A 57,671-nucleotide genomic window follows, 5' to 3' on the forward strand; every position below is an offset into this window, starting at 1 on the left:
CTTCCAACGCAACGATTATTTAGATCAAGAACTGGATAACTACGATATCTTGTTTCACTCATGACCTCTTTTACATGATCTAATGTATCATCTGTTGAGAATAATTTTAAATCTCCCTTTTGCATGATATATTCTACCGGAATTGCCTGAATAATTTGTTGTGAAGTTAAATATGTATTAAAAGAAGTTGAAATAACACTGATTCCCTTTTCTTTTAATTTATTTAGTACTTCAGCTTCAACACCCAAAGACCCAGTTAAAATAATCAATGAAACCTCAGCATCAATCATTGAATTAACAGCATCATCACGATCACCACCAATAATTACAATATCTCCTGGTCTAACACGTTTACTAGCTTCTTCACCACGCATTGCTGCAATATGAAGATCACCTTCGATTGTTTTTAAATTATGGTTTAAATAAATTACTGATGCCTCTAATGTATCAATTACATTTTCAATTGGTGTATGCGCATCTTTTAATAAACTACTATCCCATTTTTCCATATATCCTTCAACAATATTAGAAGTTGATAATAATCCTAATAATTGTCCATGATCATCTAAGATTGGTGCTGATTTTAAGTTCTGTTGTTTCATTAAAGACCATGCAGTCTTTAATGTTAATTCTTTTGAAAATACAGTTACTTTATCATAGTTTAAATCTTCTACTTTTTGCTTAACAGTTTTTAATAAAGTTGGTATTTCTAAATTAAATCTTTTTAAAACATACTCAGTCTCCCGACTTACCTCACCCAATCTTACTGGTACGGCATTATAACGGTCAATTGCTTTTAATAAATAAGCATATCCAATTGCCGAACAGATTGAATCGGTATCAGGGTTTTTATGACCACTTACATATACTAATTCTTTCATTTTACTCTCCTATTTTTCCATCTTTTTTAAATAGCGATATACTGTAGGTTCAGAAACTGCCAATTTTTCAGCTACTAAAACAATAGCTCCTTTTACTTTAAAAGTACCTTTTTCTTGTAAGTATTTAACAACCTTGATCTTTTCATCAACATTCAAACGTTCTGCTAAGAAATAACTCGGGAAACCCATTTTCTCTAAACATTCTTTAATATAAAGATCAATCATTTCATCTAACGGTGAAGATAAAATTTCAACTGGATTATCCATCTTAAACTCAATATCTTTTTCATCTTTAATACCTAAGATTTTTTTAATCGTCGATGTTAAATATTCTAAATCAGAAATATTTACATTGATACAAAGCATACCTACTGGCATTTCCTTACCAGGCTCTTTAATAAAATAAGTTGCTGAACGCATTAATTTTCCATCTGGTCCAGTTGTCTTGTAATTCATTACATAATCATTATCTAAATACTGTTTTTCTTCTAAATAATGTAATGATAAATTTGATAATTTAGCCCCAACTTCTCTTCCTGAGTTATGGTTATTAGCAATTGCAACGATTTCTTGCTCTTTTGAAGTTAAATCATGTAACGCAATTTCAACGTTATCGCCTAAAGCCTTCCCTAAAAATTCTATCATTGCTGCATATGGTTCCAAATATTTATACATAGTTATCACTCCTTCATGGCAATTATACACGAATTCTAAACAAAATAACAGTATTTTTTATCATGATAATAATTGTTTTAGAAATTTCTAACTTTATTATCACTATAATATCTAAATGTTATTTAGTTTTATCATGATAAAAAGCACTAATATAATACTAGTGCTTTATTCTTCATACAGACTAACTGAATCATCTATAATTGCTACAATAAAATTCTTTTCAATTTGAGAAGTGATCCCCGTTTTATCGACCAAATTAATTACTATTTTTAGTTTATCACCATTCTTAAAGTCATTAGCAGGAATTGAAAAAAGAATATTTCTTTGCTTATCTGTTGTAACTTTAACAGTATGCTTCTGATCATTTAAATAATAAAACCCATCGAATTTTACTAATTTATTATCTTTTTTATATTTTGACAATATACCACTCTCATTCAAATTTACAGTATCATCTGGGTTTAACGTAATGTTTAACGAATCCTGCTGATAGATTATTTCATAAACTTCACCATAATTAAGTTTCAATTCAGGCAATATATAATCTGCAACATTTTTTAATAACTGTGCTTGTTTACTATCTGTTCCAATTGTCACGGCAGCATTTAAAATATTATCAATAGGTAAATCTTCACTTGTCTTAAAATGTCCATCACTTAATGTTAATAGATATGACCGATCATCATAATGCTCATAATCTAAAACAACTACCACACTACTAGTATCCTCATAATTCTTAACAACTAGATCAATTTTGACTTTCATTGTCTGTGTTTTAAAATCAATATCCTCAATTTGAAGCTCAAAAGAGCTTAGTAAAGAACCTTGGGCTTGTAATTGTTCTTGAAGCTGATCAAAAAGAGAATTTTCTAATGATGATAATTGGTTATTGATTATATTGATCTGATTACTTAAACCTGCATTATTATTTCCAATCGTGCTTTTAATTCCTTTAATATCATTTAAAACACTCCACATAACAAGAGCAAGAATTATAAATATTCCCGTCCCAATTACCAAACCCATTTTTAAATATTTCTTGTTTCTTATAATCTCATTATTTTGAGTTAACACCACTTGATTTAAAATACTTTCCAACTTAGCATACTCATCATTTGAATCTTCTTCTAAACCAAGTAATTCATTAAGCGTGATTTCTAGAGCTTTTGCTACATCCATAATCTTATCAATATTGGGGACATTTATATCAGATTCCCATTTTGATAGGGCTTGTCTGGAAATATTTAATCTTGATGCCAGCTGCTCTTGTGATAATCCTTTTTGTTTTCGATACGACTGAATCCGTTTTCCTAAGCTCATAATTATCCCCTCCTACCCTTTAATCTTAACATGACCCTCTTAATATAACTACATACAATAATTTACATTTTGCTATTTATCCGCGCAAAACAAAAAAGATTAGCATTTTTCTAATCTTCTTCATGTGCTTCAAAAAGGAGCCAAACAATGCCACAAATAATTCCCCCGATAGGATAAACAATCCATGAAATATGCCAGGCGTTTGTAGTAAATGAGCAGCCAAGATAAATTGCTGTAACAATCATCATAATGATACCACAATATATTGAGACTTTTTTATTCCTTTTTTCTTGCTTAATAACTTTTAAATCAACTTGGTCATACTTACTTTTTAGTGTTCCAAAATATACAAAAATTCCAACTGCAATAGTAACAAACACCATAAATAAACCATTAGCTAGATTTTCATTATATAAATTCTCTATTAAAATCTGTAAAACAACTGCAAATAAAATCACTCCTACCCCAGTTGCGATACTCAATGAATATGTTTGATTAAATTCACTTCTTTGACTATCCGTATAATAATCTGTTATTTCAGAATGACTATTTTTAAAATGACTATCTTTCATTCCAAAATAAACAAATGTAATTACCCCAATTAAAACAAAAAACAAGAAAATAATTTCGCCAATAAACTCAGATTTTGTATTTTCCGAAAAATAAATTTCAGCAAATAGATATGCGCATACCCCCAGCAAGATTGAAACAACTCCAAATGTATAGGCCTTTGCTATTAGACTATAATGTTTATCATACGCTTGTTTGGCTGTTGGATTATGTTGAGTCAAATCATTTTTCAATAAATCATCAATAGTACATTCAAACAGGTCACTTAAAATAATTAACGATTCCATCTCTGGATAACCATTATCACTTTCCCATTTCGAAACAGCTTGCCTAGAAACATTTAAACGCTCTGCCAATTGTTCTTGTGAATACCCCTTTTGTTTTCTTAAAGCTCTTAAGTTATCACTTAAACTCATCTTTATCACCTCACCCAAATCATAATTATGCAGTTACTTTTTTACTACCAACTTGCCATTGCACTTTAATTATTTTTGTCAACTTTGCGTTGCAATAACGTGATATCAACGTCTTTGCCACATTTCTTGAGTTATCGCGTAATGCACCACATCATGATAAAGGCCTTTTATTTTTAGCTCTTGAATTCCTATTCCTTCTTGCTTCATTCCACATTTTGCCATCACTTTCCCAGAGGCCGGATTTAATCTATAATGAATTGCTTCAACCCGGTTTACTCTTATGTCTTCAAAACAGTGTTTTAAAATTCGTGATAATACCTCACTCATATATCCTTGATTCCAGTAATCGGGATCCAATAAGTACCCAAAACTAGCTTTATCATTAGCTTCATCTAAACGAATATCAATCGCTCCAATACATAAATCATTTTCTTTCAAAGCAATTGCATAAATTCCTGCACGACTTAAATAATATTCTTCAATGCTTATTCTAGCTTCCTCACGAGTAGTCACCCCAATCCATTCAAGATATTTTAGAGTTCGCGGATCTCTTCCATATTTATAAACTGCTTCTTTATCACTTAATTTAAACTTTCTTAATCGTAATCTTGTGGTTTCTAAATTTTCTTTGACCCGTTCTTTATACATTCTTCTAAAATTCCTTTCCTAATAAGTAGGCACGTTTTAAGTTTTTCGAATAATTTACTTCACGTACCGGATAATCTCGGGACATACGGTCAAACACGATCATTTCCTTCGTTTTGGCACGTTCACCAATTCGATCTCCTAACATCACAACTTTCATTGCTGCAACCTGCTGCTGACGAATTTCTTCACTTAGGTCGCCACCCATCGTGACAAGCATCAGTACTTTATCTAACTGTTTCATTTTAGTCTCAGTCCCATAAGCAAAACCATAAGTCCAAACGCGTTGAAACCACCCGACCAGTTTTCCCGGTGCCTCGGTCCAAAAAACAGGATAAATAAACACAACCGCATCATTTGCATTAATTAGTCTTTGATGTGCTTGAACATCCTCAGGCACTTTTAAGGCTTGATCATAAAAGGCTTCTCTTAAGTATTCTTCTTCACTAAATGTTTCATCAAAATTAATTTGATACAAATCAATAAGTTGACAAGTATGCCCTCCGTCTTCCAATCCTCTAATAAACTCATCTTTCATCCTAGCTGTAAAACTTTTATTGCTGGGATGACAATAAATCACCAATACTTTCATCATCTACCTCACATCAATTTATTTAGAAAGTTTCAAAACTTCCATTAATCTGGCTTCACTAATTAATTCAATCTTATGACCTTCACTTTTCATTGTCAAAGCCTTATTTGTTTTAGCACCATACTTCCCATATTTATATCCAGCTGACCCTTTGCTTCCTAAAACCAGGTAATCAACTTTTTTTGTCACACTTTTACTTATAATTCCTTGTTTTAGAACAATAAGTTTTTCTAATTGACTTCGTTCCCCAAAACAAAAATTACCGGTTAAACAAATAACTTTATTCTTGACATCAAATAAATCACCTTGATCAAGCTCTGGTTTAAAGAAATTTTTGATATAATATAACAACTCATCTGTAACTATTGTACTTATTTGTTTATCAATGATAATCTTCTCTAATTTATTTAAAATTCGGTTGAAGGGATAAGTACCTTTAAATTGTTCATTTTCTTTCATCCACTTATTTAACTCCATAATTTCATCATCATTAATAACTTCATCACAACTGATCCCTTCCAAAATAGCCATAAACTCATATAATGAACGTATATTTTTAGCTTTAATACTTTTCATATATTGGAGTTCATTAAGAATATGTAAATATTGATAATGTGTTATATATTCATTTTTCAAAACAGCTTTTAATTCCTTGACAATATTAGCATACTCATAAGGAAGCTGATTCTTAGTTAACCAGTTATTTAAAAAACTAATTTCTTTTTTATTTAAATAGTTATCAAATCCAATTCCGGTTAAAAGACCAATCAGTACCTCTAAATATTTTTTATTATCTTTATTTCCTTTGGTTGGTTCAAAGCATTTAACATACTGATCTAAAGTTTCCAAATTTGGTTCTTTTAATAAATAATAAAATATTTCCATACATGCTTTACTATCCGCTAAAGCATTATGATGATTATCCAAGGTTACATGATAATAACTACTTAAATCATTTAATTTATAACTATTGGATGGAATCTTTAAAGCGCGACTGATTCGATAAGTACATGTATAAAAAATAGGGAAGATAGGCAGATCATAACGTTGCAGACAAGCACTGATAACACTTAAATCAAAAACAGCATTATGGGCAACCACTAAACTATTTGTAAAATATGGTTCTATTTCAGACCACACTTCTTTGAAATTTGGTTGGTCAGCAACCATTTCTGGGGTTATTCCCGTTAATTCTATATTGAAACGGTCAAAATGTGCCTCGGGATCAACAAGAAAATATTTAGTTGTTACAACACCATCACCATCAACATTGATAACACCAATTGAACTAATACTATTATTTTGATAATTAGGTGTTTCTACATCCACAAATGTTATACTTTGTTCCATATTTTGCTCCTCCTATTTACCATTATAACAAGAAAACCATTTTATTTTAAAAAAATTCCTAGGGATTACCTAGGAATTCAATTATTTATTGGCAAGATATTCATCCATTGCTTTAGCAGCTGTTTTACCAGCTCCCATTGCTAGAATTACTGTAGCTGCTCCAGTAACAACGTCACCACCAGCATATACGCCCTCTTTACTTGTTTTCATAGAATCTTCATCAACGATGATTCCACCCCATTTTTGAGTTTCTAATCCTGGTGTGGTTTGACGAATCAACGGATTAGGACTCTGTCCGATTGAAACAATTACAGTTCCGGTTTCAATCACAAAATTCGATCCTTCTTTAACAACTGGTCTTCTTCTTCCTGATTCATCAGGTTCTCCAAGTTCCATTTCAACACATTCCATTGATTTGACCCATCCATCTTCACCATGAATTTCAACTGGGTTAGTTAATAATTTAAAAATAATGCCTTCTTCTTTAGCATGATGTACTTCTTCAGCACGAGCTGGAATTTCTTTATCACTACGGCGATAAACAATATAAACATTTTTTGCACCTAAACGTTTTGCTGTACGAGCACAGTCCATTGAAACGTTACCAGCCCCAATTACACATACAGTATCAGTAATTTTAACTGGTGTTGGATGATTAGGGAATTCATAACCTTTCATTAAGTTGACCCGTGTTAAAAATTCATTTGCTGCATATACACCATTTAAGTTTTCACCAGGAATATTTTGAAAACGTGGTAAGCCTGCCCCACTACCAATGAAAATACCTTGATATCCTTGTTCCTGAAGTTCATCAATTGTAATTGAACGCCCAACTACAACATTAGTTTCAAATTTAACACCTAAAGCAGCAACACTATCTACTTCTTTTTGGACTAAAGCTTTTGGTAAACGGAATTCAGGGATACCATAAGATAATACTCCACCTGTTTTATGAAGTGCTTCAAAAACAGTTACTTCATAACCTTTTTTGGCAAGTTCTCCAGCACAAGTAATTCCGGCTGGTCCAGAACCAATGATTGCAACTTTAATCCCGTTACTCTTAATATCTAATTCAGGGGCTTTTCCATTAGCCATATGATAATCTGCAACAAATCTTTCAAGTCGCCCAATACCAACTGCTTCACCTTTAATCCCACGGACACATTTACCTTCACATTGATTTTCTTGCGGACAAACACGACCACAAATAGCTGGTAAAGCATTTTCGCTAGTGATGATCTTGTATGCTTCTTCCATATTTCCAGCAGCTACTTCTTGAATAAATTCAGGAATTGGTACGCCAACTGGACACCCTTGTTTACATGGCTGATGTTTACAATTTAAACACCGTGTAGCTTCTTCCATTGCCATTTCTTTAGTGTATCCTAAAGCTACTTCTTCAAAATTCTTATTTCTTACATCTGGTTCTTGTTCTGGCATTACTACCTTTGTTAATGACATGTTTGGCATTATTTGACACCTCCCATTAAATTACACATACGATTAGCATTTTCACTAACAGTATGTTCTTCTTCCTTAAACATTCTTTGTCGCAGCATTAATTCATCAAAATCAACTTGAAGTCCATCAAAATCAGGACCATCAACACAAGCAAATTTAATTTTTCCATCAACACTGACACGACAGCATCCACACATCCCTGTTCCATCGATCATAATTGGATTTAAAGATACTGAAGTTTTTATATTTTTAGGTTTAGTAACATTTACAACTGCTTTCATCATTGGCACTGGTCCAATCGCAATTACTTCATCAAAGCTTTCACCTTTTTCAATTAAATCACTTAATACATTAGTAACAAAACCTTTAGTTCCTAATGAACCATCATCAGTTGCAATGTAAACATTTTTACAGAACTTTTTAAATTCATCAGCTAATAGTACATATTGAGCTTCACGTCCCCCAATGATTACATCAACATCAACACCACGGTTTGCTAATTCACGAAGTTGCGGGAATAATGGTGCACTACCAACCCCACCAGCTACACCGATTACATGTTTAGCCTCATGTAATACTGTTGGAACTCCTAATGGCCCAACAAAATCTGTCAATTCATCACCTTCATTTAATTTAGCTAATTCTTTAGTTGAATAACCAACAATCTGATAAATGATTGTAATTGTTTCTTTTTCACGGTCAAAATCAGCGATTGTTAATGGGATTCTTTCACCATCTTCACCAACGCGTAAAATAATAAATTGGCCTGGTTCGCACTTTTTAGCAACATATGGTGCATGAACTTCCATCAGTTCAACGACATCATTTAGTACTTCTTTTTTGACAATCTTGTACATACTATTTCCCCCTACATTATTTTATACTTTCATATTGTATCTTGCTTGAATAAAAAAAACAATGATAATTCGTAGTTTTTTGTAAGATTGTATACATATTTTGATCATCTCTCTTTTCACTACTAATAAACTATACGATTATCTTTAACTTTAATACCAACAACAAAAAAAGCGTTAGTAATAACTAACCCTTATAAATATTTAAATAAATTAATTTGGAGAGGCAATCAACTGCGACGATTGACTACCTTTCCTCCTAGCATTAGGATAGCAAGTAAAGAAAACGAATATGTTAGAATTGAATAAACTGGAATATTTAAAAATCTTAAAACAATACAGGAAATACCTACAATTATGGATAGCAAGGTACTATAGAGGTGATACTTTCTTTGTTCCAATTCAGTTAATTGTTGATCGTTCGATTGTACTGGTGAAAGACTAATAATAATTATTAATGATATTGCGATGGCTATGCAAACCATAACAATCGATACTTTTAAATATTCCCTTAATACCATATAAAGAGTAAAAATTGCAATATACAGACTCATGCATTCAAAATGTGTTGTGCAATAATAGCCTCCCGTAAATCTTCTTAAAATAAAGAATACCGCCTCATATATTATTACCTCTAGTATACAATTAAAGATGATCCCCACAACCAACAATAATAAGATACTAGCTAATGCAGAAATCCACGTCTCTATCCCATATTTATATATTGCCCGATCTCTTACAATGATATTTTTTGTTTCTAACACTTGCGTTATCTTCTCTGCTAAGAATTCAAACAAAATCTTCACCCCTCGCTATTAAAATTATCATAATTTAAATGCCCTGTCCGCACTTTTACAAATTCGGGCTATATTTTGACAAATTCGGTCAAAATATAATTTTTTAGGCCAATTTAAAGTATCCTCAGCAACTATTTTATTGATTGTGTATAATAAGTAAGAGCATTTAAAAGGAGATAATTATGTATAATATTGCACTAGTTGATGATGATCAAAGAATTTTACAAATTGTTCAATATAAAGTAAAAAGTATTTTTAACAGTGTCGGTATTGACCCTACTATTACTTGTTTTAATAATCCTCAAAAACTTCATATGGATACATATTATGATGTGCTGTTCTTAGATATTGATATGCCATCATTAAATGGGATTGAATTAGCTCAAAACTATCTCCAGAACCATGATGATACTACTATTATTTTCATTACTAATAAATATGATCTTGTTTTTAATGCTTTTAGTGTTCATCCCTTTGATTTCGTTAAAAAAGAAAATCTTGAAACAGGATTGATCCAGCCAATCAAACATTTAATTTCTAAATTAAATCGTGATAATCGTGTTATATCATTACAAGATAAAAATGGTTTAACAACTATTAAATGTAAGAAAATTCTTTATTGTGAAAGTTATGGTCATATTTGTTATATTCACACAACTGATAGAGTTATTAAGACAAATAAATATAAACTATCTAATATCGAAAGCATTATTAACTGTGAAGATTTTTATATGATCAACCAGTCTTACTTAGTTCACTGGAAATATGTTATCAATATTGAGAATAAAAGTACAACTCTTGAAGATGGTACCGTGTTGCCTATTAGTAAACGTAGATTCAAAGATTCTCTTGCTTCATATAAGAAATATACTTTTAGAAATATTTAATTAGCGGCTTAATTAAATATTTTTTCTATTTTAGATAATCAATTGTTGATAAAAGTAAGTTATTGTATAATGCAATTATCATGGAGGTAATTATGGCAACAAATAAAATTATGTTTTTTGATATAGATGGCACAATCTTATCAGAAACAACACACACTATCCCTAAAAGTACAGTTGAAGGACTACAAAAAGCAAAAGAACAAGGACATTTGATTTTTATTAATACAGGCAGACCTTTTTCATCAATTGATGAGTGTATCAAGGAATTAGATCCTGATGGTTATGTTTGTGGTTGTGGAACATATATTCGTTATCATGATGAAGTGTTATTTTCAAAAACATTGAGTCAAGAAAGATGTTTTGAAGTTCGAGATTTGATTAGAAAAACTAATGTCGAAGGTGTTCTTGAAGGAAAAAATACCGTTTATTTTGATCAAAATATTCGTCACCCCTTTTTAAAAGGAGTCAAAGAGCGCTATGAAGCTACACCAACTTTTAACTTATCAACTTTTGATGACCCTAACCTGTCATTCGATAAACTAGCTGTCTGGTTTGATGAACATGGAGATATTGAAACTTTTAAGTCTGAGATTACAAAAGATTTTGAATATATTACTAGAGCAGAAGACTTTGGAGAAATTGTTCCTTTAGGATGCTCTAAAGCTACAGGAATTCAATTTTTACTAGATTACTTTGGTCTTGATAAAGATGATGCTTATGTTTTTGGTGATAGTTTTAACGATGAAGCAATGCTTAGATATGTTAAACATGCGATTGTGATGGGAAATGGTGAACCAGAATTATTTAAACTTGCTTATTATGTAACTAAAGATATTGAAGAAGATGGTATTTACCATGCTTTACAACATTTAAATCTTATTTAGCCCTATAATTTTATAGGGTTTTATTATTGCAAACTAAAATTGTAAATAGAGCAAGATTGCGGTATAATAATGCTTGCTTTAAGGAGGATGATTATGGCAGCAATAACTTATGAATTAAAACACGTTTGTAAACAATCGGGTGCTCGCTATGGAATTTTACATACCCCTCACGGTGATGTCGAAACTCCAATGTTTATGCCCGTTGGTACGCTAGCTACCGTAAAAGGAATTTCCCCAGAAATGTTAAAAGAAATGCACTCACAAGTGGTGTTGGCTAATACTTATCACCTATGGTTACGTCCCGGTGAAGATGTTGTCGAAAAAGCTGGGGGACTACATAAATTTATGAATTATAACGGACCAATGCTAACTGATAGTGGTGGTTTCCAAGTTTTTTCTCTAGGTAAAACACGAAAAATCGAAGAAGAAGGCGTAAAATTTAAAAGTATTATTGATGGAAGTTCATTGTTTTTATCACCAGAAAAAGCAATTGAAATTCAAAATAAACTAGGTGCTGATATGATTATGTCATTTGATGAATGTGCCCCATATCCATGTACCTACGAATATATGAAAAATAGCATGGAACGAACTTTACGATGGGCAAAACGTGGAAAAGAAGCACACAAAAACACGGAAAAACAGGCTTTATTTGGAATTGTTCAAGGTGGTGAATTCCCTGATTTGAGAGAACAGTGTGCTAAAGAATTAGTCGCGATGGATTTCCCCGGTTATTCGATCGGAGGGACTAGTGTTGGAGAACCTAAAGATGTAATGTATAAAATGGTTGATGATACTATCAAATGGTTGCCTGAAGATAAACCCCGTTATTTAATGGGAGTTGGCAATCCAATTGATCTAATCGAATGTGCCATTCGTGGAATCGATATGTATGATTGTGTGTTACCTACTCGCGTAGCTCGCCACGGTGCAATAATGACAAGCAGGGGACGTTTAAATATTAATAATGAGAAATTTAAATATGATTTTACACCTCTAGACCCTGAATGCGACTGTTATGCTTGTAAAAACTATACTAGAGCATACATTCGTCATTTACATAAATGTGATGAAATCTTTGGTAAAACATTACTATCGATTCATAATGTTAACTTTTTACTGAAGTTAGCAAGTGATATTCGTGAAGCAATTAAAGAAGATCGCTTACTTGACTTTAAAGAAGAATTTTTAGATAAGTACGGTCATGACGTATATAAGAGGGCTTTTTAAGATGAAAATAAGTGAATTTGATTTTAATCTTCCTGAAGAACTAATTGCCCAAACCCCATTAGATAAACGCGATACTTCACGTTTAATGGTCTTAAATCGTAATCAGCAGACAATTGAACATAAACATTTTTATGATATTATAGATTATTTAAAACCTGGTGATATCCTAGTTAGAAATAATACTAAAGTAATACCCGCTCGTTTATTTGGAATTAAAGAAGAAACTAACGGTCATGTGGAAGTCCTACTATTAAAAGATCAAGGCAACGATATGTGGGAATGTTTAGTTGGAAATGCTCGAATCGTTAAAATTGATACTATAATTACTTTTGGTGATGGCCTTTTAAAAGCTCAATGTGTCGAGATTAAAGAAGAAGGAATTCGAGTATTCAAGATGATCTATGAAGGAATTTTCTATGAAATCCTAGATCAATTGGGAACGATGCCACTTCCACCTTATATTAAAGAAAAACTAGATGATCAAAATCGTTATCAAACTGTTTATGCTAAAATTGAAGGAAGTGCTGCTGCTCCAACCGCAGGACTTCATTTTACTGATGAAATTATTGAAAAAATTAAAGCTAAAGGAATTGAAATCCTTGATGTAACTTTACATGTTGGGTTAGGAACTTTTAGACCGGTAAAAGTTGATGATGTTCTAGAACATCATATGCACAGTGAATATTATATGATTGAACCTGATGTTGCTGACAAATTAAATCAAGCTAAACAAAACGGTCAACGAATTATCGCAGTTGGTACAACTTCAACAAGAACACTTGAAGCTAATATGAAAAAATATGGAAAATTTACATCTGTTCATGAAAATACTGATATCTTTATTTATCCAGGTTATAAATATGAAGCAATCGACTGTTTGATTACCAACTTTCATTTGCCTAAGTCAACTTTATTAATGTTGATCAGTGCTTTTGCAAGTAAAGAATTTATTTTTAAAGCTTATCAGGAAGCAATCGATGAAAAATATCGTTTCTTTAGTTTTGGTGATAGTATGTTTATAATGTAAATCTTAAAGAGATTTACATTTTTTTCTTTTATTATGATAGAATTAAAAGTAGAGGAAGTGAGAACATGTTTTCATATCATAAAGAAGATTTTATTATCCGTCAAATTCAAAGTGCTGCCAGAGCTTTAGCTAAATTATTTTTTAATAGCGAAACTGTAAGTTATACTATTAAAGATGAGTCTAATTATACTCAAAGCGATTTAATTTATTTAAAAATCAAAGAACTAATGGAGCAACATAAATATTTAGAAGCCCAAACATTATTACTTGAGCATCTCGACTCAGATGATCTACAATATTTAAAATTAATTCTTTATTTCTATGATCAATTAGATCAAATGAATGACGAACAACTAGCTAAATATTATTTAGAGCGCCAAATAATCACTAACAATTTTATAGATGCTACCAGTAAATACAATTGTTTAATTTAATTAAAGGAGTATATGATGAAAATTATCTTTCATGTTGATGAATTAACAAAATGGCAACTTTGTTTAGGCAATGTTACTAATATGAGCAATTATTATCAAGTCCAAAATATCGATTATCAAATCGAAGTTCTTGCAAACAGTGAGGCAGTTATCGCCTATCAGCTCGATTATGATCATGAAATAGCAAAAATGTTTACCGCATTATCAAAAAAACACGTAACTTTTATAGCATGTAACAATGCTTTAGCAGCTAATCACCTCACTGCTGCTGATATTTATCAATTTATTACGATCGTTCCAGCTGGTGTTGTTGAATTAGCACAAAAACAAACTGAAGGTTTTGCATATATTAAACCATAAAATTTATTTATACGTTCAAGAATAAACTATGCTATAATCAATTTATGAAAATAAATTATGACTTAAAATTTAAAGAAGAATTAACAAAAATAAAAAATACGCGACCACGTCTCTTACTACATGTTTGTTGTGGTCCTTGTAGCGGCAATGTAATTAGAGAACTATCTGATATCTTTGAAATTACAATTTATTATTCAAATTCTAATATTTATCCAAATGCTGAATATCATCGTCGTTATCAAGAATTACTCAGCTTTATTAAACAGTTTAATCAAGATTATCATCAAAATATCACAGTTATTGAACAACCTTATTTACCAAAAGAATATTTAAATAAGCTTAGTAGATACAAAGATGAACCAGAAGGAGGGAAACGTTGTTATCTTTGTTATCAAAAAAGGATGAATGATGCCTTTCAATATAGCTGTGAACACAATTTTGATTATTGGACAACTGTATTGAGTGTTTCACCTCATAAAAATAGTCAATGGATCAATGAAATTGGAGCAAGTTTTGCTCAAAATAAAACAAAATTCTTATTTAGTGATTTTAAGAAAAATAATGGTTATTTAAAATCGGTAAGATTTGCTGACAGCTATCATCTTTATCGTCAAAGTTATTGTGGCTGCGTATATTCTTATCAAGATATGTTAAAACGAAAAAAGGATGTTGAAGATGATGGAACCAATTTATAGATGCGGCTATCAAATTCCCTCTTTAATCAAATTAGTATTTAAGTTAATTTGTTTTATTACTATTCCTTTTTTAATTACCATGATGGTTAAGAATTTAATTGTGACTAACGGAATAGCAGTAGATCACTCATTTAGTTTTATTATTTATCCAATTTCCTTATTAATTACTCTAGGCTTTGTTTATAGTTATCGTAATTCTAGTATCTATTTATTTTATAATAATTTTATGTTATACAAAGAAAAACTAAATCTTCATGACCGGATGAAATTATTTTTTATGAAAGATGATCTTAATGAATTAGAGAATTACTTATCTAAACGTAATTATGCTAATCTTGAAGAACTAAATATTATAGTTAGAAAAGTTTCTTTTATGCGAACTAATGATATCGGAATAGAAATAAAGTTTAAACTAATTTTTAACGATCAAAAAAATTTCATTATTACTGTCACTGAAGATACAAGAGAAGCTTATATACAATTTTTAGAGCCTTTTATTAAATATCATGTTAAAATCAATGATCCTAGTAATCTAATTGACGGTTTAAAACAGCCACTTAGATTAACTGAATATTTTATCCGTAATAAAAGCATGGAAGATTAAACTCCATGCTTTTTCAATATTGTTTTAAATCTTTAGTTGCCGGTCCACTTACAAGTTTTCCATGACAATCAAAGATAGAACCATGACATGGACAATTCCATGTATTATCAATCTCATTATACTGCACCACACATTTTAAATGCGGACAATATGGCGAGAAATAAAATATTCGTTCCTGAGCATCTTTATAAACTGCTAATAATCGTCCTTGATGTCGAATAACTTTACCCTGCTGCTTCTTTAACTTTAATTTTTTACTAGAAACTAAACGATTTTTTATCATCCCATGATAATTATTTTTAACTAGTTTCAGCATATCCGCCCCAGATTTTAAATAATTGCCATAACTAGGCTGATATAGAGAGGCATATTTACTTTCATCATTAATAATTAAGTCATAAATTAATTTACTAGCAACATGACTTAACGTCATCCCCCACTTATTATAAGCATAGGCCACATATTCTTGTTCATTCATTTTACCAATATAAGGTATTTTTCTTAACGGCTTTCCATCTTGGGCATACCAGTAAACTTGATTAAGATCATCAATTCGTTTTATCATTAAAATATGCTGTTCATCTAAATATCGTTTAGAATAATTAGTCGATAAATCTAAAATACTATTACCATTACTCTGTCCTTCTTGAAAAATGACATGTTCTTTTTCTTGAATAATTCTAAAAAAATAACCATGTTGTAAATTAGGGGGATAGCGAGTCATCCAAACTACCTGTCTTGCCTGAACTTTAAACCCATTAACTTCCAAACATACCAATCCATCTTGATGCATGCTGCCTGTTACTAATGAATGTTCATAAATGTCAATATGCTTACATTGCGCTAGTAATCCTTTTAGGTATTTTAATGGATGAAAAATAGCCTGCTGTTTAAGTCCCATAGAAATCTGACAATTCTTCAATCGATTTTCTAAAACCTCAAATCCCCAAGATTTAAATAATCTGATTTGACAGTCAAGTTTCTTTGCATTTGTTGTATCACTTGCTCCTACATAAGCAATATTTTCTTTAAAATCACACTCGATTTGTTCCATTTCAATTATTTTTTTAATATCCTGATAAGCTTCATAATTTGATTCTAAATACTGTTTTGCTTTACTCCGGCCATAGACCTGATAAATATCAGCATAAACAGCACCATGCAAATAAGTAACCTTAGCTGTAGTATGCCCAGTTGTTTTACTACCAAGTGTGTCACTTTCAAATAATGCTACTTTTAAATTACTGTTATTAAGACGATAAGCTAAACTTACACCACTAATCCCACCGCCAACAATAACAACATCATAGTTACAATTTTTGTTTATCTGCGGGTATTTAGGCAGCGTAATCGTATGCTGCCAATATGATTCATTTTCCATTTTATCACCAGATTAAGTATGCCCTTTTAATTAGTCAATAAACTACACTTTTTTTAATTAATCATAAAATAATTTTTATTAACTAAAAAAGCTGATTTAAGATTATTCCTTAAACCAGCCCAATTAACTTTATCTATTTAATATGGTCGTAAATTTTTCATTGAAAAATCTAGAATTGGAGCAGCATAAGTAATCGCACCTGAAGATACGAAATCAACCCCAATCTCTGCAATCTCCATTAAGCGCTCTTTAGTAACATTTCCAGAACATTCACTCTGAGCTTTATCACCAATCATTGCCACTGCTTCCTTCATAGTCGCATTATCCATATTATCCAGCATAATGATATCTGCTTTAGCCTCAAGTGCTTCTTGAAGTTGTTCTAAAGTTTCAACTTCAACTTCAATTTTACGAACAAATGGGGCATAGTCACGAGCCATTGCAACTGCTTTAGCAATGCTTCCAGCTGCTCCAATATGATTATCTTTAATTAATACTCCATCTGATAAATTATAACGATGATTAGTTCCACCACCTATTTTAACCGCATATTTTTCGAAAATTCGATTGTTTGGTGTAGTTTTACGTGTATCTAATAATTTTGTCTTAGATCCTTTTAAGATTGCTACTGATTCACTTGTATAAGTAGCGATCCCACTCATTCGTTGTAAATAATTTAAAGCAACACGCTCTCCAGATAATAAAACTCTAATATCACCAATTACTTCACCGATATAATCACCATTTTTGATTACATCACCATCTTTATATTTTGTTGTAAACTTACAATTTTCATCTAATAATTTAAAAGTCCGTTCGAATACCTCTAAACCACAAACGATCCCATCCTGTTTACAAATCAAATCAACATGTCCTAATTTAGCTTCTGGCATTACTGCATTTGTTGTAACATCATCACTCGTGATATCTTCCTTCAACGCACTTAAGATGTAATCATCAATGTTTACCTTAAGATTTACACCATTTATCATAGAATTCACCATCTTTTCTTTTTATTTCATTCATAATTATTTCTTTATTTTCTTTTTTTAGCTTTTCTTTATCATAGCCATCTAAATCTACTACTTTTTCGTAAAGGCTAATCTTGTCAATACCATCAGCAATAACTTTGGCTGCTCGTTTAGCAAAAACTAAACTCTCTAATAAAGAATTACTTGCAAGACGATTAGCGCCATGAACCCCATTACAAGCAGTCTCTCCAACTGCAAAAAGATTATTCATTGAAGTTTGTCCGTAAGTATCACTCTTGATTCCTCCCATTAAATAATGTTGAGCCGGAACAACAGGAACTGGATCCGTAAACATATCATAACCCTCAGCAAGACATTGATCATATATGTGAGGAAATCTCCTTTTGATTTGCTTTGGATCCATATGTGTAACAGATAAATAAACATGGGGTACATTATATTTATCCATCTCTTTTTTGATCGCATTACTTACAACATCACGAGGCAATAATTCATCAACAAAACGCTCCATATCAGGATTTAATAAATGGGCCCCCTCACCACGAACCGATTCACTAATCAAAAAACTTCTACCCGGTTTAGTTGTATATAAAGTAGTTGGATGAATTTGTATATAATTAATATTCTCCAGTTCAATATTATTTCTTAAGGCAATTGCAAAACTGTCACCGGTGATATGTCTAAAATTAGATGAGTGGGTAAATAATCCACCAATCCCACCAGTTGCAAGAATAATAACTTTAGCATTAATTTGAATAATTTCACCATTATTTTCCATAACGATTCCTGTTGCAATATTATCATGATTAATAATATCCAGCATTGTAGCATCTTCTACCATTGTGATATTATTCCGCATTTCAACTTGTTTAATTAATTTAGAAGTGATTTCTTTACCAGTAACATCCTGATGATGTAAAATCCGATATTCCGAGTGAGCACCTTCACGTGTATAAGCTAAATTTCCTTCAGTATCGCGATCAAATTCAACACCATAATCCATCAAATCTTTCATAATTTGAGGTGCCTGCTGAATCATGATTTTAACTGATTCAGGATTGTTTTCGTTACGACCGGCTTTTAAAGTATCTTGATAAAACGCATCAAAATCATCAGCACTCTTTAAAGTACAGATTCCTCCTTGAGCTAGATAAGAATCACTATTTTCAACTTTATCTTTAGTAATCATTAAAACTTTTAAATCAGCAGGTAAACATAACCCTGCAAATAACCCTGCAGCTCCTGTTCCAACAATGATTACGTCATAATTATTATTCATTATTTACACCTTCTTATTTTGCTAATTCATGCATTCTTTCCAATGGTTTCTTAGCTTTTTCCATAAACTCTTCATCAAGCTCTACTTGATTAGTATTATTCTTTAGACAATCACGTACTTTTTCAAGCGTGTTTTTCTTCATATTTGGACATACTAATTTATCAGTTGCTGGATAGAATTTCTTTCCAGGATTACGTTTTTCCATTTCATGAATCACGCCTATTTCAGTGACAACAATGAACTCATCATGTTCCCGATCATTTGTTGCATAATCAATAATTCCCGAAGTGCTGCCAGCATAATCTGCCAACTCTACACATTCTGGTTTACATTCAGGATGAATCAATACAGGTGCCCCCGGATGTTTTTCTTTAGCTGTTAAAATATCTTCTGGTGTAATCCGATAATGCGTTGGGCAATATCCATTACAGAATAAGAAATTCTTGCTTGGTACTAATTCAGCAATATGTTTTCCTAGATTTTGATCTGGAATAAATAAAATATTTTTATTTGGTAGAGCTTCAACGATTCTCTTAGCATTTGATGATGTTACACAAACATCTGACATTGTTTTAATTTCAGCAGTTGAGTTAATATAGCATACAACACATAGATCTTCATACTCTTTACGAAGACGGGCAATAAAATATTCATCAACCATATGAGCCATTGGACAATCAGCATCCTTATCAGGCATTAAAACTGTCTTATTTGGGCTTAATAATTTAGCACTTTCACCCATAAATTCAACTCCAGCAAAAACAATTACATCTTGTGGACAATCAACAGCAATTTTTGATAAATAGTAAGAATCACCTAAATAATCTGCAATATCCTGGATTGCACCATCAACATAATAATGTGCCAAAATGACAGCATTTTTTTCTTTTTTTAACTTTTGAATTTCTTCAATAATATCATTCATTTAACTATTCCCCATTTACTTAATTTCAAAGTTCTCGTACATTAGATAAAATATCCCACAAATCATACTCATTGTCAAGTGAAATAGTTAACAAGACAAGATATATTAAGTTAAGATATTTCTACTTTTCCATTATACCGTATTTCTTTACATAATTAAAAGATTCTAGTAACAAAACTAGAATCTCATGATGCTCTTTAAACAAAAAAAATCAATTTTTTTCCACTAAACTTAAAGCGCCCGTCCTTGAATCCATCACTAGTCCATGAATCTCAATATTTTTAGGCAACAGAGGATGTCGTCTTAACAAACTAACACTTTCTTTAACAGATATCTCAACATCATCAAAACCGCCCAGCCATTTATTAAAATCAATTCCACAATATCCAAGATCCCTAATAACCGTTTCACTGATTCCACGCTTTTCCATCTTCTTTAACATTGCCTCTATATCGATACTTCCTACTCCACAATCAGTATGTCCGATAATCATGATTTCCTCAACATTCAATTCATAAATAGCAATCAATAAACTTCGTACCGCACTACCGAAAGGGTGAACAATAACTCCACCAGCATTTTTTATGATTTTTGCATCTCCGTTTTTTATTCCTAGAGCCGCTGGTAATAATTCAATCAAACGGGTATCCATACAAGTAACAATCGCTAATTTGCGATCAGGATATTTACTCGTCGTATAAGGCTTATATCCTTTATTAGTCACAAATGCCCGATTGTAAGCTAAAATCTCGTCTATCATATTTTCCTCCTAAAAAATCCTTGGTTATAACCAAGGATTATTGCATTGATAACAATGATGCTGCAACTGTTTCCAAATTAAGTTTTGCTGTTTTGATTTCATCAAACTGAATCTGATCACATGTTTCAAAATCAACTTTTTTAGTTAACTTTTTAAAGCTTGCAAGTTCGTTTTTAATATTTGATTTCATTGCTTTATCAATTTGTTTACCATTTTTAGATAAAGCTGCTTCAACCGTAAGAATCAAATTTTCAACTTCATTTTTAAAAACTAAACGCTCTTTAGTAACAGCATCTTGCTGTTCATACTGTTTAGCTTCATGAATAGCTCTTTCGATATCATCATCAGACATATTCGAAGTATTTTCAATAGTAATACTTTGCATATTTCCACTCGCTAAATCTTTAGCTGATACATTAACGATTCCGTTAGCATCAATATCAAAAGTAACTTCAATTTGGGGTACCCCACGCATTGCCCGTTTAATTTTCTTTAGTTTAAATTTTCCTAAACTTTTATTATCTTTGGCTAATGGACGTTCCCCTTGAAGAACATTAATTTCTACCTGAGTTTGGAAGTTAGCAGAAGTTGTAAAAATTTGGCTATGACTCGTTGGAACTGTAGTATTACGCTCAATCAATGGCGTTGCCACACCACCCATCGTTTCAATTGATAAAGTCAATGGTGTAACATCAAGTAATAGAACATCAAAATTTCCAGTAGCTGCTATATCACCAGACAACTTACCACCCTGAATACTAGCTCCTTGGGCTACACATTCATCTGGATTTAATGATTTACTTGCTTCCTTGCCAGTAATTTCTTTAATCTTATCTTGAACAGCCGGAATTCTTGAAGAACCTCCAACTAAAATAATTTTATTTAATTCTTGTGGTGTTAAACGTGCATCGTTTAAAGCATTTTGCATTGGAATAACAACCCGATCAACTAAGCCTTTTGTCAATTCATTAAATTTAGCTCGACTAATTTCAACCTCTAAATTTTTTGGTCCACTACTAGTATTAGTAATGAAAGGAAGATTCACAATAGTCGTAATCATTGTAGATAATTCTATTTTAGCTTTTTCACCAGCTTCGTTAATTCTTTGCATTGCTACTTGATCATGACTTAAATCAATGCCTTCAATTCTTCTAAATTCATCAACAATATACTTAGCTATAATTTCATTGAAATCATCACCACCTAAATGATTATCTCCAGATGTTGATAAAACTTCAATTACTCCATTTCCAATTTCGATAATAGAAACATCAAATGTTCCACCGCCTAAATCAAATACCATGATTTTTTGTCCATAGCTATTTTCTAAGCCATAAGCTAAGGCTGCTGCTGTTGGCTCATTAATAATCCGTTTAACATTTAAACCAGCAATTCGCCCCGCATCTTTAGTTGCTTGACGTTGGGCATCATTAAAATAAGCAGGAACTGTAATGACTGCCTCTGTTACTGGTTCATGTAAATAAGCCTCAGCATCAATTTTTAACTTTTGTAAAATCATTGCTGAAATCTCTTGAGGGCTATAGTCTTTACCATTAATATTTTTACGATATGCAGTTCCCATTTCACGTTTAATTGATGCTACTGTATTTAACGGATTAGTAACAGCTTGACGTTTAGCATTTTCACCAACTAACCGTTTTCCATCATTAGTGAAAGCAACAACACTAGGGGTTGTTTTATTTCCCTCTGCATTCGGGATAATAATCCCTTTACCATCTTCCATGTAAGCCATACAACTATTTGTTGTACCTAAGTCAATTCCAATTACTTTACTCATTAATCATATCTCCTTCTAGCACATCCGGCCACCACAACAACAATTCATCATACAATTAAGTAACATAATACTATAACAGCACTGCATTGTACTGCCAAAAGGCGAACCATAAGTCTGCTGCCCTGTCTGGTACTGTCTTTGACCACCTTTTAACTGCTGTAAAAATAATAGATATTGCAAGTTTCCAGGTTCCATTTGGGCAGCCGTCTGCGCATATTCAACTGCTGTAATGTTATTACCAATTCCATTCATTGCTACAGCACTATAATAAAACCACATTGCATTACGAGTCTTAATTTGTTCCAAAATATTAAGTGCTTCTTGAAATCTTCGAGCATTAATAAATCCAGCAGCCTCATTAAAAGCAGCTTGATCATTACCATTATACTGATAGCTAGATTGTGATTGTCCATTATACCCCGCACCTTGGGTATTGCCATAAGTTCGATTTGTAAAACCACGCTTACGATCATCCATGATTGTTTTATAAGCTGTCTGCACCTCTTTAAACTTTTCGGTATACGCAGCTTGATTAGGATTATTAATATTCGCATCCGGATGATATTTTTTACTCAACGTACGATATGCTTTTTTTACTTCATCATCAGTTGCATCAGATGATATTCCTAATATTTGATACGGGTTCATTATTTCCTACCTTCCAATCGTTTTTGTCTAACTAATTCATACTTATTCCATACCCCACCATACAAGATATTTCTTATAATTGCGGCATTTTCAATAATTGGCAATCTTTCAAAAGCCATGGTTGCTTCAGATATCATTAATTCTAAAATATCTTTGCATTTATCCTCAAACTGATCCGTTTGATATAATTCTTTAAACGGATTATATGTTCTCTTTTTTAAATCTTGTTCAATATCTTCATAAGCATCAATAAAATAAATAAACTTCCCTAAATAAAATCCAAATTCATATAATTCATCATGCCATTCATCATCTTTATAAGCACATATTTCACCCATTACTTCACCAAAATATTTAGAAATCTCATCAAGATTTGTAATTCCTTGACTTTCATAGTCATTAATACAATGTAAACAAGTTTCGATATGTGCCAACTTATCTGGATATTCTTCCTTAATTTCTTGATATGCTTTTCTTAACAACCTTTTATATGCCTGTTTACTAATCTTACGCTCATCTAACCAATCATCTTCACATTTAAAATATGTTAAAACAATCGTCATTTTAGCGGCATAATCAACACATTCATTGTAACGAGTCGTATGCTTACTTAAAGGGTGCATAACACATCGTGATTCCCCTATCTTAGTTTCCGGTTCATACAAGCCACTCAATAAGATACTAATAAAATTCAAATCAAAATTCAAAGAGATTTGAGCCCGGCTACCATACTTTTCCTTAAGAGTTTTGCATAATCCGCAGTAATATGACTGATAAACATCAAATTCTTTAAATTTTAATTCTGGTTTATTGATAACAACGTAGCCAAACATCTTTATGTTCTCTTTTCAAACTTGTTTTGACAATTGGGACAAGTTACTACAACAGTTCCATGTCCTTTTGGCACTCTAACCATCTGCTTACATTTAGGACAGCTAAAATATTTGTTACTTGGATCTTGTTTACTCATCAATTTTAGTTTTAACCACCGACTAAGTGGACTAAAGAAATTTAAATATTTGTCATTTTCTCGATTACGTGCATAAATATTTTTACTAAACATTCTAAATATTACAAATAGCCATGTTCCATAAGCAATAAAAGTTAAAACAATACTGCCAATAAACATATTTACGATAAAACAAATGACACAGACAATCATTAAAAAACTATTTAATTGATCAATGCCATACCTTCCTTGCATAAAGCGATAGAACTTTTCTTTCATATTTGCTCCCTAATTTTATTTTATACGACCTAAGTATATTTATTTATTATTAACTATTAATGAACTTTTGATTAATACTATATAAAATAGTACTATTATAGCATAAAAAACCATATCAGGATATCCTAACATGGCTAATAATACTATATTATTTTTAACTTATTCCCTGGCTCATCAACAATTTAAATATTTTTTATTTTCTAAATAATCAGTAATAGGTTAAAGGAATAAAATAATTTATTGCCCCACCGATTGAACTGTACGTGCAGGTCTAGTATACGGCTCTACATTTATATCAAATTACAAACTCTTAAGATAGTAATTTAGGCGATGTACCAATCCAGGTCTTTCCCTTTCTTAATACCTAATATTTTCGGTAATATAATAAAGTTTATGACATTCATCCTACTATACCGCCCTAATTCTATATTAGCACATTTAAAGATGTCTTCATTACTAAATTTGCACTCTATAAACGTTTTAGTCCTCCAGTATCTCTACCTACTATGACTTCATCTAACTTCTTACGATAAACCTTTTTCTACCGAGGATACTATCATTGATTTTAAAGTTTACTAGACTTCCTCGTCCATAAAGCCTCTCGAAGTAGAGCATGAATCCTAATTCTTTCACAATGTCTTGATTTACTGTCTTAGTCTTACATATACCATTTGGACTTTGGTTTGTAGCGCAACCTTATCCACCATTTAGCCTCATTAAGTTCCTGTTCACATGTTCAAAAGAATCGCTACATCACATTACTTCCTTCACCCATGTCATTACTGTCAACAGGTTGTGGTTTTCTACGCTTGACGGTAACTACCTGTGGTTGGTTTATCTCTAACTGAATTCATGCCAGCCATGCCCGGCACACGCTAAAAAGAGATATTAAATAATTAATATCTCTTTTTAATCGAACATATTATTAATCCAGCTATTTTATAACATAATTTACTAAACAAAGGTTCAAAATCTCGTCTCTATAATAAAAAAGCCATGCTAACAACCCTCAGTAATAATAAAAATCACTTTTTATTATATACGCTTTATCCCATTTAATGTATATGTACGACGATTCTATCTTTATAGAAATTGATTATATTGAATCTTATTTATATAAATTTTTGCTTTGGCTATGCCATTAATAAATATTACTATTTAGTACATTTACCCTCTCCCAAAAGTTTGTACTATTATTTACTTGGTTTTTTTGGTCTATAATAATCACAAGGTGAACAATTATAACCATTAAGTTTTACTTTTTCTATTCTTTTTTTAATAACTTTTTTAATCATATTTTTCATCTACATATCCTCCTCACTTCTAAAATATAACATAAATCGAGATAATGTTTTTTTACACCTCCTCATATGTTAAAAATACCTCCTTAAGTGTTTATTTTAATATTAAATATTACTTGATCATCATGATAATCGATAAACAAATCACCATGATATTTATTAACAATATTTTTAATTATTTTTAATCCATACCCATGCCCTTCACCTTTATCCGTACTAAAATTAGGCTTAATCGGGCAAGTGTTCTTAATTCTAATGATTAATAAATTATTAGTATATCTAATCATCACTGATACTAACTTATTGTGTTTTAATGCTTCGTTACATGCATTGTCAATTAAATTAAATATTAATGATGTTAAATCTTTTTCATTAAATACCAAACCCGCAACACTTATATCAAAATCAAAAATTATCTCAGGATATTCTTGTTGTTTAGCATATAAACAAGCATCAATATAAATATTACCACTTTCAATATATGCTACTTGACCAATTCCCTTAAATACTTCATCAATATATTGAGTATATTGATTCTTTTTATCTAGACTTTCTAATACAAGTTGATGATTCTTTAGGTCATGCTTTAATTTTCTTAAATTATCACTTTCCTGATTATAAAAATCAAGATACTTACTTATATATTTATTAGATATATCCTCCATTATCAATTCTTCATTTCTGATTGTTGTTTCAACATACATAGACAATATTTTTAAAAACATTATCCACAAAAATAATAGAATCAACACTAATACTGTAATTAAATTAACCAATCTTACCACACCAATATTATATATAATTACCATCGCATAATAAACTAATATATCGAGCATGATAAATAATTTTACTTGACGATTTATTACTTTCTGAGTGGGAATAATCTTTAATTTATCCAAAACAACAATAAAAATAACTGTTAATATATTTATTAAAAAGACCATGATAAGCCTTTGAATACTAAATGATAATGTAACCTCACGGTTAAATCCAATAATAATATTAATAACATGGATTAGAGAATTAACAGTAAATATATAAAATAACTGGAATAAAGAAACATAGAATATTACATTTGTTTTTTTAAATAAAATACAAATATAGCAAAAATCTATGACTATGATAATAGAATTCACAATCATGTATTCCCAAAAATTATTACTAGTAGCCCCTGCTACAAGATAATTTACAATTGCATATAGCGGTGCCATTATAACTACTCTTTTAAATTTAACCTTTTCCTCTAATAGATAACTCGCAGTAAATGTAAGTGCGATAACATAAATTAAACAATAAAAATATTCACTAATAACTTCTATCATCTAAATGTCTCATAAAAACTTTTTCTCACTAACTTTCTTTTTCTTACACTTACTTCAAATTTACTGTTGATTCCATCTAGATACACATATCTATCTTCAAAATTAATAATTCGATGTTTATTTATTATTATATCCTGGCTTATTTCTATAAAATATTCATTCAAAACCTCTTTTACTTTCTTCAAAGAACTATTATTAATATTAATTTTTTTATCATGATAGACTATTGAAACAATATGATTACCTAAATACTGACAGTAAATTATATCGTCAATCCTAATATTTATATCTATTCCATTTACCTTAAACGTAACATAATAATCACATTTGATTATCTCAATCACTTCTTTAACTTTCTCTACTAATTCTTCTTCAAGATTTCCTTTTGATACATATCCATATACATTAGGTCCAAAAGCTTCCTTGATCCGAGTATCATAATTAGTCACAAATACAATTCTGTAATTACGATGTTGTTTTGAAAAAATAATTCCATCTATATCGGGCATATCAATATCAAGTAATATAAAATCTAGATCATTATCTATTTTACTCGCAGAATTATACGAATAGACTCTAATGTCATCAAAATTTGTGATTAAAATATCTTTAATTTTATCTAAATATACTTGTTCATCATCGATTATCCCAATAGAGATCATTTTAATTCCTCCCCTCTTATCACTCTCATCAATACTATTACAAAATAATTAACCATATTGATTTGATAAACTATACCTGTATTAAATAATACTATTATCAATATATAGAATAAATTAAAAATAATTATTTTTTTATATCTATATTTAAATAATAAATATAATGATATTCCTATTCCTATAAAATAAAATATTTCAACATATGCTACTATCCTACTCATAAAAATACAAAAAATAAAGTTTAACATCGTCAGTAAATAACAATTTCTAAAAGTATCGGCATGATAACCATCTAGATATTTTCGCCCGGCTACAAAACAGGCACAAATAATCAAGATACTCAGTGCATCCATAAATAATAGACCAATTATATAGACTGATATGATCGTTATAACCTGTGTCAAAATAAGTTCGAGCAAAAAGCGCAGATCTTCAACATTTTCTTTATCGACTAGCCCTCTATTATATAAGAGCCAGGCCATTTTGCGACAATAATTTTCCATAAAACTCTCCCCTTTGTAGAATATTTTAACACATTCTACAAAAAACTGTAACGACCTAAGTCATTACAGCTCCTCACCGTTTGTTTTTATAACATTTTGATACCAATAGAATGATTTCTTTGGTTTACGTGCAAGGGTTCCGTTACCCTCATCATCCTTATCAACATAGATAAAACCATAACGTTTTCTCATCTCACCGGTACTTGCTGCCACTAAGTCAATACATCCCCAAGGGGTATATCCCATTAAATCAACTTCATCAATCTCAACTGCATCTTTAAATGCTTTGATATGTTCTTTAATATAATCAATACGGTAAGCATCATTAATTGAACCATCGACTTCAACTGTATCTACTGCTCCCATTCCATTTTCTACAATAAACAAGGGTAATTGATAACGATCATATAACTCATTTAAAGCTGTTCTTAATCCTAATGGATCAATTTGCCAACCCCAATCTGTCATCTTTAAATACGGATTACGTCCACCTTTAACAACATTTCCTTCAATTTCTTCAGCATCATTACCCTCAACAGCTGAAAAATAATAACTAAAACCAATATAATCAACTTTACCTTTCGCTAAAAGTTCTTCATCTCCAGGCTCCATTTTTATTTCAACACCATGTTTATGCAATAATGAAGTACATGTATTTGTATAACGTCCTCGAACATGAACATCACCATAATAGAAAGTATTTAGCATCTTATTTCTCATCATAATCTGATCTTCCGGGTTACAAGTTGCTGCATATGTTGTTGGATAAATTAACATACAGCCAATCTTAAAATTTGGATTAATTTCATGCCCTGCAATCACTGCTTTAGCGCTTGCTACAAACATATGATGACTAGCTTGGAGAATTGTTTGATAATGATCTTCATCATCACGATAAACGATTCCCGCTTGATGCCAAGGACGAGCCACCTCTAAACAGCCATTAATTTCATTAAAAGTCATCCAGTATTTAACCTTATCCTTATATCTAGAAAATACGGTCTTACAATAATGCTCAAAGAAATCAACTAATTTACGACTTCTCCATGAACCATATTCATTAACTAAAGTCAATGGTGTTTCATAATGTGATAGGGTTACAACTGGCTCAATTCCATATTTCAATAACTCATCAAATACTTTATCATAAAAAGCCAAACCTTCTTCATTAGGTTGTTCTTCATCACCACGTGGGAAAATTCTTGACCATGAAATCGACATTCTAAAACATTTGAAACCCATTTGGGCAAATAGTTTAATATCTTCTTGATAATGATGATAAAAATCTGTAGCTACATGTGATGGATAATATGTATTTTCATGAATATACTCATGAATTTCACGAGGTACTCCATGTTTAGCACCCTTTTCAACATCATTAATACTTAATCCACGACCACCTTCATTATAGCCACCCTCATATTGATTCGCAGCTGTAGCGCCACCCCATAAAAAATTTTCTTTTAATTTCATTTTAGTACCTCCAAATTACCATGATTTTATCATCATTTATTTGACAATATTTATTTTTTCATAATTTAAAAAGAAAATCGCTAATATTATTGATTAGCGATTTATAACACTTATAATCCTTTTACTATTATTCACTAATAATACCCGATTTTAATTTTTTCGCAATTGTAAACCACATAGTAATATAACAGGCACCACCACCAATAAAATTACTAATTGCTTCTGCAATAAAAACTCCATCAATGCCAATATAGATTGGCAAGATCACTGTTAGCGGGGCAACAATAATTACTTTTCTAAAAATTGAAAAGAAAACAGCTTGTTTTGACTTTCCTAATCCAACTGCTGCTGCTTGTCCTGTCATCTGAAATGACATCATGAAAAAGCCAAAGAAATACAAACGTAAAGCACTCACGCCATGGGTAATGATTTCTTGATTATGACTAAATATCTTAATAAATAATTCAGGAAATACCGTTATTGCCAGCCAAACTATCAGCATCATTGATAGTGCCGTTAAAGTTACAAATTTAATTCCTTGAAGAACCCGTGCATACTCTTTAGCACCATAGTTAAATCCTAATACTGGTTGACAAGCATTTGCCATTCCTTGCCCCGGCAAAGAAGCAACTTCTCTAATTGAATTAATGATCGTCATAATTGCAATATAAAGATCTCCTCCATATTGTTGCAATGTCGCATTACATACGATTGTTACAATCGAATTAGTGATTGCCATCATAAACCCTGCCATTCCTAGGGAAATAATCTTTGTGACATATTTTACTTTTAAACTCAAATACTGTTTTTTTATCTTTAATATTGTTTTTTTCCCTGTAAGAAAACGTAATGTCCATAATGCAGAAATAAATTGTGAAATAACTGTTGCAAAAGCAGCTCCTTTAACCCCTAAATCTAGTCCAAAAATAAAAATTGGATCTAAAATAATATTAACTATTGCTCCCAGCAAAACAGTCATCATTCCGATTTTAGCAAATCCCTGACTATTAATAAAACTATTCATACCTAAACCAATCAGTACAAAAACTGTCCCTAATAAATAGATAGTCATGTAATCATTAGCGTAACCGATTGTATGTTCACTGGCACCAAAGAGCCACAGCAAATCTTCTTTAAAGATCAAACCAATAACTGTTAAAACAATCCCAAAAATAATTAATAGCATGAAAGAATTACCCATTATTTCTTCAGCCTCTTCAATATCACCACGTCCTCGAGCAATTGAACAAAGTGGAGCACCGCCCATACCAAATAGATTAGCAAAAGCAATAATAATAGAAATCAGTGGCAAACATAGCCCTAGTCCTCCCATAGCTAATGTCGCAACATCTGGAATTCTTCCAATATAAATACGATCAATAACATTATATAAAACATTGATCAACTGTGCCACTATCATTGGACCAGCTAAATTTATAATATGTCGTGGAATACTGCCACGCGCAAAATTGTTTTCATCTTTCCCCATTTTTACCACCTTCGGTTATTATTATAAACCTCTTCATTAATTTAGTAATTATTTTTCATAAGATGAAACAAGACACTCTCGTGTCTTATTAACTGTTATTTGAACATTTTTGCGCATCAATAGCTAAAGCAATCATTAAAACATAGATTGCATTTCGTGGATCACTAATGGTTAGAGAATAAGTATCCGTAAAATTAAATAATTCCTTATTAATATCTCCAATAACAATACCACGAGAATCAATGATTTCATAATCCCATTCCCAAAAATTACCAGAAATTTTCCAATCATTATAATCTAAAATGAATGATGGTTTAAATAATGTTAGTTCTTTTTTTATTTGACCAATATATTCATCATTAAGGTACATCGCAAATTTAGGTAAAAAAGTGAAAACTTCTTCTTTGATTGTACCAACAGGTAAACCATCAGCATTATATATCTGTAATTTATGTCCCCAGCTTAATTCACCTTTTACAGTGTATACTGTATTCCCCATTTCATCATAAATATCATAACTATCTAGCCATGAAAAAAAGCGCTGTTTAAATAATAATTTCATTTTTCCGCCTCCATAATTTTATCATAGCATAAAATAATTCTATTTCTTTAAATAAATTCTTAAATAATCTTGGTATTTTATTTGACATATTCTATCAAATAAAAATTGATAGTAATATTATTGATTTCTCAATAATATCACTACCAATTAATAAGCTAATAATTAGTCATCTGTAGAATTTCTTGCCCCAACACCATATTCACTGTTATTGGCAAACATATAAGCCACTGTACGTGGTTTTACACCAGTTAATTTTTCAAAATCATCAGTAAAATTATCCATTTTACCAATTCGGATTGCTCTTGCAAAAGTTACCATTCCATCACTTGAATAAGGAGCTGGTGAGCCATCTTTAAATGTTCCATCAGTAGTACGTGGTACCCCAATAGCATCAAATCCAGCATATACCTCCTCTTCACTAACATCGACAACTTTTACATCCATTCCTGTTTCTCTATTTCCAATTGCCGCAAATTCATGTAAAGTCAATAATTCAGGACCATTAATATTTAAAACTTGCTTATGCATATCATCTTTTGTTAGTGCATACATCGCTGCCATCGCACAATCCAAACGTGAGATATATGCCATCTTTCCATCTCCTTGACAACTCAATAAGTTACCATTAGATGTTAAATAACTAGTTATCATTGCTTCAGCATATTGTGAATTTCTAAGGAAAATATAATCTAATTCAGTACTTTCGATATATTCTTCAGTCCATGCATGATCGATTTTTTCAATACTAGGATTTTCTACATCACGAGCATTTACTAATGATGTATAAACAACTTTTTTTACCCCTGCTTTAATTGCCGCATCAATTGCATTTTTATGTGCTGCTTGACGCTTTGCTCCAACAAATGGTGCTGAAATTATTAAAATTGTATCGCCACCTTTGAAGGCTTCAACTAACTGTTCATCTGGATGATTAAAATTTGCTACTCGACAATCAATGCCAGTATCTTTAAATTCCTTTAGTCCTTCTTCAAATGGACAAGTAAAAATCAAATCTTCTTTTTCTTTTAACTGAGTAATATTTCTCGCTACATAGCCTCCAAAATTACCATCTACACCTGTTACTATTACTTTTGACATCTTATCTTCCTCCATCTATATATTAATATTATAGAGCTAGATAATTATAAAAAATAGTAGCTATAATCTTATAAACTTTATAAGAATTACTTATAGAGTTTTATTAAAATATCTTTTCGCCAGCGCAACAAAATCAAAAATAAATTGATTATTTATATCCCTAGCATAACCAATAACATAGTTTGCATGATGATGCGAATTAATAATATCTAAAATCGCTACTTCTTCCTCATTAACAACTTCACGTGAAGTTAGACCAATTCCTTCATTAAGCTTAACTGATAAAATCAACTCATCAAGAGTATCTACTTCCTTTATAATATTTGGCTCAATCTTATCTTTATTAAAAGCTTCTACAAAATCATGATAAAAGCCTTCCCCAAACTTTCTTGATAGACAAATTAGCGGTTGATTGATAAGATTCTGCGCTGCTATCTTAGTTAACTTAGCCCATGGATGCTCATAACTGCAAATTGCACATATTTGATGCTGCAGTAAAACTTCATAGGTAATTTTAGGTTCATTAATAAAATCATTTTCAATAGCAAAAGCAACATCAATCTGATTATTATTTAACCATTCTTTACAACTTTGAAAACTACCTTTTATAATTGTTATTTCTATCTGTGGGTACTTTTCTTTAAATAATTTAACTAAAAAAGGAATATGATGATTTTCAAATGGGCCAGTTATCCCAATACGAATACTATAGGAATCAATCAATTTAACCTCATGATTCATTTTTTCATAAATAGCAACAAGTTCCTGACATTTTTTAAAATAGAACTCACCGGCTCTAGTTAATCTAGGGCGATAATTAGAGCGATCAAATAATTTAACAGCTAACTCTTCTTCTAATAAATTTATTTGTTGACTAACTGCCGATTGTGACAGCATTAACTTTCTTGCAGCACCAGAAAAAGAACCTGTTTCAACAGTCGCTATAAAGAACTCAATTTTTTTGTCTAACATTTAATCACCCACTTATTATCACTTATTATAACGTAAATAAAATCCAAGGCATAGCCTTGGATTGTTAATTATATTTCTTTTCAATAATAAAGCTTACTCCAGTTTCCTGATTAACCGCCGTTACATTATATCCATACATAGTACATGTCTTATGTACGATTGATAGACCTAACCCAAATTGACCTTTTGTTCCTTTTTCATACGGTTGGAATAGAGCCTCAATGTTATCATTATCGATTGGCTCACCATCATTATATATTTCTAAATAATCATTTTTTAAAATAATTTTTATTTTTTTATCGACATATCGGTAAGCATTATCAACTATATTTTCCACACAAATGCGCCAACATTCTTCATCACCTTTAAATGAAACGAAAGCTAAATCTGTTTCAATTTCAATTTCAGGATGCATTCCTTGTAATTGGATAACAATATGTTCAATTAATTCATGCATATCAACTTCACTATCAGAATTTTCACCACTAATAAAATCTAATCTATTCAAATATAATAAACTTTTAACTTTACCGTCTAAACGTTCTGCATTTTCAATAATTATATCCATTGATGAATTTTTATCACCATATGGATAAATATCGTCTTTAACGCTTTGTGAATATGATTTAATTAAAGCAATCGGTGTCTTTAAATCATGGGAAATATTATGAATCATTTCTTCTTTGATCTTGCTTTGTTTATCTATTTCTTCTTTCATCGCAACAAGTTCATCTGAAACAAAACCAATTTCATCGCCACGATCAATCTTTAATTCACTTTGTTTATCTTTACGTATGTCTTCTATATAATTTCTAATTAATTTTAATGGTTTAATTAAGCCACTAACCCAAATAAAAATAATTGCGCCAATAACAGCAAATGATACATATAAAATATTTATTATTTGTTGCCTAATTGATGAAATCAAACTAGCAGAGTAATCACTGTATACTAATGAAATGATATAAGAATCACTATCTTTTTTAGTTATTTGAAAATAAAGAGTATCGCCATCAAGTGTCCCTTTAGCCTGGATCTTATCTTTATTTCCTTTTAGCATCTCATTAAGTTTATCAGCAAATACTGGATATAACGCTAAAACTTTATCACGAGTTAGATTAGATGGTGGAAATAAATAGTTAGTATTTTTATCATAAGTCATATGATAAATTTGTTTATCACTTGATTTAGCGATTGGTGAATAATCAAAATCAATATATGCGCTCTGTGAAGTATCTAGCGTTTTAAACATCTCTTCATCTATTAGAGCATTAAGATTTTTATTGATCAACGGTACTAAAATCAATATAACAAGCATCGCTAATAATGAAAAGATAATAATTAACTGCTTTTGTAAAGAAAATCTGCTTAACTGTCGCTGCAAAGAAAACTTATTTAACATTAGTCTAAACGATAGCCAAAACCATAGATCGTGCGTACATTAATCTCTGGCATTTTTTTTCTTAAACGTCTTAAAGTATCATCAACTACCCGGTCGCTACCATAATAGTTTTCGTCCCATACTTTATTCAAAACCTGTTCCCGAGAGATAGCTAAGCCTTTATTAGTAATAAAATAAACTAATAAATCATATTCTTTCGTTGTTAGAATTACTTCTTCTCCACCATTAAATACGCGCCGTTTTTCTAAATCAATATCATATCCATCCATCTTAATTTTTGATGGATCATCATATGAACGTTTAATTAAATTATTAATTCTTAAAATCACTTCTTTAATATTAAAAGGTTTGGTTATATAATCATCAGAACCTTTTTCTAATCCAATAATCCGATCAAATTCCTGATCTCGTGCAGACATAAAAATAATTGGCATTTTAGGGCGACTAGCCTTAATCTCATTAAATAATTCAAATCCACTAGCACGATCCAACATAATATCAATCAACCATAAATGAACATCATCATCCTTATGCATTAAAGCTTCATCATATGTATAGAAAGAATAAACAATATATCCTTCTTTTTCTAAATAGGTTCTTACTAAATCATTTAAATTTTTTTCATCATCAATAATATTTATTCTAAATTGCATGTATTTCACCTCACTTTTAATATATATGAAATATTGCCATATTATATGGCAATATTGTGTGACATTATGTTATTTTATCTTTTGATTACAAATCCTTTTTCCTTCATCTTATCAACAATTTTATTTACATTAATAAGACATTTTTCATCAGTATCTGCTTCAACCATTACTCTAACAACCGGTTCAGTTCCACTTTCACGAACTAAAACACGACCATTCTCACCTAAATCAGTTTCAACTTCAGCAATAACCGCTCTTACATCAGGATCTTCCTGTGCTTCTTTTTTATCTCTTACAGGAACGTTTTTCATTAATTGAGGATAAATAGTAACAGGTTCAATTAATTGCGCGATAGTTCGTTTACTTTCAATAACAGCTTCCATTACTTTTAAAGATGTTAAAATCCCATCACCTGTAGTGGCATGTTTAGAGAAAATAATATGTCCAGATTGTTCACCACCTAAAACATGACCATTTTTAACCATATTTTCATTTACATACTTATCGCCAACAGCGGTTTTTTCATATTTAATACCTTCTTTATCAAATGCTTTATATAAACCAAGATTTGACATGATTGTTGTAACAACAGTATCATTAGCAAGTTCTCCGTGATCTTTTAAATATTTACCACAAACGTATAAAATTAGATCCCCATCTACAACTCGTCCAAATTCATCAACGCAAATACAGCGATCAGCATCTCCATCATAAGCAAAACCAATATCTAGTGCGTTTTCCTTTACGTACTGTTGTAAGACTTCAATATGGGTTGAACCACAATTAGTATTGATATTTAACCCATCAGGATCACTGTTAATTACATAAGTCTTAGCTCCTAGAGCATCAAAAACACTTTTAGCAATCGCACTACTAGCACCGTTGGCACAGTCTAAACCTACACGATAATTTCTAAATGCCCTAGTGGGAATCGACATCAGATATCCAATATAACGATTACGACCGATTGAATAATCTAAAGCACACCCAATTTCATCTTTGGTTGCATATGGTAATTCATCAATTAAACCATCAATGTACTGCTCGATTAAATTTTCTACTCCAGCATCCATTTTATGACCATTACCATCTAAGATTTTGATTCCGTTATCATAATAAGGATTATGAGAAGCAGAAATCATGATTCCACAATCAAACTCTTCACTTGTTACAACATATGATACTGAAGGTGTTGTTGTTACGTGTAATAAATAAACATCAGCACCACTAGCTGTTAACCCTGAAACTAGTGCATATTCAAACATATATGAACTTCTTCTTGTGTCTTTCCCAATCACAACTTTTGCTTTACCATTTTGAGAGTAGTACCATCCAAGATAGCGCCCTACTTTATAAGCATGTTCAACTGTTAAGTCAACATTTGCTTCCCCTCTAAATCCATCTGTTCCAAAATACTTACCCATCGTTAATTTTTCCTCCTATTTTCTTAAGGTAATCGTAATTCTTTCTGGAGAAACTAATTTCCCCGTTAAATATCCTTTATCTATTTTTAAATCTACTTTAACAGTATTCGTCCCCGCCTTCAAGTTTGCCAAATCAATTGAAATATTGAAATCATTGATCGTCAGTGCATCTAAGATTGCTGCCACACCATCTACTTCGACTGAAGCTTTGTCCTGTCCTTCAGTAAAATTAACTTGATATCCACCATTATTATTAACAATGTTGATTGGAATATCAGTTATTATTCGTTTTGTTGATGGTGATACTCGCACAGATGCATCAACAGTATTAAAATCTAACTTATTAATATTCTCTATACCAGTAAGCGGCAATTTAGAATAACTTTTATCGCCACTTAATCCCGATAAATCAATTACAACCCCAACACTATTAATACTATTCAACAATTCTTCTTTACCATATATAGTTACTTTTTCCTGTTTAAGTTTAATACTCTCAAAACCATATCCACTAGCTAATTGCCCTGTATATTGAGGGACAATGGAAACTTCTTTACTATAAGAAGAAACCATACAATCTACCTTGACCGTATTTGGAATAATTTCCACATCAACCTTTTTACCACTACGATCATATGCGTATATCTTAGCATTTTGTTCAAAATCATTATTTTTTCCTTTTAAATCAATCACTGCTTTAACAGAATTAATTTTATCAATATTGTCTTGTGAACCTCGAACTTCAACTTCATGGTGTTCCATTGATTCAACTGATACTGAATATTTAGAATCCATGCTATCTTCATTACTAAATTTGTATCCCAGCTCAAAAGTCTTTGTAACCTTTTGTGTGATTTTAACAGTAACAGTCTGTGGTACGATCATTACCTGCAAATCACTAGGAAAATCTTTTCCCTGCAATTCAATTGTATGTTCACCTTCCCCAAGAGTAGAGAAATCAGCAACTACTTTATATTTCTTAGATATCTTTGTTGAGTAAATATCTAAAGAAGGTCCGACTAAAGCAACATTTACTGTTTCCGGTAATCCTACTACATCGTAGTCACTTTGTAACCCTTCAGTATCAATTTTCACATCATACAGATAATCCCCGCCATTAGGGGTTGAAAAGATATTATCAATTCCACCGGTAATTGTAAAGAGTAAAACGACAGCCATAACAAACGATAAAACTTTCATTGAAAGATTTGATTGCAACATACGATCTAAAAATATATTTAAAGAATTGATCATGTGATAGAATAATTCAAATGCTTTATCTCTCACTTTTACAGTATCATCAACTACTTTAGAAGTAGTTGTTTTTTCTTCATCTTTCTGTTCTGATTTCTGACGAGTAATGAAGTTTAAAAAGAAATCAGTAGTTGAATCTTTTTTTATTGGATTTTTAGGATTTTCTTTTTTTGACATCTTACTCACCATCCTTTTCTTGAGTATTGAACCAATCTAGTTCATTAACCAAACTTGCTCGCAACTCTTTTCGAGGAATTTTTCGAAGTTTACCATCTGTGGCAAAAGAAATCGTTCCTGTTTCTTCAGATACTACAACTGTAAGCGAATCAGTTATCTCGCTAATACCTAAGGCTGCACGATGTCTAGCTCCATATAGTGGACTTAATTCCTGATTGGTGGGTGGATAAAAGGCGGCCGCACAGACAACCCGATCCCCTTTAATGATCGTTGCTCCATCATGAAGAGGAGTTCCTTCCCAAAAAATCGTCGTAAATAACTCTGCTTTAATATCAGCATTAATCTTTGTTCCGGTATTAATATAATCTATTAACGACTGTCTTCGTTCAAAGGTTATTAATGCCCCAGTTTGATCCTCAGATAATTTAGTAATTGCTCCAACCAGCTCATCCATTAATCGTTCTTTTTCATCATCGCTAAGATTATCATGCTTTAATTCTAATTTAGTTCGTCCGATTTTTTCCAACAAACCTCGAATCTCTGGCTGAAATACAATAATAATTGCAACCACACCCCAAGTAAGAATTGTATCAACTAAATAATCCATTGCACTTAGTCTTAATAAACTTGTAAACATTTTTAAAATTAGGATCAATAAAACTCCCTTAAATAATTGCATTGTACGCATATTTTGCTTCATCATAGAAATCAATAAATAAATTACATACCACACAAGAATTAAATCTATAATAGTTCTACCTACATTAAGGATTGAACTTATATTAAATGTAAATGCAGAAATTAACGGCATCAAATCACCCACTTTCATGAACTATTATACCATTATCCATTTTAAATTAAAAACCCTTTGTCAAATAATTAAGATTCTTTAATCCGACAAAATAATGACATAAAGATTTACAAACCTGCCATATATTCACATATTGTAAACATTTTAACTATACTATCTTTTCTTACACTATTGCTGTGAGGTGAAAGTTATGTTAAAAAAGAAAAATAATCTAATTTGCATGATAATGATCATTACTGCTTTGATTAGCGGTATTAGTACAGTTATCTTGGATTATAACCTTAATTCAAATAGTTCAGCGGTTACATCACTATCTACGAACAGTAATAATCTCGATGGTGATAATCCTTTTGGAAACAATGATTCATCAACTAATAATAGTACAAATCCTTTTGGAAACAGTGATAGCAGTATCTTTCCAACAACAGCCAATAATCAAAACAGTAAATACCGAATTTCAATTTTAGCAACTTGTAGTATTATTATTTGTGCATTAATTGCTAGTCTAGCTATCATTTATTTAATTATGTCTAAACTATCTCAACATCAGGTTTTTATTAACAATGATAAGAAATGGATCTACGGCTTAAGTAGCTGCTTACTTACAATCTTGATCTCCTTTATCTGTATAAATGCTACCAAAAATTTAGACAGTAAAACTAATAATCCTACTAGTATTCCCAATAGTAGTGAACAAAGCAATAACAATGATATTGTCTAATGTTACATAATTGTTAAATCTATTAACAATTAAATAAAATAGGTCTATACTATATACAGGAGGTAATTAAAATGTTAGATAAAAAAGTTGTAGAATTATTAAATGATCAAGTTAACAAAGAATTTTATTCCGCATATCTTTATTTAGACTTTGCTAATTACTATAAAGATAACGGATTAGATGGGTTTGCCAACTGGTATAATATCCAAGCACAAGAAGAAAGAGACCATGCAATATTATTTGTTCAATATCTTCAAAATAACAATGCTAAAGTAACCCTTGAAGCAATCGATAAACCTGATAAAGAGTATACTAAATTAAATGATCCTCTAATTTATGGCTTAGAACATGAAGAATATGTTACTAGTTTAATTCATAATCTCTATGATGCTGCCTATTCTCTTAAAGATTTTCGTACAATGCAATTCTTAGATTGGTTTGTTAAAGAACAAGGTGAAGAAGAAACTAATGCTAATGATTTAATTACTAAATTTAATCTATTTGGTTCTGATTCTCGTTCATTATACTTACTTGATAGTGAACTAGCTGCCCGTGTTTACAATGCTCCATCATTAGTTTTATAACAAAAAATAAAAAGGTCATAACGGATAAACAACTGCTTATTCGCTATGATCTTTTTTATAAATTACTATAACCCATCAAATCAAAATCAACTGCTCGAGCAACTTCGCGACCTTCTTTAATTGCCCAAACCACTAAAGATTGTCCTCGACGCATATCACCTGCAACAAATAATTTTTTTATATTTGTTTGATAATCCTGATTGCTTTTTACATTTCCGCGAGGATTCAATGTAACATTAAATGCTCTAGCTACATGATCTTCAGTTCCAATAAATCCAGCAGATATTAAAACTAAATCTGCAGGAATAGTTTGTTCACTGCCAGCAACAGGTACCATCTCTACTCGCTTAGTTTCTTTATTTTCTTTTGGCTCTAATGAAACAATTACTGCTTCTTTTACCTGACCATTTTTATCTAGAATAAATTCTTTTACCGTTGTTTGATAAATACGAGGATCTTGATTGAAAACAGCAATACTTTCTTCTTGACCATAATCTGTTTTTTTGATTCTCGGCCATTCTGGCCATGGATTATTGTCACTTCTAATAGCAGGAAGTTCCGGCATCATTTCTAACTGCGTTACACTTTTACACCCCAAACGAATTGCACTACCAACACAATCATTACCGGTATCACCACCACCAATAACTAGTACATGTTTATCTTTAGTTGGAGCAAAATTTTTATCTTTTAAATTACTATTAAGTAAAGATTTTGTTATTGCTGTCAAGTAATCAACTGCCATTAAAATTCCCCTGCCTTGACGTCCCGGTACATCAATATCACGGGGCTTCCGTGAACCACAAGCTAGGATTACTCGATCATAGTTATCTAATAATTCTTTAGCTTGCTTTTCATCTTCAATTCCACAATTAGTTTTAAAAACAACACCTTCAGCCTTCATAATTCCAACACGACAATCAATAACTTCTTTTTCTAATTTCATATTAGGAATTCCATACATTAATAATCCACCTATACGGTCGTCCCGTTCATAGACAGTAACTTGGTATCCACGTTTATTTAATTGATCGGCTGCAGTTAACCCAGCTGGTCCAGAACCCACGATTGCAATTTTCTTATCAATACGATGAGTTGGTGGACATGGTTTAATCAAACCTTTTGCATAAGCATCTTCAATAATCCCATATTCATTTTCCTTAACGGTTACAGGTTCGCCATTTAAACCACAAGTACATGCTGCTTCACACAAGGCAGGACATACCCGAGCAGTAAACTCAGGAAAATTATTAGTTTTTAATAATCTTGCCAATGCCTGCTTATAGTTATTATGATAAATAAGATCGTTCCATTCTGGGATCAGATTATTTAATGGACAGCCAGATACAGCGCCTTCTAATTCCCGACCAGATTGACAAAACGGTACACCACAATCCATACAGCGGGCTCCTTGGCAGGCTTGATCATCTTTACTCAAATGCTTATGAAATTCATTAAAATTTTGAATTCTCTTTTTCGGCTCAACAGCCTTACTAACTTGACGCTCAATTTCTAAAAATCCTGTTGGTTTACCCATGGTTATACCCCCTTCCTAGCTTCATTGAATGCTTCAACTTTAGCTTGTTCATTTGTTAGACCTTGCTTTTCATAATACTTTATTAATTCAATCATATGCTTATAATCGTGAGGAACAACCTTCTTAAACATTGATACTTGTTCACCAAAATTATCTAAAATATCTTTAGCTACTTCTGAATTAGTGTGATTATAATGCTTTTGAATAACGGCCCTTAATTCTTCTTCATCATATTTACTTGTCACAGATGAATAAGAGACTAATTCTTTATTAATTCGTGAATACAAACGATTATTAGGATCGTATACATATGCGATTCCACCAGACATACCGGCTGCAAAATTTCTTCCAGTTTCTCCAAGAACAACAACTAAACCACCTGTCATATATTCTAATCCATGGTCTCCGACACCTTCTACAACAGCTTTAGCTCCTGAATTTCTAACTGCAAAACGTTCACCAGCAATCCCATTAATATATGCCTCACCTGAAGTAGCTCCATACAAAGCAACATTTCCAATAATAATATTTTCAGCTGCTTTAAAGTTTGAATTTTCAGGTGGAACAACTACTAATTTTCCTCCTGATAATCCTTTTCCAAAATAATCATTACTATCACCATGCAATGTCAATGTTAAACCATTAGGAATAAAAGCACCAAAACTTTGGCCACCAGAACCATAACAATTTACTTTGAATGTATCATCATCTAATGTATCTTGATAGCGTTTAGTAATTTCTGATCCAAATAATGTTCCTAATGTTCGATCGATATTCGTTATATCAACATTGATTTCATGTGATTGGTGGTTTTCTAAAGCGTTTTTAAACTCTTTTAACAAAATTGTTGTATCTTTTACTTCTTCTAATTTAAAATCATAATTATTTTTAGGATTATGACGTATTTCTTTAGCTTTAATATATGGATTATTAATCACTCTAGATAAATCTACATTTTCAACACCTGGACGAACTTCTAATAAATCACTGCGCCCAACCATTTCGTCGATTGTTTTAAACCCTAGTTCCGCCATATATTCGCGTAATTCTTGAGCTACAAATCGCATAAAGTTTTCAACATATTCTGGCTTACCTGTAAATCTTTTCCGCAAGATTGGATTTTGTGTTGCTACTCCAACTGGACAAGTATCTAGATTACATACTCGCATCATTACACATCCCATTGTTACAAGCGGTGCAGTTGCAAAGCCGTATTCCTCAGCCCCTAATAAAGTTGCGATTGCTAAATCACGACCTGTCATTAATTTACCATCAGTCTCCAATACAACACGGCCACGCAGATCATTCATGATAAGTGTTTGATGAGCTTCTGCTAACCCTAATTCCCATGGTAATCCTGCATTATATACAGAGTTTCTAGGTGCTGCTCCAGTTCCACCATCATATCCAGAAATTAAGATTACTCCAGCCCCAGCTTTAGCAACTCCAGCTGCGACAGTACCGACACCAGCTTCTGAGACTAATTTAACTGAGATTCTAGCATCCTTATTAGCGTTTTTTAAATCATAAATTAATTGTGCCAAATCCTCAATTGAATATATATCATGATGTGGAGGTGGAGAAATCAATCCTACTCCCGGCGTACTATGTCTTGTTTTAGCTACCCATGGATAGACTTTTCCAGCTGGTAACTGACCACCTTCACCAGGTTTAGCTCCTTGAGCCATCTTAATTTGAATTTCTTTTGCTGAACATAAATACTGAGAAGTCACTCCAAATCTTCCTGAAGCAACCTGCTTGATTGCTGAGCATCTACTATCACCATTTTCATCAAGAATAAAACGCTCTGGATCCTCACCACCTTCACCGCTATTAGATTTTCCTTTCAAACGATTCATAGCAATTGCCATCGTTTCATGAGCTTCTTTTGAAATTGAGCCATATGACATTGCTCCTGTTTTAAATCTTTGTACAATTTTATCAACACTTTCAACTTCATCAAGCGGAATTGATTTTCCCTTTTTGAATTGTAATAATCCTCGAAGATTTAGATTTTTACCCTCTTCATCAATCATTGCTGAATATTCTTTAAATAATTTATAATCGCCATTGCGTGTCGCTAGTTGTAATTTGTGAATTGTTGCAGGATTGTATAGATGTTCTTCTTTTCCACTACGTTCTTTATGATCACCACGACTATCAAGTGTAATATCGACGTCTAATCCTAATGGATCATAAACTTTACTATGACGATAATCAACATCATTTTCAATATCCTTGATTGTCTTCCCTTCTATTCTGGTTACTGTTTTAGGGAAATACTTAGCAACAAAGTCTTTAGCTAAACCGATTGCTTCGAAGTTCTGTGAACCCCGATATGATTGAATTGTTGAAATTCCCATTTTTGATGCAATTTTAACAATTCCATGCAAAATACCGTCATTATAATCTTCGATTGCAGCATAGTAATCTTTATCTAGTAAGCCTTCATCAACAAGTTCAAAAATTGTATCTTGTGCTAAATATCCATTAACAGCACTAGCCCCGTATCCAATCAAAGTCGCATAATGATGCACTTCACGTGGCTCTCCAGATTCTAAAATCAAGGCTACAGACATTCTTTTTTTAGTATTTACTAAGTGTTCATTCATTGCTGCAACTGCTAATAAAGAAGGGATTGGAACATGATTTTCATCAACTCCTCGATCCGATAAAATTAAAATATTAGCTCCTTCGTGATAAGCCTTATCTGCTTCTACAAATAATTTATCTAAGGCTTTTTCAAGTGAAGTATTTTTATAATAAAGCATTGATAATACTGCTACTTTAAAACCATCTTTCTTAATATTCTTGATTTTCAATAAATCAGTATTACTTAAAATTGGATGATCGATTTTCAACAAGCGACAGTTCTTCTCATTATCAGCTAAAATATTTCCTTCTGTTCCAATACATAAAGCTGTTGAAGTAATAATTTCTTCCCTAATAGCATCGATTGGAGGGTTAGTCACTTGAGCAAATAATTGTTTAAAATAATTAAATAATGGGGGATGCTGCATTGATAATACCGCTAATGGTGAATCATTTCCCATTGCAACTACTTCTTCACTACCATTCAATGCTAATTTTTTTATATACGTATTTACATCCTCATAACTATAACCATAAATTTTCTGTAACTTAGTTAGCTGTTCCCCTTGATAACGTTCAACTCGAGCATTAGGAATGCGCATATCTTTTAATTTAATCAAATTACTTTCAAGCCATTCACCATAAGGCTGTTTATGGGCATAACTTTCTTTTAAATCATCATCCGCAATTAACTTACCAGCTTTTGTATCAACTAATAACATTTTTCCTGGGCGTAACCGATCTTTAATAACAATATCTTCAGCAGGAATATCTAAAGCTCCAACTTCAGATGATAAAATCAAATAATCATCACGAGTAATATAATAACGAGATGGGCGAAGTCCATTTCGATCAAGTACCGCTCCCATAACTTCTCCATCACTGAATAAAATTGAAGCTGGACCATCCCAAGGTTCCATTAGAGTTGAATTGTATTCATAAAAATCTTTCTTTGACTGTGACATACTTTTATCATTATCATAAGGTTCTGGAATACACATCATTACTGCTCTTGGTAATTCCATTCCAGACATAACTAGAAATTCTAATGTATTGTCCAGCATTGCTGAATCTGAACCGTTAATATCAACGACTGGGTACACTTTATTAGTATCCAGCAAATTAGTTGTCATGATTTCTTCGCGACATAACATATTATTAGCATTGCCTTTAATTGTGTTAATTTCCCCATTATGAACAATAAAACGATTAGGATGAGCCCGTTGCCAAGAAGGCATTGTATTAGTTGAAAAACGTGAATGGACTAACGCAATCGCACTCTTATATTCATCATCTTGAAGATCTTTAAAAAATGAGCGCAATTGTCCAACCAAGAACATTCCTTTATAAACAATTGTTCGTGATGAAAAAGAACATACATAGGTATCGTCAAAATTGCTTTGTTCAAAAATTCTACGAGTTTGATAAAGGATTCGATCAAACTCGATCCCTTTATTGATTCCATGAGGTTTTTTTATGAAACATTGCCAAATTGAAGGCATCGCATCAAGTGCTTTTTGCCCTAATACTTTAGGAACAGTAGGTACTTCACGCCATCCTAAAAATTCCATTCCTTCCTTAATTACGATTGTTTCAAGCATTTTTTTAACTCGATTACGTAAATGTTCATCTCTTGGCATAAATAACATTCCAACACCAAATTTACCTTCTAACGGTAATGGAAATTCTTTAATTGTCTTTTTAAAATAACTATATGGTACTTGCGTTAAAATTCCGACACCATCACCCGTCTCACCTGCAGCATCCTTACCAGCACGATGCTCTAATTGTTCAACAATTTTTAATGCATTACTTACCGTAATATGCGTTTTAACTCCCTTAATGTTTACAACTGCACCAATCCCACAGTTGTCATGTTCAAATGATTTATCGTATAATCCTAGATTTTTTTTCTCGTTCATATAGGTTCCCCCTTTTTATGTAGCCCCATAATACACTATTTCGATAAATGTGTAAAGATATGTGAATTTTTTAGAAAAATCCTAAAAAAACAAAAATAATTCCTAGTTTAACCCCGTAAAACAGCCATTTTAGTACTAAAATGATTATTTTTTAGCATTTATAATAATTTATTTTTACTATTTTAATAAATTTCTATCTAAAATCTTTTTAAAAAAATTTAAAATTTTTTCTATTTTATCGCTATTTCCTTGAAAATAGCGATAAAAGGAGTAATATAGAATAAGGAAAAAGGAGAATGACTATGACTAAAAAAATTATCGTTGAAACTTCAGCAAGACACATTCATTTATCTGACGCTGACTTAGAAACATTATTTGGAAAAGGGTATCAATTAACTAATAAGAAAAATCTTTCTCAACCTGGACAATTTGCATGTGAAGAAAAAGTTACTGTAGTTGGAGCTAAGGGTGAACAAAAAATGTCTGTTTTAGGACCAACTCGTAAAGCTACTCAAGTTGAGTTATCATTAACTGATGCTCGTGCTTTGGGATTACAGGCTGCTATCAGAGAATCTGGAGATATCGAAGGAACTGCAGGATGTAAACTAGTAGGACCAGCTGGTGAAGTTGAAATTTCTTGTGGCGTTATCGCTGCTAAAAGACATATCCATATGACTCCTGCTGATGCGGTTGAATTTGGAGTTACTGATAAACAAATCGTTAAAGTTGAAATCGAAACTGAAGGACGTTCATTAATTTTCGGTGATGTTGTTTGTCGTGTTAGTGAAAATTATGCTACAGCTATGCATATTGACACAGATGAATCAAATGCGGCTGGATGTGGTCGTGAAGTATACGGAACAATCATTAAATAATAAAGCCTTTGGGCTTTTTTATTTTCTCAATAATTGTCGAATTATGTTATAATATCCCTAGGTGATAAAAATGAAAATATTAGACACATTAGGAAAAACAAAAAAAGCTATTGGTGGAATCATTGCAATCCTACTAGTTGCATTACTGATTTTTTACGCGGGAACTCGATTTGCAAGCAGCAGTGAACCAAAGATATCGTCAACTGGTCTGAGTCAACAGCTCCAAGAAATCGAAGAATTGGCAACAATGTCCTATAATTATACTAAAGTTGGTAAATTTTCTAATAATTTAACATTTAATGGCTGGGATATTCCTTTAACTCAAAAAAGTTTTTTAATTACATATGACGGTAAACTTAAAGCTGGTGTCAAAATGGATAAAATTGAAGTAGCTATTAATAATAATATAATTACCGTTTCAATACCAGAAATTGAAATTTTAAGTAATGAAATTGACGAGAGTAGTATTGAAGTATATGATGAAACAAAAAATGTATTCAACCCAATTTCTGTCAATGATTATACTACCTTTGCTAAAAAACAAAAAGAAGCAGTAGCTGAAGAAGCAATCGAAAATGGTTTATTAAGCGAAGCAGCAACTAAAACACAAAGTACAATTAAAAAATATTTAAATGCAATTCCGGGAATTGATGGCAACTATGAGATCAAAGTTAAATTTTTAGAAACAAAAAAAGAGAGCTAGAAATTCAAATCTAGCTCTTTTAATTTAATTATATTTACGTCGAGATACATAAATTCCTGCAAGAGTTAGCATCATAATAGCTCCTAATCCTGCAAAATTAACATCATCACCAGTTTTCACTGAATTCGCTGGTTGATCTGGAGTTGTTGGTTGATCTGGGGTTTCTACTGGAGCAGCAGTTTTAATTTGTTTAGCTAACCATTGCCACGCATTTACACCATTTTCATCATAACATTCATTATTATCAAAATAGATCCATGACCAGTGACCATTATATTGATATGGTGTACCATCTTCATTAAAGAATCTTCCAGTTGTATCATGCACATCATCAAATACTGATACATGAATATTATTAGCTCCAGCAGCTAATAATCTTGCTACTGTTGGTTCTACACATAAAGTCGGATCAACTGTACCATCATTTTTAGCATATGTGAACCAAATTGGCATATCCTTGATTGCATTAATTTGATCATCTGTAATATATTGATCTTGGAATGCTTCGCAGATTGGGAAAGCCGCTGCAAAATATGTTGGATGTTTTAAAACCATTTCCATAGTCATATACCCACCATTAGAACATCCTCCAATAATAACACGATTTGGGTCAATATCGTCATTAGCTTTTACATACGCATCAATCATTTCAAATAAACTCTCAGCATACATTGAACCTTTATCACCATTTTGATAAGCACCCGTTCCATCATCCATCCACATAGTTGGACTTTGTGGTGCTAGTACATAGGCACCTTCAAATAAGCTTTGGAATTCTTTAGATACTAAAGATGTTACTTCATTTCCTAAAATATCAATGTATGGATCCGTTCCACCTTCACCTGCACCATGTAACCAGATAACAAGAGCATTTTTCTTATCATCTTTGGCTGGTGTATAATCAGCATATGAATACGTTGTACCATCTTTAGCAGTATAAGCCTTCATTTCAAAAACTTCACCTTGTGGACAAATCTTTCCATCTCCTGCAACGTCAATATCTGCTTTAATATTTAAATCGGTTACTACTTCATCACCTGAACTCATTGTAGCACCTTTTGCTAAACTTACATTTAATTTATAAGGTGTACACCATGAGTTAAATCCTGTTTTTAAATTATAAATAAATGGTGATCCTTCACTTGGAGAAACATACATTTCAATTGTAATATATTTAGATGAACCGGTTACTTTATTTCCTTGGGCATCAGAAGTATAAGCTGCAGTTACATTACGATCTGCAGTTGCAATACCAATTTCACCAGTTCCCCAATTAATTGTTGCTTCTTTTTCTTCAACAACTTTAAAGTTTTCAGCAACTACAGAATCAGCATCAATTGCTTTATCTAAACTAATTACTGTTTTTGTTACTGCAGGCCCCCAATCATCACCAATAATATAGGCCTTTTGAGAACCACTTGCAATTACTTTATCAGCTTTAGTTTGTACTGACATCCATTGCCATAAGTTAACACCATTTTCATCATAACATTCATTATTATCAAAATAAGTCCATGACCAATGTCCATCATATTGATATGGTGTTCCATCTTCATTAGAGAATCTTCCAGTTGTATCATGCACATCATCAAAAATTGATGTATGTACTTCAGCACCTGCTGCCCGTAATCTTTCTACAAGAGGTTCTGTTGTAGTAGCGATGGCAACAGTTGAATCATTTTTTGCATGAGTAAACCAAATTGGTAAATCTTTAAGTGATTCAATTGTTTCATCAGACACATTCGCACTTTGAGTAGCAGGACAAATTGGATATGCTGCCGCATATAATTCTGGATGCGCAATAATCATGGTCATTGTCATTGCTCCACCTGCAGAACATCCACCTATAATAATTCTATCTTGATCAATATCAGGATTTTCTCTAAGTGTTTTTAAAATCAACTGATAAATAGCTTCAGCATTAGATGTACTATCATATGATCTTCTTTGTGGCACTAAAACATATGCTCCATCCATTGTATTTTGGAATTCATCACCAGCCAAAGCCGTAACTTCATTTCCTAATAAATCGATTTGAACATCTGTTCCAGTTTCACCAACACCATGATTCCAAATAACTAAAGCATTTTTATGGCTATCATTTTCTGGTGTATATAAAGCATATGAAACAGTAGTACCATCATTGGTAAATTCACTCATTTTAAAACCATCTAATTGAGGACAAATTTTACCATCTTCAGCTACGTTAATAGTTGGATCTACATCAATTGTTGTAATTGTTTCATTTTCAGAAACTAGAGTTTCACCAGCTGCCAAAGTAACTTCTAACTGATATGGGTCAGCCCATGCATTTTTCCAAGTTAGATTATTCCAAGAAATTGGATTACCTTCACTTGGAGAAATATACATTTCTACTGTAACAATATTTGAATCAGTAGTTACTTTATTTCCCTGAGCATCAGAAGCATAAGCATCTAAAATTGTTCTATCACTTACTTTGTTTGTGGCAGTTTCTTTAACTAAAAAATCTGTTTTACTGATAGAATCTGCTTTGATTTTTTTGTCAAAAGTGATAATGGATTTAGTGACACCAGCACCCCAATCATCACCTACGACAAAAGCTTTTTGAGTTCCTGTTGCTGTTCCCTCTAGGGCATGGGTTGGCAGTATTGTTAAACCCAGTACCATCATAGCACTCATTAAGCAACTTAAAATTTTCTTAAACATCCTTTCTCCTCCTTTTTCAATATATATATTATATAATTTTAAGCGCTTACATTAATGGCGTTTTATTATCTAATGAATGTCATTTTCTCATCTTTTCACGATACTTTGCGGGAGTTATCACATTTTTTCTTTTAAAAGCTTGATTGAATGATTTCACGTTAGGAAAGCCATTGCCAATAGCAATATCAATAACCGGATAGTCTGTTTCCACTAATTGTTCTTCCGCATGCCATAATCGAACACGACTCAAATATTCTTTCACTGTTGCCCCTAAGCTTTCTTTAAATAACTTAGATAGATATCCTTCTGATAATCCGAATTCATCAGCAATCATTTTAACTGAGAGATCTTCTTGATAATTATTTTCTAAATACTTAATAATCTTTGTAATTCGATCTTTATATTTACTATCTTTAACCTCTAGATACCCGATTCTTTTTTTACTAAGATTATCTAATAATAAGAAAACAAGCATCTGAATATGACTTTTAACTCGAATGTTATTATACGGATCATCACTTTCATAAAAATTAATAATATCAATTATTTTAGCCATAAGTAATTTATTGATTTGTTGATTAGGCTGTTGAAAATAAATTTTATCTATATCATGATACGATTCCCTCAAATAATCATATTTTATTTGTAGGGCGTAGCCCTTATATATACGCTCACCCTCGATAGCCTGAATTGCATGAATATCTTGAGAATTAATAATATAAATATTTCCAGCTATTATTTTAACTTTATTACCATTTATCCATAAAATAAATGAACCATATAATGGTATCAGAATTTCAATACTTCGATGCCAATGCTTTTCAATCAGTTCTCCAATATTATCTTCGATATAAAAATCATGTAATTTAGTCGGCAGCTCATTATCATGTTCAACCTTTTCATATTTATACATATTAGTACCTTCCTCCAATATTACCATTTAATAATATCACATATTTAACTTTATTATTATATATTTTCATTATAGAAAAAGCCTAAATTATAATAGGCTTTTTATTTTATCTCGATTGAAATAATATCATTATTTTTATCAAATAAAGTCAACATATCTTCTAGGGGGAAACTGGTCGGCAACTTGACTAATAATTCTAGTATTATGGTACTTTGATTATGACTAACTTTAAAATTCATTATCTCAATATGATACTCATGCATAATTTTTTGAATTTTGGAAATTACATCAGATTTATCCTTTACCCTAAATTAACCAGCTCTCCCATACTGTGGGAATCCAACGATATTGTTTGTGAAAAATAATTTGAACTAACAAAATTAAAATAGTGGCTAAGATTCCAATCACATACATTCCCGCCACAATTGCCATTTCTACTGCCGCAGCTGCCCAAATTTCTGCTGCTGTAAAACCGGTTATTTCTCGTTTATGCACAAAAATTATACCAGCTCCTAAAAAACTTACTCCAGAAATAATTTGTGCTGCACTCCGTGATGGGTCAGGTGCTATTCCTTCGTGGCTTAAAATATCATTAAAACCGTATTTAGAAACAATCATTATCATAGCAGCCGCTAAACAGACAATCAAATGAGTTCTTACCCCTGCTACTTTAAGATGATTTTGACGTTCATACCCAATTAAAAATGACCCGAAGGTCATTTTTATATTATATTATTTATTTACGGCATTTTTTAATGCACTACTAGATTTGAATGCAGGAGCTTTGCTTGCAGCAATTGTCATTGTTTCACCAGTTCTTGGGTTACGTCCAGTTCTTTCTCCTCTTTCACGTACTTCAAAGTTACCAAATCCTTTAAGAGATACTTTATCTCCTTTTACCAGAGCTTCAGTAACTACGTCTACAAATGCAGTTACTACTTTATCAACATCAGTTTTTGTCATTTCTGTACTTGAAGCAATTGCTTCTACTAATTCAGTTTTGTTCATTTTAATTTCTCCATTCTATATAGTATAGGAATAATCCTACGAATATTATATTACTTATTAATATTTATTACAAGTTATTATGTAGTAGTTCGCTTAATTTACTAACGAACGAATTAACAGCTTCTTTAGGGGTTGCCCAAGAAGTAACAAGACGGATACAATGGCGGTGATCATCAATGCGATCCATGATATTAAAGCTAAAATCTTGTTGTAATTTAGCAATCAACTCATCATCCATTATCGGAAATACTTGATTAGTTTGTGAAGGTACCATCATTTCAAAATCTTTTAGACCAGCTCGTAAAATATCAGCCATCTTATTTTCATATTTTCCAATTTCTAAATATAGATCATTACTAAAAAGTTCTTTAAATTGGACTCCTAAAAGTCGACCTTTAGCCATCATCGCCCCCTTTTGTTTCATATTATATCTAAAATCCGCTTTCAGACTATCATTAACAATTACTAGACATTCACCGAATAATGCTCCCATTTTTGTTCCTCCAATATAGAAAGCATCGCTGTAATCCGCTAAATCTTTAAATGTAGGTGTATCGGGTAGCGCCAAGGCACTACCTAATCGAGCTCCATCAACAAATAAATACAATTCTTTTTTCTTACATAAAGTAGCTATATCCTTTAATTCATCAAGACTATAAACAGAACCATATTCTGTTGATTGTGAAATATATACCATTTTTGGTTGCACCATATGTTCATCCGAATGCTCTTCGATAATACTTTCAATCATCGCTACTGTTAATTTACCATCTTGGTGAGGTCTAGTTAAAACTTTATGTCCCGTAGCTTCAATTGCTCCGGTTTCATGAACGTTAATATGCCCGCTATCTGCTGCAATCACTGCCTGATATGGACGCAATACTGATGAAATAAATACCGCATTAGTTTGTGTTCCACCAACTAAATAGTGTATATCAACATTATCATTTTGAAGTTGTCTTTTTAACAATCTTGTAGCCTCTAGACAATATTTATCTAATCCATAACCAGCACATTGCTCATCATTTGTTTCAATTAAGGCTTTCATTATTTTTGGATGAGCACCTTCACTATAATCATTAGTAAAACTATACATAACCTGCCCCCTTATCTTCTTGGATACAATAATCCATATCTTACATACAATACATCAAAAAACGTTTTCATCACTGTCGTTCCAGAAATTGATGACTCTGTAAAATCACTTTCTTTACCATGAACAACAAAAGTTTTATCAGCTAATTCAATTACTTCACTTTCAGCATTTAAAGTAACTAAAATTACTTTAGCTTCACGATTTTTAATTGATTTGATTAAATCCCCAACCGGTGATAATCGCGCTCGAACTGAAAGTACAATAGCCACACTATCCTCATCTAAAAGTTCAATTCTTTGACTATCGTCACCACGATCAGCAAAGGCGTATGAAAATTTACCTAGCTTAACTAATTTAAATTGAATATCTGAGGCTAAAATCTTATTAAATTGGAAACCAAAAAAATGTAACTTTTTCGCATCATAAATAATATCACATAGGCGATCAATCTCATGAATATTAATATGTTTCTTACTCTCAATTAATGAATTAATTGTTAGATCATAGACCATATCAACACAGTGTACAGGATTTTGATGAATCTCTACTAAATCATCAGGATGGAGTTTAATCTCATGACTTGCCTGTTTTAATCCTACTTGTACTTCCTTTTTAAATTCAGCAAAATTATCACATTTTAAAGCTTTGCAAAAACGGGAAATGGTTGCAGGCGAAGTATAACATAAGTCCGCTAACTCATTGATTGAGATATCTGGAATCTTTTCAATATTATTTAATACTTGATAACAAATCGTATAATACATATCTTGGCTGTATGAAGCATTAATATATGTCAATAAATTATACAAGATATCAACTTCAGTATTTTCTTTACGTCTCATGTTCATCCCTCTTCTCTCTCACTCATTATACACAATTTATTGAAAAAGAAAAACAGGATTAACCCTGTTTCCTTATAATTCTTCACCATTAGTTTCAATTACTTTTTTATACCAATAGTATGAATCTTTCTTATAACGATTTAAAGTACCGCTATTTTCATCTTCTTCACGATCAACGTAAACAAAACCATAACGCTTTTGATATCCATTTAACCAGCTTAATAAATCTGTATATGACCATGTACAATAAGCAAGAACACGGCATCCATCATCACAAGCCTTCTTCAATTCCTCAATATGTGCTTTTAAATAAGCAATTCGATATGGGTCATGTACTTCCCCATCTTCTAACTTATCAAAAGCTCCTAAACCATTTTCACTAATAACAATTGGTAAATCATAGCGTGATGTAATTTCACGACAACACATTCTAATTCCCATTGGATCAATTGTCCAATCCCAATCAGTTGTTGGAAGATTAGCATTTTGAGGATTTTTATAAAGTCCTGGTACACCTTGAACTTTAGCAGTACCTTTTTTACCAGTCGTATTCATTTCATGACTTGTTCCAACACCATCGATATCATTAAATTCAACTGTAGTTGTTTGATAGTAGTTAACTCCCATGAAATCAACTAATTGTGCAGCTTCTTTCATGATAGCATTGTCACCTTCTTCAAAAACAGGGGCAACACCATTAGCCTCTAAATAAGCAAGAGCAGCGCGAGGATAACGCCCATAAGCATAAACATCCATCCAATAATAATTCTTCAAATCATCATAATCTGCTTTAGCCATTGCATTTTCTGGTTTATTGTCAATTGCATAAGATGGACTATAAGCAAAACTTGCTCCAACTTTCGCTTCTGGCCATAATTCTTTTAATGCAATTACACTTTTAGCATGTGCCATATTTGCATGATGATTAACTTGATAGAACATTTTCATATCATCTACTTTCCCTGGGGGATGCATTCCTTCTAACCAGCCAAAGCTAGTAAAGATATTCTGTTCATTCATGGTGATCCAGTATTTAACACGATCACCATATCGTTTAAATAAAGTAGTTGCATAGTTTACATAATCATCAACAATTTGACGATTTTCCCAACCATGATATTGCTCCTCTAAAGCTTGAGGCATATCCCAGTGATATACCGTAACCATTGGCTCAATTCCATATTTTAAACATTCATTAATTAAATTATCATAGAATTGTAAACCAGCTTCATTAACCTCACCGTTTCCATTTGGATAAATTCTTGTCCAGGCAATTGAAAAACGATAAGTTTTTAGACCCATTTCTGCCATTAAAGCAACATCTTCTTTATAACGATTATAATGGTCTACAGCTTTATCACCTGTTGTTCCTTTGAAAGTTTTCCCAGGGATACGTACAAATTTATCCCAGTTGGAAACTCCCTTACCATCACTATCCCAAGCGCCTTCTACTTGATAGGCTGCCGACGCACTGCCCCAAAGAAAGTCACTTGGAAAGCCTTTACTGTCTTTAAAATACATCTTTTTTCCTCCTATTTCCTTTTTTATTACGCTTATGGCAATACATCTCCCGATCTGCTTTATCTAAGAGTTCACGAACTGTTAAATCTTGATATTGATCAAAAAGACTAATTCCATAAGATAATTCTACTTTAAAATTACGTTTTATTAAAGTGTTATGATAGATTGTTTTATCATTTATTAATTGATCAATTTCTGAAAGAGCAAAATCACTTTGATTTGGTAAAAATACTGCAAATTCATCACCGCCAATACGCCCAATTACACCAAATTCATCAAAAGCATCTTTAAGAATCTTAGCTCCCGTGATAATTGCTTCATCACCACCTTCATGACCATAAGTATCATTGATAATTTTTAAACCATCAAGATCCACAAAAATCAATGCACCTTTATTAATATTCATATATCCTTGTACTTTATCAATAAAACCTCGGCGATTCCATAGCCCCGTCAGCTCATCATGTTTTGATAAATTATCTAACTTCTCAACTAAATTGATCGTATTTACAACTGTTCCTAATTGACTAGAAACAAAATCTAAATCTACAAAATCACGATATTTCAAATCACAAACAAATATTCCATACTGTGTTGTTCCAGAATAAACTGAGTTAACAACATATTCATTACAATTACTAAACAATCTCTTTTCTGAAAATATTCGATCGGTTTTAACCAGAATTTTATCATCAGGAATAATAATCTTACCATTAATTATACTTCCTTTCAAAATAACCTCATTGGGTAAAACTGTAAATTGTGTCATATAACTAGTAATTGGTTTTTCATACAAATATAATCTTGCATTACCAATATTCAGCTGCTTTAAACATTCAAAAATAGTATTGTAGTTATCATACTCGTTTCGAACAC

The 57,671-nt window shown here is 31.7% G+C and carries 54 protein-coding genes (2 of these 54 running past the window's edge); 12 read left to right on the forward strand and 42 right to left on the reverse strand.

The window, feature by feature from the left end:
- The 10 genes from EYR00_RS13480 to EYR00_RS13525 form a co-directional block, all read right to left on the reverse strand.
- Positions 1-881, reverse strand: the 5' portion of a protein-coding gene (locus EYR00_RS13480) for a putative manganese-dependent inorganic diphosphatase (protein ID WP_003536959.1). The gene continues 760 nt to the left of window position 1, outside the view; 881 of the gene's 1,641 nt are visible here — the first part of the coding sequence; its start codon is at positions 879-881; the stop codon falls past the left edge of the window.
- A gap of 9 nt (positions 882-890) precedes the next feature.
- The gene (locus EYR00_RS13485; RefSeq protein WP_003536958.1) at positions 891-1,556 is read right to left on the reverse strand and encodes a helix-turn-helix transcriptional regulator; all 666 of its coding nucleotides are present in this window, start codon (positions 1,554-1,556) and stop codon (positions 891-893) included.
- A gap of 165 nt (positions 1,557-1,721) precedes the next feature.
- Positions 1,722-2,876, reverse strand: coding sequence for a helix-turn-helix domain-containing protein (locus tag EYR00_RS13490; protein WP_003536957.1), 1,155 nt, complete (start codon positions 2,874-2,876; stop codon positions 1,722-1,724).
- 110 nt (positions 2,877-2,986) lie between these two features.
- Positions 2,987-3,862, reverse strand: a complete 876-nt coding sequence (locus EYR00_RS13495) for a helix-turn-helix transcriptional regulator (RefSeq protein WP_003536956.1) — start codon at positions 3,860-3,862, stop codon at positions 2,987-2,989.
- Positions 3,863-3,967: 105 nt separating this feature from the next.
- On the reverse strand, positions 3,968-4,510 hold the full coding sequence (locus EYR00_RS13500) for a GNAT family N-acetyltransferase (RefSeq protein ID WP_003536955.1): 543 nt from the start codon (positions 4,508-4,510) through the stop codon (positions 3,968-3,970).
- Between the two features lie 4 nt (positions 4,511-4,514).
- Entirely contained in the window at positions 4,515-5,099 is a 585-nt protein-coding gene (locus EYR00_RS13505; protein ID WP_009300681.1) for an NAD(P)H-dependent oxidoreductase, read from the reverse strand.
- An 18-nt stretch (positions 5,100-5,117) separates the two neighbouring features.
- On the reverse strand, positions 5,118-6,449 hold the full coding sequence (locus EYR00_RS13510) for an exonuclease domain-containing protein (RefSeq protein ID WP_003536953.1): 1,332 nt from the start codon (positions 6,447-6,449) through the stop codon (positions 5,118-5,120).
- An 81-nt stretch (positions 6,450-6,530) separates the two neighbouring features.
- Positions 6,531-7,919, reverse strand: coding sequence for an NADPH-dependent glutamate synthase (gene gltA, locus EYR00_RS13515; RefSeq protein WP_003536952.1), 1,389 nt, complete (start codon positions 7,917-7,919; stop codon positions 6,531-6,533).
- On the reverse strand, positions 7,919-8,767 hold the full coding sequence (locus tag EYR00_RS13520; protein ID WP_003536950.1) for a sulfide/dihydroorotate dehydrogenase-like FAD/NAD-binding protein: 849 nt from the start codon (positions 8,765-8,767) through the stop codon (positions 7,919-7,921). Before EYR00_RS13520 ends, gltA begins: the two co-directional genes overlap by 1 nt.
- A 227-nt stretch (positions 8,768-8,994) precedes the next feature.
- Positions 8,995-9,570, reverse strand: coding sequence for an accessory gene regulator B family protein (locus tag EYR00_RS13525; RefSeq protein ID WP_003536947.1), 576 nt, complete (start codon positions 9,568-9,570; stop codon positions 8,995-8,997).
- 173 nt (positions 9,571-9,743) lie between these two features.
- Here EYR00_RS13525 and EYR00_RS13530 point away from each other — a divergent pair, with 173 nt between their 5' ends.
- From EYR00_RS13530 to EYR00_RS13565, 8 genes are all read left to right on the forward strand, one after another.
- Positions 9,744-10,448: a LytR/AlgR family response regulator transcription factor gene (locus EYR00_RS13530; protein ID WP_003536945.1), complete on the forward strand. Its 705-nt coding sequence runs from the start codon at positions 9,744-9,746 to the stop codon at positions 10,446-10,448.
- Between the two features lie 92 nt (positions 10,449-10,540).
- Positions 10,541-11,332, forward strand: coding sequence for a Cof-type HAD-IIB family hydrolase (locus EYR00_RS13535; protein WP_008793091.1), 792 nt, complete (start codon positions 10,541-10,543; stop codon positions 11,330-11,332).
- A 93-nt stretch (positions 11,333-11,425) separates the two neighbouring features.
- Complete coding sequence (gene tgt / locus EYR00_RS13540) at positions 11,426-12,562, forward strand: tRNA guanosine(34) transglycosylase Tgt (RefSeq protein WP_008793092.1); 1,137 nt, start codon at positions 11,426-11,428, stop codon at positions 12,560-12,562.
- A gap of 1 nt (position 12,563) precedes the next feature.
- Positions 12,564-13,589 carry a tRNA preQ1(34) S-adenosylmethionine ribosyltransferase-isomerase QueA gene (gene queA / locus EYR00_RS13545; protein ID WP_008793093.1) on the forward strand — a complete coding sequence of 342 codons (1,026 nt, stop codon included), beginning with the start codon at positions 12,564-12,566 and terminating at the stop codon, positions 13,587-13,589.
- Positions 13,590-13,654: 65 nt separating this feature from the next.
- The gene (locus EYR00_RS13550) at positions 13,655-14,023 is read left to right on the forward strand and encodes a DUF6483 family protein (protein ID WP_003536937.1); all 369 of its coding nucleotides are present in this window, start codon (positions 13,655-13,657) and stop codon (positions 14,021-14,023) included.
- Between the two features lie 15 nt (positions 14,024-14,038).
- Positions 14,039-14,383, forward strand: a complete 345-nt coding sequence (locus EYR00_RS13555; RefSeq protein ID WP_008793094.1) for a DsrE family protein — start codon at positions 14,039-14,041, stop codon at positions 14,381-14,383.
- A gap of 44 nt (positions 14,384-14,427) precedes the next feature.
- Positions 14,428-15,078, forward strand: coding sequence for an epoxyqueuosine reductase QueH (locus EYR00_RS13560; protein ID WP_003536934.1), 651 nt, complete (start codon positions 14,428-14,430; stop codon positions 15,076-15,078).
- A complete protein-coding gene (locus EYR00_RS13565) occupies positions 15,059-15,682 on the forward strand; it encodes a hypothetical protein (RefSeq protein ID WP_003536931.1) in 624 nt (207 codons plus the stop codon). Before EYR00_RS13560 ends, EYR00_RS13565 begins: the two co-directional genes overlap by 20 nt.
- A gap of 13 nt (positions 15,683-15,695) precedes the next feature.
- Here the strand turns inward: EYR00_RS13565 and EYR00_RS13570 are convergent, their stop codons facing one another.
- The 22 genes from EYR00_RS13570 to cdaA all read right to left on the reverse strand — a co-directional run bounded on the left by EYR00_RS13570 (position 15,696) and on the right by cdaA (position 39,811).
- On the reverse strand, positions 15,696-17,063 hold the full coding sequence (locus EYR00_RS13570; protein ID WP_003536930.1) for an FAD-dependent oxidoreductase: 1,368 nt from the start codon (positions 17,061-17,063) through the stop codon (positions 15,696-15,698).
- A gap of 137 nt (positions 17,064-17,200) precedes the next feature.
- Complete coding sequence (gene nadC / locus EYR00_RS13575) at positions 17,201-18,055, reverse strand: carboxylating nicotinate-nucleotide diphosphorylase (protein ID WP_003536928.1); 855 nt, start codon at positions 18,053-18,055, stop codon at positions 17,201-17,203.
- Positions 18,033-19,334: an L-aspartate oxidase gene (locus EYR00_RS13580; protein WP_003536927.1), complete on the reverse strand. Its 1,302-nt coding sequence runs from the start codon at positions 19,332-19,334 to the stop codon at positions 18,033-18,035. The genes nadC and EYR00_RS13580 overlap by 23 nt, the downstream gene beginning before the upstream one ends.
- A 13-nt stretch (positions 19,335-19,347) precedes the next feature.
- Complete coding sequence (gene nadA, locus EYR00_RS13585) at positions 19,348-20,259, reverse strand: quinolinate synthase NadA (protein WP_003536926.1); 912 nt, start codon at positions 20,257-20,259, stop codon at positions 19,348-19,350.
- Positions 20,260-20,470: 211 nt separating this feature from the next.
- Entirely contained in the window at positions 20,471-21,019 is a 549-nt protein-coding gene (locus EYR00_RS13590) for a beta-class carbonic anhydrase (RefSeq protein ID WP_003536925.1), read from the reverse strand.
- A gap of 37 nt (positions 21,020-21,056) precedes the next feature.
- A complete protein-coding gene (gene dnaK / locus EYR00_RS13595; protein WP_003536924.1) occupies positions 21,057-22,817 on the reverse strand; it encodes a molecular chaperone DnaK in 1,761 nt (586 codons plus the stop codon).
- 15 nt (positions 22,818-22,832) lie between these two features.
- The gene (locus tag EYR00_RS13600; RefSeq protein ID WP_003536923.1) at positions 22,833-23,465 is read right to left on the reverse strand and encodes a J domain-containing protein; all 633 of its coding nucleotides are present in this window, start codon (positions 23,463-23,465) and stop codon (positions 22,833-22,835) included.
- Positions 23,465-24,298 carry a DUF5685 family protein gene (locus tag EYR00_RS13605; RefSeq protein ID WP_003536922.1) on the reverse strand — a complete coding sequence of 278 codons (834 nt, stop codon included), beginning with the start codon at positions 24,296-24,298 and terminating at the stop codon, positions 23,465-23,467. Before EYR00_RS13605 ends, EYR00_RS13600 begins: the two co-directional genes overlap by 1 nt.
- Positions 24,299-24,300: 2 nt before the next feature.
- Positions 24,301-24,693 (reverse strand): hypothetical protein, encoded by a 393-nt coding sequence (locus tag EYR00_RS13610; protein ID WP_003536921.1) that lies wholly within the window; start codon positions 24,691-24,693, stop codon positions 24,301-24,303.
- Between the two features lie 1,387 nt (positions 24,694-26,080).
- A complete protein-coding gene (locus EYR00_RS13615; protein ID WP_003536919.1) occupies positions 26,081-27,316 on the reverse strand; it encodes a sensor histidine kinase in 1,236 nt (411 codons plus the stop codon).
- Positions 27,313-27,978 (reverse strand): LytR/AlgR family response regulator transcription factor, encoded by a 666-nt coding sequence (locus EYR00_RS13620; RefSeq protein ID WP_003536917.1) that lies wholly within the window; start codon positions 27,976-27,978, stop codon positions 27,313-27,315. The genes EYR00_RS13615 and EYR00_RS13620 overlap by 4 nt, the downstream gene beginning before the upstream one ends.
- On the reverse strand, positions 27,975-28,478 hold the full coding sequence (locus EYR00_RS13625) for an accessory gene regulator B family protein (RefSeq protein ID WP_003536916.1): 504 nt from the start codon (positions 28,476-28,478) through the stop codon (positions 27,975-27,977). Before EYR00_RS13625 ends, EYR00_RS13620 begins: the two co-directional genes overlap by 4 nt.
- Before the next feature lie 63 nt (positions 28,479-28,541).
- Entirely contained in the window at positions 28,542-29,951 is a 1,410-nt protein-coding gene (locus EYR00_RS13630; protein WP_003536914.1) for a 6-phospho-beta-glucosidase, read from the reverse strand.
- Between the two features lie 127 nt (positions 29,952-30,078).
- A complete protein-coding gene (locus EYR00_RS13635; RefSeq protein ID WP_003536912.1) occupies positions 30,079-31,440 on the reverse strand; it encodes an MATE family efflux transporter in 1,362 nt (453 codons plus the stop codon).
- A gap of 88 nt (positions 31,441-31,528) precedes the next feature.
- A complete protein-coding gene (locus EYR00_RS13640) occupies positions 31,529-32,002 on the reverse strand; it encodes an LURP-one-related/scramblase family protein (RefSeq protein WP_003536909.1) in 474 nt (157 codons plus the stop codon).
- Between the two features lie 162 nt (positions 32,003-32,164).
- Positions 32,165-33,100 (reverse strand): NmrA family NAD(P)-binding protein, encoded by a 936-nt coding sequence (locus EYR00_RS13645; protein ID WP_022007944.1) that lies wholly within the window; start codon positions 33,098-33,100, stop codon positions 32,165-32,167.
- Positions 33,101-33,190: 90 nt separating this feature from the next.
- Positions 33,191-34,072, reverse strand: coding sequence for a LysR family transcriptional regulator (locus EYR00_RS13650; RefSeq protein ID WP_003536905.1), 882 nt, complete (start codon positions 34,070-34,072; stop codon positions 33,191-33,193).
- A 64-nt stretch (positions 34,073-34,136) separates the two neighbouring features.
- On the reverse strand, positions 34,137-35,474 hold the full coding sequence (locus EYR00_RS13655; protein ID WP_003536903.1) for a sensor histidine kinase: 1,338 nt from the start codon (positions 35,472-35,474) through the stop codon (positions 34,137-34,139).
- Positions 35,474-36,127, reverse strand: coding sequence for a response regulator transcription factor (locus EYR00_RS13660; RefSeq protein WP_003536901.1), 654 nt, complete (start codon positions 36,125-36,127; stop codon positions 35,474-35,476). Before EYR00_RS13660 ends, EYR00_RS13655 begins: the two co-directional genes overlap by 1 nt.
- 74 nt (positions 36,128-36,201) lie before the next feature.
- Complete coding sequence (glmM, locus tag EYR00_RS13665) at positions 36,202-37,551, reverse strand: phosphoglucosamine mutase (protein WP_003536900.1); 1,350 nt, start codon at positions 37,549-37,551, stop codon at positions 36,202-36,204.
- A 15-nt stretch (positions 37,552-37,566) separates the two neighbouring features.
- Positions 37,567-38,982 (reverse strand): CdaR family protein, encoded by a 1,416-nt coding sequence (locus EYR00_RS13670; protein ID WP_040434244.1) that lies wholly within the window; start codon positions 38,980-38,982, stop codon positions 37,567-37,569.
- A 1-nt stretch (position 38,983) separates the two neighbouring features.
- The gene (gene cdaA / locus EYR00_RS13675) at positions 38,984-39,811 is read right to left on the reverse strand and encodes a diadenylate cyclase CdaA (RefSeq protein WP_003536898.1); all 828 of its coding nucleotides are present in this window, start codon (positions 39,809-39,811) and stop codon (positions 38,984-38,986) included.
- Between the two features lie 172 nt (positions 39,812-39,983).
- On the opposite strand from cdaA, the gene EYR00_RS13680 reads away from it, so the two are divergent.
- Together EYR00_RS13680 and EYR00_RS13685 are read left to right on the forward strand one after the other, a co-directional pair.
- Positions 39,984-40,514 carry a hypothetical protein gene (locus EYR00_RS13680; RefSeq protein ID WP_003536897.1) on the forward strand — a complete coding sequence of 177 codons (531 nt, stop codon included), beginning with the start codon at positions 39,984-39,986 and terminating at the stop codon, positions 40,512-40,514.
- 71 nt (positions 40,515-40,585) lie between these two features.
- Positions 40,586-41,098: a ferritin gene (locus EYR00_RS13685; protein ID WP_003536896.1), complete on the forward strand. Its 513-nt coding sequence runs from the start codon at positions 40,586-40,588 to the stop codon at positions 41,096-41,098.
- 55 nt (positions 41,099-41,153) lie between these two features.
- Here EYR00_RS13685 and EYR00_RS13690 read toward each other — a convergent pair whose 3' ends face one another.
- Both EYR00_RS13690 and gltB read right to left on the reverse strand, forming a co-directional pair.
- Positions 41,154-42,635 carry a glutamate synthase subunit beta gene (locus tag EYR00_RS13690; protein WP_003536895.1) on the reverse strand — a complete coding sequence of 494 codons (1,482 nt, stop codon included), beginning with the start codon at positions 42,633-42,635 and terminating at the stop codon, positions 41,154-41,156.
- A 2-nt stretch (positions 42,636-42,637) separates the two neighbouring features.
- Positions 42,638-47,149: a glutamate synthase large subunit gene (gltB, locus tag EYR00_RS13695; protein ID WP_003536894.1), complete on the reverse strand. Its 4,512-nt coding sequence runs from the start codon at positions 47,147-47,149 to the stop codon at positions 42,638-42,640.
- A 302-nt stretch (positions 47,150-47,451) separates the two neighbouring features.
- Here gltB and EYR00_RS13700 point away from each other — a divergent pair, with 302 nt between their 5' ends.
- Entirely contained in the window at positions 47,452-48,024 is a 573-nt protein-coding gene (locus EYR00_RS13700) for a phosphate propanoyltransferase (RefSeq protein WP_009300673.1), read from the forward strand.
- 70 nt (positions 48,025-48,094) lie between these two features.
- Positions 48,095-48,727 carry a DUF4230 domain-containing protein gene (locus tag EYR00_RS13705; protein WP_003536892.1) on the forward strand — a complete coding sequence of 211 codons (633 nt, stop codon included), beginning with the start codon at positions 48,095-48,097 and terminating at the stop codon, positions 48,725-48,727.
- A 24-nt stretch (positions 48,728-48,751) separates the two neighbouring features.
- Here EYR00_RS13705 and EYR00_RS13710 read toward each other — a convergent pair whose 3' ends face one another.
- The 8 genes from EYR00_RS13710 to EYR00_RS13745 all read right to left on the reverse strand — a co-directional run.
- The gene (locus EYR00_RS13710) at positions 48,752-51,415 is read right to left on the reverse strand and encodes a prolyl oligopeptidase family serine peptidase (protein ID WP_008793105.1); all 2,664 of its coding nucleotides are present in this window, start codon (positions 51,413-51,415) and stop codon (positions 48,752-48,754) included.
- A 79-nt stretch (positions 51,416-51,494) separates the two neighbouring features.
- Entirely contained in the window at positions 51,495-52,328 is an 834-nt protein-coding gene (locus tag EYR00_RS13715; protein WP_040434243.1) for an AraC family transcriptional regulator, read from the reverse strand.
- Between the two features lie 306 nt (positions 52,329-52,634).
- Positions 52,635-53,048: an MgtC/SapB family protein gene (locus EYR00_RS13720; RefSeq protein ID WP_003536878.1), complete on the reverse strand. Its 414-nt coding sequence runs from the start codon at positions 53,046-53,048 to the stop codon at positions 52,635-52,637.
- 12 nt (positions 53,049-53,060) lie between these two features.
- Positions 53,061-53,336, reverse strand: coding sequence for an HU family DNA-binding protein (locus EYR00_RS13725; RefSeq protein WP_003536877.1), 276 nt, complete (start codon positions 53,334-53,336; stop codon positions 53,061-53,063).
- Between the two features lie 67 nt (positions 53,337-53,403).
- Positions 53,404-54,432 (reverse strand): threonine aldolase family protein, encoded by a 1,029-nt coding sequence (locus EYR00_RS13730; protein WP_003536876.1) that lies wholly within the window; start codon positions 54,430-54,432, stop codon positions 53,404-53,406.
- 11 nt (positions 54,433-54,443) lie between these two features.
- Positions 54,444-55,274 carry a MurR/RpiR family transcriptional regulator gene (locus EYR00_RS13735; protein ID WP_003536875.1) on the reverse strand — a complete coding sequence of 277 codons (831 nt, stop codon included), beginning with the start codon at positions 55,272-55,274 and terminating at the stop codon, positions 54,444-54,446.
- Positions 55,275-55,346: 72 nt separating this feature from the next.
- A complete protein-coding gene (locus EYR00_RS13740) occupies positions 55,347-56,795 on the reverse strand; it encodes a glycoside hydrolase family 1 protein (RefSeq protein WP_003536874.1) in 1,449 nt (482 codons plus the stop codon).
- On the reverse strand, positions 56,785-57,671 hold the 3' end of the coding sequence (locus tag EYR00_RS13745; protein ID WP_003536873.1) for a diguanylate cyclase domain-containing protein. Its footprint extends 1,333 nt past the window's final position; the window shows 887 of its 2,220 coding nt (coding positions 1,334-2,220); its start codon lies off the right edge, out of view — the gene reads right to left on this strand; its stop codon occupies positions 56,785-56,787. Before EYR00_RS13745 ends, EYR00_RS13740 begins: the two co-directional genes overlap by 11 nt.

The organism is Thomasclavelia ramosa DSM 1402 (assembly GCF_014131695.1).
Taxonomy (GTDB): domain Bacteria; phylum Bacillota_I; class Bacilli_A; order Erysipelotrichales; family Coprobacillaceae; genus Thomasclavelia; species Thomasclavelia ramosa.

Excerpts from the sequence above, each read along its gene's own strand:
- EYR00_RS13535 (WP_008793091.1), top strand. The coding sequence starts at position 10,541 with ATGGCAACAAATAAAATTATGTTTTTTGATATAGATGGCACAATCTTA.
- EYR00_RS13705 (WP_003536892.1), top strand. The coding sequence starts at position 48,095 with ATGAAAATATTAGACACATTAGGAAAAACAAAAAAAGCTATTGGTGGA.
- EYR00_RS13565 (WP_003536931.1), top strand. The coding sequence starts at position 15,059 with ATGATGGAACCAATTTATAGATGCGGCTATCAAATTCCCTCTTTAATC.
- glmM (WP_003536900.1), bottom strand. The coding sequence starts at position 37,551 with ATGGGTAAGTATTTTGGAACAGATGGATTTAGAGGGGAAGCAAATGTT.
- queA (WP_008793093.1), top strand. The coding sequence starts at position 12,564 with ATGAAAATAAGTGAATTTGATTTTAATCTTCCTGAAGAACTAATTGCC.
- EYR00_RS13605 (WP_003536922.1), bottom strand. The coding sequence starts at position 24,298 with ATGTTTGGCTACGTTGTTATCAATAAACCAGAATTAAAATTTAAAGAA.
- EYR00_RS13620 (WP_003536917.1), bottom strand. The coding sequence starts at position 27,978 with ATGATCTCTATTGGGATAATCGATGATGAACAAGTATATTTAGATAAA.
- EYR00_RS13590 (WP_003536925.1), bottom strand. The coding sequence starts at position 21,019 with ATGATAGACGAGATTTTAGCTTACAATCGGGCATTTGTGACTAATAAA.
- EYR00_RS13720 (WP_003536878.1), bottom strand. The coding sequence starts at position 53,048 with ATGACCTTCGGGTCATTTTTAATTGGGTATGAACGTCAAAATCATCTT.
- EYR00_RS13730 (WP_003536876.1), bottom strand. The coding sequence starts at position 54,432 with ATGTATAGTTTTACTAATGATTATAGTGAAGGTGCTCATCCAAAAATA.
- EYR00_RS13710 (WP_008793105.1), bottom strand. The coding sequence starts at position 51,415 with ATGTTTAAGAAAATTTTAAGTTGCTTAATGAGTGCTATGATGGTACTG.
- EYR00_RS13715 (WP_040434243.1), bottom strand. The coding sequence starts at position 52,328 with ATGTATAAATATGAAAAGGTTGAACATGATAATGAGCTGCCGACTAAA.
- EYR00_RS13700 (WP_009300673.1), top strand. The coding sequence starts at position 47,452 with ATGACTAAAAAAATTATCGTTGAAACTTCAGCAAGACACATTCATTTA.
- EYR00_RS13735 (WP_003536875.1), bottom strand. The coding sequence starts at position 55,274 with ATGAGACGTAAAGAAAATACTGAAGTTGATATCTTGTATAATTTATTG.
- EYR00_RS13725 (WP_003536877.1), bottom strand. The coding sequence starts at position 53,336 with ATGAACAAAACTGAATTAGTAGAAGCAATTGCTTCAAGTACAGAAATG.
- EYR00_RS13615 (WP_003536919.1), bottom strand. The coding sequence starts at position 27,316 with ATGATAGAAGTTATTAGTGAATATTTTTATTGTTTAATTTATGTTATC.
- tgt (WP_008793092.1), top strand. The coding sequence starts at position 11,426 with ATGGCAGCAATAACTTATGAATTAAAACACGTTTGTAAACAATCGGGT.
- EYR00_RS13650 (WP_003536905.1), bottom strand. The coding sequence starts at position 34,072 with ATGTTAGACAAAAAAATTGAGTTCTTTATAGCGACTGTTGAAACAGGT.
- EYR00_RS13680 (WP_003536897.1), top strand. The coding sequence starts at position 39,984 with ATGTTAAAAAAGAAAAATAATCTAATTTGCATGATAATGATCATTACT.
- EYR00_RS13690 (WP_003536895.1), bottom strand. The coding sequence starts at position 42,635 with ATGGGTAAACCAACAGGATTTTTAGAAATTGAGCGTCAAGTTAGTAAG.
- EYR00_RS13740 (WP_003536874.1), bottom strand. The coding sequence starts at position 56,795 with ATGTATTTTAAAGACAGTAAAGGCTTTCCAAGTGACTTTCTTTGGGGC.
- gltA (WP_003536952.1), bottom strand. The coding sequence starts at position 7,919 with ATGCCAAACATGTCATTAACAAAGGTAGTAATGCCAGAACAAGAACCA.
- EYR00_RS13530 (WP_003536945.1), top strand. The coding sequence starts at position 9,744 with ATGTATAATATTGCACTAGTTGATGATGATCAAAGAATTTTACAAATT.
- EYR00_RS13490 (WP_003536957.1), bottom strand. The coding sequence starts at position 2,876 with ATGAGCTTAGGAAAACGGATTCAGTCGTATCGAAAACAAAAAGGATTA.
- EYR00_RS13555 (WP_008793094.1), top strand. The coding sequence starts at position 14,039 with ATGAAAATTATCTTTCATGTTGATGAATTAACAAAATGGCAACTTTGT.
- gltB (WP_003536894.1), bottom strand. The coding sequence starts at position 47,149 with ATGAACGAGAAAAAAAATCTAGGATTATACGATAAATCATTTGAACAT.
- dnaK (WP_003536924.1), bottom strand. The coding sequence starts at position 22,817 with ATGAGTAAAGTAATTGGAATTGACTTAGGTACAACAAATAGTTGTATG.
- EYR00_RS13610 (WP_003536921.1), bottom strand. The coding sequence starts at position 24,693 with ATGAAAGAAAAGTTCTATCGCTTTATGCAAGGAAGGTATGGCATTGAT.
- EYR00_RS13495 (WP_003536956.1), bottom strand. The coding sequence starts at position 3,862 with ATGAGTTTAAGTGATAACTTAAGAGCTTTAAGAAAACAAAAGGGGTAT.
- EYR00_RS13670 (WP_040434244.1), bottom strand. The coding sequence starts at position 38,982 with ATGTCAAAAAAAGAAAATCCTAAAAATCCAATAAAAAAAGATTCAACT.
- EYR00_RS13570 (WP_003536930.1), bottom strand. The coding sequence starts at position 17,063 with ATGGAAAATGAATCATATTGGCAGCATACGATTACGCTGCCTAAATAC.
- EYR00_RS13510 (WP_003536953.1), bottom strand. The coding sequence starts at position 6,449 with ATGGAACAAAGTATAACATTTGTGGATGTAGAAACACCTAATTATCAA.
- EYR00_RS13685 (WP_003536896.1), top strand. The coding sequence starts at position 40,586 with ATGTTAGATAAAAAAGTTGTAGAATTATTAAATGATCAAGTTAACAAA.
- EYR00_RS13640 (WP_003536909.1), bottom strand. The coding sequence starts at position 32,002 with ATGAAATTATTATTTAAACAGCGCTTTTTTTCATGGCTAGATAGTTAT.
- EYR00_RS13645 (WP_022007944.1), bottom strand. The coding sequence starts at position 33,100 with ATGTCAAAAGTAATAGTAACAGGTGTAGATGGTAATTTTGGAGGCTAT.
- EYR00_RS13500 (WP_003536955.1), bottom strand. The coding sequence starts at position 4,510 with ATGTATAAAGAACGGGTCAAAGAAAATTTAGAAACCACAAGATTACGA.
- nadC (WP_003536928.1), bottom strand. The coding sequence starts at position 18,055 with ATGATAAATGGTGTAAATCTTAAGGTAAACATTGATGATTACATCTTA.
- EYR00_RS13550 (WP_003536937.1), top strand. The coding sequence starts at position 13,655 with ATGTTTTCATATCATAAAGAAGATTTTATTATCCGTCAAATTCAAAGT.
- EYR00_RS13580 (WP_003536927.1), bottom strand. The coding sequence starts at position 19,334 with ATGAATAATAATTATGACGTAATCATTGTTGGAACAGGAGCTGCAGGG.
- EYR00_RS13600 (WP_003536923.1), bottom strand. The coding sequence starts at position 23,465 with ATGAACCCGTATCAAATATTAGGAATATCATCTGATGCAACTGATGAT.
- EYR00_RS13625 (WP_003536916.1), bottom strand. The coding sequence starts at position 28,478 with ATGGAAAATTATTGTCGCAAAATGGCCTGGCTCTTATATAATAGAGGG.
- EYR00_RS13520 (WP_003536950.1), bottom strand. The coding sequence starts at position 8,767 with ATGTACAAGATTGTCAAAAAAGAAGTACTAAATGATGTCGTTGAACTG.
- EYR00_RS13630 (WP_003536914.1), bottom strand. The coding sequence starts at position 29,951 with ATGAAATTAAAAGAAAATTTTTTATGGGGTGGCGCTACAGCTGCGAAT.
- EYR00_RS13660 (WP_003536901.1), bottom strand. The coding sequence starts at position 36,127 with ATGCAATTTAGAATAAATATTATTGATGATGAAAAAAATTTAAATGAT.
- cdaA (WP_003536898.1), bottom strand. The coding sequence starts at position 39,811 with ATGAAAGTGGGTGATTTGATGCCGTTAATTTCTGCATTTACATTTAAT.
- EYR00_RS13635 (WP_003536912.1), bottom strand. The coding sequence starts at position 31,440 with ATGGGGAAAGATGAAAACAATTTTGCGCGTGGCAGTATTCCACGACAT.
- EYR00_RS13505 (WP_009300681.1), bottom strand. The coding sequence starts at position 5,099 with ATGAAAGTATTGGTGATTTATTGTCATCCCAGCAATAAAAGTTTTACA.
- EYR00_RS13485 (WP_003536958.1), bottom strand. The coding sequence starts at position 1,556 with ATGTATAAATATTTGGAACCATATGCAGCAATGATAGAATTTTTAGGG.
- nadA (WP_003536926.1), bottom strand. The coding sequence starts at position 20,259 with ATGAATGATATTATTGAAGAAATTCAAAAGTTAAAAAAAGAAAAAAAT.
- EYR00_RS13655 (WP_003536903.1), bottom strand. The coding sequence starts at position 35,474 with ATGTTAAATAAGTTTTCTTTGCAGCGACAGTTAAGCAGATTTTCTTTA.
- EYR00_RS13560 (WP_003536934.1), top strand. The coding sequence starts at position 14,428 with ATGAAAATAAATTATGACTTAAAATTTAAAGAAGAATTAACAAAAATA.